The sequence below is a fragment of the Mangrovibacterium lignilyticum genome (assembly GCF_010882175.1).
In the GTDB taxonomy this organism is placed as follows: domain Bacteria; phylum Bacteroidota; class Bacteroidia; order Bacteroidales; family Prolixibacteraceae; genus Mangrovibacterium; species Mangrovibacterium lignilyticum.
The window spans coordinates 1,094,507-1,152,177 of record NZ_WKLH01000001.1; the positions used below are offsets into that span (position 1 = coordinate 1,094,507).

The following is a 57,671-nucleotide window of genomic DNA, read 5'->3' on the forward strand; positions in this document are numbered from 1 at the left end:
ATGCTTATTAGGCTTAGTTCTTTTTATACGAATATCTTATACTAATAAAATTGTTTCTACGTTTAAGCTGTCAATACTGGCAGCTTTTTCAATTATCCCCCTGCCGATAAACCACTCTCGTACGTCCCCCTAAAACTCAAAACAGTATTTCTCAAATTATATCCCCGGCAAGATGCAAACTCACCAGTATGAACAAGGGTTATTACGCATCGTGAACCAATGGTGTTGGATGATTTACCCTCTGAAATTTTATAAGCTAGAGTTCATTCGAGGAAAAACTCTAGCTTGTAAAAATTCGTAAAGGAATATGCCTCCGGAAAACGACAGAATTGGACAAAGTGCTTGTTTTCAACTAACCTTAACGATAAACACCATGGGTTCAGTCCGCACACAGCAGAGCTTAAGGGCCAAGCTAAACTATTTACTTTTTGACCGGTTTGACGCTTCTGAAAGAGAAATGAGAAAGTTTCATTTTGGCACGCAAATGGGATTTATGGGTGGAATGCTTTTTTGTCTGATTGAGTCTGTTATCTTCAATATCGCAATCCTCCGACATTTCGGTTTAACGGGAATTATTTACGCTTTCATTTTACTTGTCATCTTCTTTTTCATCCAAAAAGTCAAGTATTTGATACTGGTGAAAGAGCTTGGATTACTGGCTATTGTATTTTATTTTACATACCACACCGGAGGCCTTTTGACCTGTGGGGGAATCATTCTTGTCGGAATAGTACCGGTTTTGGTATCACTTAGTTTTAAGAATTACCGGCAGATCATACCGGTTTTTTCTACCTATTTTGTTTCTGTAATTTACCTGGCAATCGCCGACAAACAGCTCCCGGGGAAAGAGCTAATTCCGCCGAATTGGAACCTGGTATTGTTTGCCTCAACTTTATTGGCATGCACTTTCGTCTTCTTCGTTTTTGCATTATTGGCACAACGAATTTACACGAACCTGGAACACCGGGAAACCGAACGTCAAAAGGAAATCAACGATGCGAAAACCAGGTTATACACCAATATCACGCACGAATTTCGCACACCGCTGACTGTGATTCTGGGCTTGGCTGATTCAACGAAAAATAATGGACAAACCGACTTTCCGTCCAAAATGGACACGATTATAAAAAACGGGAAAAACCTGCTTCAGCTGGTTGATCAGATGTTGGATTTAAGTAAGCTGGAATCAGGCCGGATGTCCGTCAATAAAATCGGCGCCAACATCATTCCATTTCTGAAATATGTCTTCCAGTTGCAGGAGTTTTACGCCGAGGAAAAAAACATATCCATGAAGTTCTCATCGGAAAGCCAGTCGCACGAAATCGAATTTGATCCGGAAAAGCTGGCCTCAATTGTGTCCAATCTTATAAGCAATGCCATCAAATTCACACCCGACGACGGCCAAATCAACATGAAAGTTTATCGGAACGATGAAAATATCTGTATAGAGATTATGGACAACGGTATTGGAATTCCGCCCGAAAAGCAGGAGACGATATTCGACCGCTTTTACCAGGTGGATAGCAAAACTACCCGAAAAGAAGGTGGCGCCGGAATAGGGCTCGCCATAACACGGGAATTGGTTCACCTGCTGAATGGCACAATAGAGCTACGAAGTCACCCCGATGTTGGCACCGCCTTTACCGTAAAGCTTCCCTACATTGCAGCTTCCGAAAAACCAGTTACAGTTATCAACAAAGGACTTGAACCCGATTCCAACGGGGACGCTGAGGCTGAGACTCAGCTCCCTCTTGAAGTGGGCAATCATCAGCGACTACTGATTGTTGAAGATAACGCCGATGTGGTCGGCTACCTGAAAGCCTGCTATCAAAACCATTTTTCTATTCAAACTGCAAAAAATGGAAATGAAGGTTTCCTGTTCGCCGTTGAAGAAATTCCGGATATCATTATCAGCGATGTGATGATGCCTGGAATGGATGGTTTTGAATTGTGCCAAAAGCTGAAAGACGACTACCGAACCAGCCATATCCCAATAATCTTATTAACTGCCAAAGCAGATATTCCATCCCGAATCGAAGGTTTGGAGACCGGAGCCGACGCCTATATTGTAAAACCATTCAATCAACGCGAACTGCTGGTGCGCATGCAAAAACTGCTGGAACTGAGAAGAAAGCTTTTCCAAAGGTATAGTCACGAGACAAATCTGGAACTTTCGCCCGATCCGATCCTTCAGAAAGAAGATCAATTTATTCAAAAAATAAACGAAACGATCCGCAACAATTTGGGAGATGAATTCTTCAATATTCAGGTGCTTTGCAGCGAAATGGCCATGAGCAAATCGCAACTCTACCGGAAATTCAAAGCCCTTACCAACCAATCGGCAGCAAAACACATCCGCACACTTCGAATGAAAAAAGCAAAGGACTTGTTGCAAACCACTTCTATGAATATCACGGAAGTTGGCTACGAAGTTGGGATGAAAAGTGTTTCAGCTTTTAGCCAGGTTTTCAAGGAAGAATTTGGACAGAGCCCGAGCGAATTTGCACACCACATGGCGGACAATCAATAGAATTCCGGTCAATTTCCCGATTTGGGAAGTATCCTAAAAACTCCGGGAAAATGCATAAACGCGTTTTATGACTTTAGCAGTAATTTGGATTGTAATAACCAAAAAGCCAAAAGTCATGAAACGAATTATTCTTTTACTAATCAGTATTTTCATCATTGCTTACGGATGCAATGATGATATCCTCCCTGCAGATTCTGCATTGGAAAATGGAACCCTAAAGAACGCTGAAGTCAAGATGGTACCAATAAAAGGTGAAGTGTTTAATCATTTTTACGGAGAACATCCTGACTATGGAACAATGTCTGGTTTTCTTTCGCATGTGGGGATACTAAATGAAACGGAAAGCACCTGGAAATCTGTTGATGATGGTGATGGCAGTCCTCTTACCATTTCTAAAGATATTGTATTCTGTGCCGCTAATGGAGATAAGCTAACAGGAAGGTGGGACGGAATGTTTATAAGTCAGACTGAACTTGAAGGCATTATGTTTTTTGAAGGCGGTACCGGCAGATTTGAAAATGCATCCGGCCAAACAACTGCCAATGGATACATTGTCATCGATGGAGGCAAGCTCATTGGAATGTATTTAGCAGGCGAAGGTGAAATTTCAAACGTTGGAAGCGGTAAATAATTTGTATACCGGCAGTAATTTTCCACCTCCAGACTAACATCGTTAAGGATTGTATACAAAAACGTTGGAATGCCCATCCCCAATTTGCTGCATTGCCAATCAATCTTGAGTTCTCTTATAGAATCCGGTTTTAAACCCGGAAAAATCCGAAAACCAAAAGCTATGAAACGAATTGTTTTTTTACTAATCGGATTCCTGATGCTCAGTGTAGCCTGTCAGGATGAGTTTGTTGAAACTGGAAACGACGCAACCACTTTGACGAAAAGCGCCAAATACGAAAAGGTGAAAACGTTCCATGTAAAAGGACATGTCGACGCGATTCCCAATATTAATTTGCCCTTCACTTGCTGCACCCCTGTTGACGCTGAAATTGCTTTACCCGGTAGTGGTTGGGTAAGCGGACATAAAAACATTTTCGGCGAATTCGTCCAGGAGGAAAGCTTTTTTAACCGGGATTTCTGCGAATTCAACTTAACTCCGGAAGGACCGGTTATTTACAGCCATGCAAATGTTGAACTTACAAAGAGCAATGGTGATAAACTTTTTGTTGATAGCCATTCGTGGGTCAATGCGGCTACTGGTGTTATTACCGGCTATAATGAAATTAAAGATGGAACAGGCCGGTTTGAAGGAGCGTTTGGCCTGTCCGATATTGTGAACGGCACTGTGGACCCCGATACAGGAATAGCCAGCAGGGAAGAAGACGGGTACATCACGTTGGTGCTGAAAGAATAACGAGTCGAGTACAACCACTAAGCACCGAACTCGATTTCGGGTCCGGTGCTAGAACCTAAAAAACCAAAAGCCATGAAACTAATTCTATTACTTGCAATTACGTTATTCATCTACAGCTGGACTGTAAATGGACAAAACAACACACAATGGAATACGCATCTCGAAGGAATTACAATAGATGATATCGCCGATGCAGGTGATTATCTCTGGTTGATTTCGGGGCTCGGTACTAAAGTTATAAAATATGACAAAAACTCTGGCAATGTTGAACTGTACGATTACGTGGATTTTAACATCCAACCCGATGATTGGTTTACTGATGTGGTATGCGATAATAATGGAATCCCATGGGTTGGAACATTTGTTGGAGCATTTAAAATGACTGATGATAATACCTGGATTTTGGTACACCCCGAAGGTGCATGGGCAATGACGAAGTCGAAAGATGGAGTCGTATGGATCGCCTATCAATACGAAACAATAAGATACGAAGGAAATAATATTAAAGTATTTGATGCTGGAGATTACTTTTCATCGTTAGCAACGGATAATGTTGGTGATTTATGGGGCGCTAGACAAGGTATTCTATTCCGGGGCCTTTCGAAATATGATGGCAATAGCTGGAATACTTACACTCCGCCATACATTGTGGGATATGTTACGGATTTAGCTATCGATGCAAATGGCATGAAATGGATGTCTGGTGGAGCGCTAATTTCGTACGATGGTACAAACTGGGAAGAATATTATACTCCTGTAGAAACTCATATCAATTCCATTGCTATTGAAAATAAAAGTATCTGGTGTGGAACAAAGGACGGTCTGATGCGATTTAGTAATTCCCAATGGACCGTTTTTGATACAGCAAATTCAGAACTGCCTTCCAATGTTGTCAATTCCATTGCTATTGACGACAATGGAACAAAATGGATTGGAACAAAAAATGGTCTGGTTGCCATCTACAATTTAGCGACAGCCAATGTGTCTGTTGCTTCCAAAGATGCCGGTTTTGAAATTCACCCTAACCCGGCAACAACTTATTTTAATATCGCGCAGAACGATGCATTGCCGAAAGGCAGCAGCCTGGAAATATTCACCATTGAAGGCAAAATACTTAAACGCCAACTGATAACAACCGAAAATAGTCGGATTGGCATTAGCGACTTGACCAATGGTGTATACCTTTTGAGAATAAAATCCTCACAAGGCACAACGGTTAGAAAACTGGTTAAAAACTGATACGAAATGCTGGGTTCGAAGAATTAAATCCGGTTAGGGGGGGCCAATTCTTTCGAAATCCACCTTTACAATAGGGCTCTTTGTTCGCCCCAAGCTGATGAAAATCGAAAAAGCTGAAAGAAATGGCTCACAATTGCGAATAAATAGCCAAAAGCCAAAGTCTAAGAAACGTCCTGATTTGAAGCGTAAAAATCAATGTTTAACCTAAAAAACCAAAAGTCATGAAACTGTTCAAAATATTACTAATTGTAATGCTCATCCTGGTATTCGCCTGCGATGACGACTATATCCCAGAGGAAGAACCAACCATTGCAACTATTGAGGTAGTATTGCCAGACAGCACAACTCAAGAGCCAGACACACCTGAAGTGCCTGCTGTTGTTCCTCCGGATGAACCGGTAACTGTCCCGGTCGAGCTGTCCAATGTATACCTTTCGGGGCACCCCGTTAAATCAATTGATTTTGAAAACGATTATGTATGGGCTACGACTGACAGTTTCTTAGTCAAACTAGATCAGTTTAATAAGACCATCACCTACTATCCATATCCATACACGGATCAGAATGGCAGTTCCTACAACTTAAAGGTTGATAAAAACGGAGAAAAATGGATTGCCCGTTCCGAATACTTACCTCATTGGTCAAGTATTTATGAGAGTCATAGCAGCAGCATGTATCGTTTCGATGAAAACCAGTGGACAAAAGTTAAATCTATCGGTTATGGTGAAATTCTGTCACTGGCAGTAGACAAAAACAACAACAAATGGATAGCTACGCTAGGTAATAGCGGGGTATATGTAATCAAGCAGGATAGTTGCTTACACTACACGTCTGCAAACTCGGGGCTCGTCTACAATAGCGTGGAACAAATTTCTTCAGACAGAGATGGAAATATATGGCTGTATAATTATGGTAATTTAGGTGGTCTCATTTCTGCAGATGTATCAATGATAAGATACGATGGAGATAATTGGATTTCTTATTTTTTGGGGAGGAATTTTTATCTCGTGTGGATGAGGCTAGACAGCCAAGGGAATCCTTGGGTTCAAAATCCCTGGATAATTCAAAAACTGGATACCGCCAACATATCATGGTCTGAAATAACCCCATTAGACATCAACGAACATTTACGATTACAGACAATTGAAGGAGACCGTAAATTCTGGTATACAAGAAGCCTAAATCTAAAAGGTAATGGTATCGCAGTTTACAATGGTTCGGATTGGAACTACTACACAACTTCCAATTCTAATTTGCCTTCCGATACGGTTTATCAAATAGCGATCGATTCATTCGGTACAAAATGGATCGGAACGGCCAATGGACTGGCTAGATTGGAAACAATACCGTAAATAGCTGATTGTTGCTAACGGAAACTTGCCTCAGCTTATTTTTGTTCCCAAGGCCGTTGCTCAGCAGCATAGCTTAGCTGCTCGTACCAGCTTTTGCCATATTTGCGGATCAGGGGTTCTTTTAAAAACTTGTATAGCGGCAATTTCTGACCAATACCACACTGTCGGCCCGGCTTGCAAATATCCAGTTCCTGGTAATTCACAGCATCGAATCGTTTATACTCGGTAATGCGAATCGGGAACAAGGCACAGGAAACAGGCTTCCGAAAATCGAGCTTTCCATCCAGAAAAGCTTTTTCAATACCACACTTGGTGATGCCTTTTTCGTCGACAAATACAAAAGCACAGGCTTCATTACTCATCAATGGCGTAACCAAATCGCCATCACTGTCGATCACCGAAGTTCCTTTTTCAGCAACCACCTGCTTACCTTCTTCCGTAATATATGGCTCGAAAACAGGATACAATTTCTCTATAGTAATCGCTTCCTCCTGCGTAAGTGGAGCACCGGAGTCTCCTTCCACACAACAAGCGCCTTTACACTTCATCAAATCGCACAGGAAGTGCTCTTCAACGACATCAAAACTAACGATGGTTTTTCCTATTTCGAGCATAATATCTTTCGGACAATAAAAAAAGCCTCTCCTCAAAATCGGGAGAGGCCTGCAAATATAAATGAATTTACTTAACGTTCAATCAATACTTTACCGGTCATTTCAGCAGGAATTTCCAAGCCCATTTCTGAAAGAAGGGTTGGGGCAACATCAGCCAAAATACCGTTGTTGATTTTCAAATTCTTGTCATCACTCACATACACACATGGAACCGGGTTCAATGAATGAGCAGTGTTTGGAGATCCGTCAGGGTTTACAGCATTGTCTGCATTACCGTGGTCGGCAATGATCAATACATTGTAATTGTTTGCACGAGCTGTTTCAACAACTTCTTTAGCGCAAGCATCAACAGCTTCAACAGCTTTAGTAATTGCCTGGTAATCGCCGGTGTGTCCAACCATATCGCCATTCGCGAAGTTCAAACAAACAAAATCAACTTCACCTTTTTTCAACTCAGGAATGATCGCATCTTTAATATTCGGAGCTGACATTTCCGGTTGATGATCGTAGGTAGGAACTTTAGGAGAAGGGCACAACAAACGTGTCTCACCTTCAAATTCCTCTTCGCGGCCACCGCTAAAGAAGAAAGTTACGTGGGCATATTTTTCAGTCTCTGCAATCCGGATTTGCTTTAATCCAGCTTTAGAAACCACTTCACCCATTGTGTTTATTGGGTTTTCCTTTTCGAAAATAACATTCACATTTTTGAAGTCGGCTTTATAGCTGGTCATGGTATACCATTGTAAATCCATTGTGTGCATATCAAATTCGTGCAGATCTTCCTGTGTGAAAGCAATGGTTGTTTGACGCAAACGGTCGGTACGGAAGTTGAAACAAATTACAACGTCTCCCTCTTCAATAACAGCCACCGGACTTCCGTCTTCTTTCACCATACAAATTGGCTTGATGAATTCGTCGGTTACACCGGCTTCGTATGAAGCCTTCATTGTAGCCAACAGGTCAGTTGATTTCTCACCTTCACCTTTTGTATAAAGATCGTAAGCCAGTCTCATACGATCCCAGTTTTTGTCGCGATCCATTCCGTAGTAACGACCGATGATAGAAGCAAATTTACCATTGGTCCCTTTTAGTCCTTCAAGATCAGACTCCAGGAATCCGTATCCTGAGCGCGGGTCTGTATCGCGACCATCTGTCAGCCCGTGTACAAATACGTCGCTCAATCCTAAATCGGTACCCATTTGGCAAAGGGCAATCATGTGCTTACTTAAAGCGTGAACACCGCCAGGGCCAATCAAGCCAATCAGGTGAACTTTTTTATTGTTGTCTTTAGCGTAATTAAAGGCTTTCAGCAGTTGTGGATTTTCCCACATTGTTTTTTCGCGGATAGCTTTGGTAATCTTAACCATGTCCTGATACAAAACACGGCCGGCACCAATATTCAGGTGACCAACTTCCGAGTTACCCATTTGTCCGTCTGGCAAACCAACATTTTCTCCGGAGGTAAGCAATTGTGAATTCGGATATTCTTTGATCATAGAATCCATGAATGGTGTTGATGCCTGAGCAATTACATCGCGTTCGGAACCATCACCAATACCCCATCCGTCGAGAATCATCAAAAGTGTTTTCTGTGCCATAATTTATAATCAATTTAAACTAGTTATTCTTTCGGCTCACAAAATTATTCTTTTTTCACCAACATCGGAAACGATCTCTCCTTCCTTTGGTCAAATTAACAATTAAATAATTGGTATTGACACACCTTAATTTCGATTCCTGGCTTTTCAATGTTCACAGCGAGCACTAAAATGACGTCACTATTGGAGTTCCTTATTTATTAGCACGGTTTAACGAGATTACCTATCCTCGACGCAAAACAACTATTGCCTGAAACGCCCTTCATTGTTGGGAGAAAGCAGCTGCTAAAAGCAGGATGAAATTGAATGAAAATTATTTCTGAGAAACAGGTCTTTTTATTCTATTCTATTGATTTATGGCACATTAACCATCACAAATGGGGATAATGACGGGAATTTAAAGGAATAGTCCGAAATAAAACCCCTACATCATGGGATTGATGCATGCCCTTGCTAAAAATACTTTTACAACAGAAAACCAAAACACCTTTTATCTGTATGAAAATCTTCAATAACATCGGAATGATGGCAATGGCTCTTTTGATATCGGGTTATGCCATGGCGGGGTCGGACGAAGAAAACAAAAACCCGGCATTGAGCTTCTACGGAGCCTACAAAGGCGATGCTGTTTCTAATTTTAACGGTGGGATCAAAACCGGATCCACCTATTTAGGCTTGGCCGATTTATTTCTTGAATTTAACACGGAAAACGCAGGCTTGTGGAAAGGCGGCACCTTCATGGTACACGGAGCGAACACCCACGGCGGCGAACCCTCTGCTAATCTGATCGGCGACTTTCAGGTCGCATCAAATATTGAAGCCGGAAATCACACCTTCCTATACGAACTTTGGTACAGCCAAACTTTTGGGAATTTCCATGCGACTATTGGTCTACAAGATCTGAACGTAGAATTTGCCAACAGCGAATTTGGAGGTCTCTTTCTGAACAGTTCATTCGGGATTCACTCCATAATTGCTGACAATATTGCTGCACCAATTTTCCCATTAACATCTCACGGGATTACTTTATGCTGGGAAGTATCCAGTCGTTTAAATCTAAAAACAGCCGTCTATAAGGGAAGTCCAATTGATTTTGAAGACAATCCCAACAACCTAAAATGGAACCTCAACTATTCAGACGGATTACTATGGGTGGGCGAAGCCAACCTGCACTGCAGCCAGCAGGAAGATTGCGCCGAAATTATTAAAGCGGGGTTCTTCTATCACCAGCACAGTGAAGACTGGACCGTCTCTGATGAATTGGAGTCCGACTACGGATTTTACCTGGTGGGCGACCATCGAATTAGTCCAGCCAATGACTATGACAAGGGACTCAGCATCTTCTATCAATTGGGGGTTAGTCCACGCAACGACAATGTTGCTTACGTTGGAACCGGCATTCATTACACCGGACTATTTTCGGACAAAGGAAAAGACACTTTTGGGCTGGCAATGGCCAGAGGGGTGATGACCGAAGAAGCGGGACAGGACGAAACAACATTTGAGCTTACATACAAATTACAAATCAACAAATACCTCTATCTCCAACCTGACATCCAATACATCATCCATCCCGGCGGGACTGACATGATGCTTGACAATGCCTTGGTTGCCCTATTTCGTTTAGGATTGGAATTTTAATACTTCAGCTTATGTTCTTACAAACTTCAGATAATAGCAATAAAAGGCTGGCTGGTTTGAAAACCGGAGAAGAAGCCATCATCAAATACGTATTCGGACAAGGTGCTTTCCGTAAGCGAATCTCAGAAATGGGATTCGTAAAGGGACAAAAAGTAAAAGTAATCAAAAATGCGCCGATGAAAGACCCGGTTGAGTATGAAATAATGGGGTACAAAGTTTCGTTACGTCGCAGCGAAGCGGAAATGATTGAAGTGATCGCTGAAAGTGAAGCGTCACAAGCACTGGCCGGTAAATTCGAAGGCACAATCGACCATCACCGATTGAAAGTATCGGGCGGCAAAAAGAGCAAGAACATCTCGGTGGCTTTGGTCGGCAATCCGAACTCCGGGAAAACGACCTTATTCAATTACGCCTCAGGGTCAAAAGAGCGCGTTGGTAACTATGCCGGCGTAACCATCGATGCCAAAGAAGCCCGCTTCCGACAAAACGAATTTACATTCCGGATCTCCGACCTTCCGGGAACTTATTCTATTACCGAATACTCACCCGAAGAACTATTCGTCCGCAACCAAATTGCAGAGCGCAAGCCCGACGTAGTGGTCAACGTAGTGGATGCATCGAACCTGGAGCGCAACCTCTACCTCACAACCCAGCTGATCGACATGAATATCAAAGTGGTCATTGCCCTGAACATGTACGACGAACTGGAACAAAAAGCGGTAACATTCGACTATACACGTCTGGGCGAGATGATCGGTGTTCCGATTGTACCGACTGTCGCATCGAAGGGAAAAGGGCTCAAAGAACTTTTCGATAAAATTGCTGAAGTATATGAAGAACGCGACCCAATTGTCCGGCATATCCACATCAACTATGGAAGCGATATTGAACAATCAATTTCTCTCATTCAATCTGAAATAAAGAAGGATGAGCACCGCAACAAGAACTATTCAACCCGCTACTTGTCCATCAAACTATTAGAGGATGACAAACAGACTCGTGAGCTATTGACTGAAAATGCCAACTGCGATGCTGTCATCAAGCTTGCGGACAAAGAGACTGCGCGTTTGGAAATTCTGATGGGTGATAAATCGGAGACGTTGATCGCCGATGCTAAATATGGTTTTATTGCCGGAGCACTGAAAGAAACATACAAACCGGGAGCCCATTCCCGCCGAAAAAACAGTCGTGAAATTGACAAAATACTGACCCACAAAGTTTGGGGATTTCCGATATTCATTTTCTTCATTTGGGCAACGTTCCAATTGACCTTCACCCTGGGTAGCTACCCTATGGACTGGATGGATGGCGGAGTCGGCTTTCTCGGAGACCTTGTGTCTTCAATCATGCCCGACGGCGCGTTGAAAGACCTGCTCGTTGACGGAATTATCGGAGGCGTTGGCGGAGTAATCATATTCCTTCCGAACATCATGATCCTGTTTTTCTGTATCTCACTGATGGAAGACTCCGGTTATATGGCCCGCGCGGCCTTCATTATGGACAAACTGATGCACAAAATGGGATTGCACGGAAAATCGTTCATCCCTCTGATTATGGGTTTCGGGTGTAACGTTCCGGCAGTGATGGCTACCCGTACACTCGACAACAAAAACGATCGTTTGCTGACCATGCTCATCATTCCGTTCATGTCGTGTAGTGCGCGTCTACCTGTTTATGTGCTGTTGATCTCCGCGTTCTTTGTCAGCAACCAGGGAGCAATTTTATTCCTCATTTATTTCATCGGAATCGCCCTCGCCGTTTTGGTCGGTTTGCTCTTCAAAAAGACTTTGTTTGCGAAAAAAGAAGTCCCTTTTGTAATGGAGCTCCCTCCCTATCGGATGCCGACTCTGAAAAACACCACCATTCACATGTGGCACAAGGGGGTGCAATACCTGAACAAAATGGGGACAGTGATTCTGTTTGCATCGATTATCATCTGGGCAATGGGATACTATCCGCGCCATGTGGAGTTCACTAAAGATTACGACAGCCTGATTTCTCAGGTTGAAACAAATTCGACATTGAACGAAACGGATAAAGGCCAGCAAATAGACCAATTGGAACTTTCAAAAGAAGAAGAAAGATTAGAAAAATCGTATATCGGCCAGATGGGGCATTTCATTGAGCCGGTTATTCAGCCACTAGGCTTCGACTGGAAAGTTGGCATGAGTATTATAACCGGAATGGCCGCTAAAGAAATTGTGGTCAGCTCCATGGGGGTCCTTTACCATGCGGGGATGGATACCGACGAAAATTCGCAATCGCTGAAGGAAAAACTGCAAAGCCAAACATATACCAACGGCCCAAAAGCCGGGCAAAAGGTATTTTCACCCATCGTCGCGTTTGCATTGATGATTTTCGTTCTCATCTATTTCCCTTGCGTTGCCGTGATTGCTGCGATTAAAAAAGAGGCAAACTGGAGATGGGCCATTTTCACAACGGTTTACACTACAGCAATAGCATGGATTGCAGCTTTTGCAATTTACCAAGTCGGTAATTTATTCATCTAAATGACCAAACATCATGATTCAAAATATTATTGTTTTAGTTATTCTTGCGGCAGTTCTCATCAAAGTCGGATACAGCACTTACAAATCGTTGATCACAAAAGAAAAAGGGCTCTGCGGTAGTTGTGTCAGTTGCGATTTTAAACGAGAGCTAAAAAAGCGAGGAAAACTAAAGCCTTACAGTCCAAACAAGCTGGTCTCGTTCCGTAAGGAAGAAATTCGCTTTGCTCCAAGGCAACAATAAATTTAACGAGCTAAATACTCCGGATTTTCGATAATTTCCACATAAAATTCGGTACAAATTTAGAGGGGAATACTTCAAGGCTGTCAGATATGACAGCCTTTTTTTGTGCCAAAAACCACGTAAAAAGTCAAGGTAAATCAAACCAACGGAACAACCACACTAATCACTCAAATACAACCCATTAGAGATGAATAGACAATCCAACAACCACCTAAAAAAACACCAATTATACATTCGTGCAAGTTATTTAGACATTGGTTAAGGTACTCCATCGAAAGAATAAGTTAGTTCACCTTCGGGATTTTAACCGAAAATTTTGACAGAAAAGGTATGGGAATGAGAATATCAAAATTCAAAACACGTTTACGCAAAAACCGGGCGATCTACTTTCAGATCCTGCCGTGTATTATTGCACTATCGTGTTCGCTGCAAACTAAAGAAACCACGATTAAGACCGGGGGCCCGGAAGTGGTCGATTTTAAAGTTTTGCCATTCAGTCTGGCTGATGTAAAACTATCGGATGGCCCTTACCTGCATGCGACAGATCTTGGAATTAACACCTTATTGGAATACGAACCCGACCGGTTCCTTGCCAAATTCAGAAAAGAAGCCGGACTGGAGCCAAAAGCTGAAAACTACGGTGGATGGGAAGGTGAATCGCTGGCCGGACACAGTTTAGGCCATTACATGACAGCCATAAGCTTCATGTATCTCACCACCGGCAATGACGAATTTTTAACTCGCGCGAATTACATTGTCGATGAACTGGCCACCTGTCAGGATGCCAATGGAACCGGTTATATTGGTGCATTCGAAAATGGCGAAAAGATATTGACGGAAGAAGTGGCAAAAGGTCAAATCAAAGCTCAGGGTTTTAACCTGAACGGTTTGTGGTCGCCTTTCTACACGATCCATAAAATTATGGATGGACTGTACCATGTGTACAAATATTGTGGTAACGCAAAAGCACTTGAGGTCGAAAAAAAGTTTGGAGACTGGGTTGGAACTGTTGTCAATGGCCTAACCGATGAACAGCGTCAGGAAATGTTGCATTGTGAATTTGGCGGCATGAACGAAGCGCTTGCAGATCTCTACGCTGAAACAGGAGATGAAAAGTACATGCAGTTGTCTTTCAAATTTAAGCACGACGCAATCATCGATCCAATTGTTGCCGGGGATGATATTCTTGCAGGGAAACATGCCAATACACAAATCCCCAAGTTTGTAGGCTTGGCTCGTCGCTACGAATTAACAGGCGACAGCGCCGATTACGAAGGAGCCACCAACTTCTGGAACATGATGGTTCATCATCATGCTTATGTAGCGGGAGACTTCGACAACTACGAATACCTCGGGGAACCGAATCAACTAAACGATCAGTTAAGTAACAGCACTGCTGAAACCTGCTGTGTTTACAACATGCTAAAATTGTCGCGCCACCTGTTTGAGTGGAACGCTTCGGCCGAAGTGATGGACTACTACGAACGCGCACTGATCAACCACATCCTTTCGTCGCAACACCCCGAGACAGGACATGTCATCTACAACCTGTCGCTCGACATGGGAGGATTTAAGGAATACCAAAATCCGTACGACTTTACCTGTTGTGTCGGATCGGGCATGGAAAATCATTCCAAATATGGACGAAACATTTACTATCATTCCGAAAACTCACTGTACGTTGGGCAGTTTATCGGTTCCGAATTGAGCTGGAAAGACAAGGGAGTTGAAATCATCCAAACCACCGAATATCCGGAAGAAGAAGGCACGACATTGGAAATCAAAACCGATTCGGATAGAACCGTTTCTTTCAACCTGAAAGTGCGGTATCCCTCGTGGGCAAAAAAAGGCATATCTGTCAAAATAAACGGAAAAAACAAACAAATTGAAGGCCAGCCGGGAAGCTTCGTTAGCCTTGGTGACAAATGGAATGATAGTGACATAATTGAGATCAACATTCCGTTCAGCTTGTACCAGGAAACGATGCCGGACAACAAAAACAGAGTCGCAATTTTCAACGGGCCCGTTTTGCTGGCTGGCTACCTGGGGCCACTTGACGACCCGAAAGCGACCGATCCCATGTATGTTCCTGTACTGATGACCAAGGACACTGTTCCTTCGAATTGGCTGACTCCGATTGAAGAACTGAAAAACACATTCAAAACCTCCGGAGTAGGCTATCCCCGTCAGGTAATGTTGAAACCTTTTTACCGCACTCAGGACTGCCACTACACGGTTTACTGGGATAGCTATTCCGCAGAAGAGTGGGAACACTACCAGACAGAATACCAAGCAGAACAAGCCCGAAAAAAAGCCTTGGAAGCCAAAACCATCGACATTTTCCGCCTGGGTGAAATGCAGCCGGAGCGCGACCACAACTTCAAAGAAGAGAAATCATGGGTTGGCGAATACAAATCGAAAAAATACCGGGAAGTTGATCGTGGCGGGCAAGCCTCGTTTGACATGAAAATTGACGGAAATGGGCCAGATGCGTTGGTGTTTGAATATTGGGGCGGATTTGCGGGTTCGCATACCTTTGACATTGTTGTTGAAGGAACGAAAATCGCAACCGAAAACATTACCAACAAGGCTCCGGGCAAGTATATCGACGTAACTTACTTGATCCCTGAAAAACTAACAAAAGGGAAAAGTCGTATTAAAGTTGAACTGCTTCCGCATGACGGACACCGTGCTGGTCCTTTATTTACGGCCCGAACAATCAAAAACGTTAGATCGGAGAACTAGTTTTAATAAAAGCATCAATTCTTTTTCTCTGTAACCATGGTGCCCCCACACCATGGTTTTTACACCTTAAAACAGATTCCTGAAATACATCTAAAACCGACCAACGGAATGACAAACATGAAAATTCAGCTTACAACAATAACGGCTTTCTTTGCCCTTCTTCTATCGATCAGCGGATATGCACAATATTGCCCCATGAAACCGGCAAACGGCAATCCAGTTCTTCCCGGATATTTTGCAGATCCGACAATTAAAAAGTTTGGCGACACCTATTACATTTATGCCACGACCGATGGCATAAAGCTGGCATCGGGCGAGCCACAAGTATGGATCAGCGAAGATTTGGGAAACTGGTACGACCAGGAAATGGATATTGAATTGCCGGAAGGGCTAACTAATTGCTGGGCACCCGATGTACTTCAGGGGGAGGATGGTAAATATTATTACTACATGGGAAACTGCCAGTTTGGGTGTAACATCTACGGTTACGTCTCCGACACGCCAACCGGTCCGTGGAAACCTTTAAACAACGGCGAAGCAGTCATTCCGGTTGGTACCGGCAAAGAATATTTGCCGGCGCTAGATGCCCAGTTTCTCGTTGACGACGACGGCTCATTATATAACTATTTCGGAACCTGGTGTACTTCGTTTAAAGGAATGGGGTGGGTGAAAATCAACTCAGACGATATGCACACCATCGAGAAGGAAGGTTTTATCCCAATAGAGCAAATCCCTCAGGCTTTCGAAGCAGCCTACCCGATCAAAAAAGACAGCATTTATTTTCTGATGTACTCATCGGGCGATTGCCGTCTAGGTACGTATGCAGTTCATTATTCCTGGTCGCTATCACCCGAAGGTCCCTGGACTTATGGCGAAAACTGCCCCATTCTGGAAACAACATCCGATGGCTATATCGACAGCCCCGGACACCACTCAGTACTGGAGAAAGATGGCGAATATTACATTGTTTATCATCGTCACGACAACCCGCACAGCAGTGGAGGCGAGTTCCGCCAGGTATGTATCGACAAAATGGAATTCTCCGATCCCTACACCATTGAAAAAGTAACGCCGACACACGAAGGTGTCTGCTTCGAAAGCAGCATGCCCGGCAATTTGGCTTTCGGCGCAAAAGCAAGCGCCACATCAAGCTATCGTTTGGTAGCCGAAGCCAATCAGTATACCCGCAAAGATGTTGATCATCTTTACGCTCCGGAATTGGCAACCGACGACAACAACGGAACCATGTGGAAAGCTGCCAGTGCAACCTTGCCGCAATCACTGGTTATCGACCTTGGAAAACAGCAAGACATTAAGCGAATATTTACGCAATTCGAATATCCGACATTCTACTATCAGTATAAAATTGAAGTGTCTGCCGACAGCACAAATTGGGAACTTTTCGCCGATCAAACCGCGAATAAAACAAGCGGATCGCCAATGATCGATGACAACAACACCTTGGCCCGCTATGTAAAAATTACGGTAACCGGAACAGAAAAAGCAGGCATGTTCCCGGCCATCTGGAATGTAAAGGTATTCGACGAAATCTTCGAAACACCTGCAACAAAGAATCACCCCATAGTCGGAAAAGACGGGAACACCAAAAGCCAAGGGCTGCTGGTTAACTTCGACGCTTCCAAAGTAGGAAAAGGTGAAATCAGCCACGTGAAAAACACAGGGCTGCTGGGTGGTGAATTCAAATTAGCCGGGACGGCATCAATCGAAAAGGTTGACGGTGTAAAATCGGTTCAACTTGATGGTCAAAGTTTCTTTGAGCTATCCGAAAAAGCTCCGCAAAGCCTCGACTGGAACTCACCATTTACTGCTTCAGCCTGGGTTTACATCCCAGAACATCAGGATGGAGCTTGCGTCATTGCATGGAACTCGCGCGAAAATATGCTGCAGGCGTCTTACGCTGCCATGATGGTCGGAAAAGGCAACTACGGAGCGATTGCACATGGCGACGGTTCCGTTGACCTGAGTTTTAAAAATGTTCCCTCGGAGAATGAATGGCATCACTTGGCAGTCACTTTCGACGGTATGAAAGAAAGCATTTATGTTGATGGGAAATTGGATCGCGAAATGCCGCTGATGCTTTTCGTGGAAAAAAGTAAAATTCTGATCGGCGCTTCCGGCATCGAACCGGAGAATTTGAAAGGATCAATTGCCAACGTTCGCTTATACGATCAACCAATGACTGCGACACAAATCGCGGAACTTTACCTGGAAACGAAACCGAAAGGACTTTCGAACAAATAGTTTACAAACAAAAAAAGAACGGTCGCTATGATAAAAAAGATGTTTAACACCTCTTTCCAACGAACAATGCGATACACATTTTTCGCATTGCTTGCCTTCAATTTTCTTGCTTGTACAAGCGGTCAACCCCAAGAAACGAAGCGACCAAAAGTGCTGAAACTGGAAGAAGGTTTTTCATCCTACCACACGCCTACGTTAGGACTGGAGTTAGTGAATTCATCGCAAACAGTGGCAAAACTGGAGGCGACCGATTACGATAATTTTGATTTAGCGCCTTATGAATGGCTAGAGAAAAGGGATGCTGATGGCTTTTACCACTTAGGCGATATCAATTTGTCTGTTAGAAATCCGGATAGCCTGAGTTGGACAAAATATTCATCGGCCGCCAAGCGTCAACCGGTTAAAGCAATTACCTCAGAAGACAGCTCCGTTTTGGCTGCTGCTGATTTGAAAAATACTTTTCCGGACGATTTTCCACTGCAGCTCACTCGTTTTTGGCAGAAAAAGGATGACCATTTAGTTTTAAAATTTCAACTAAAGAATCCACTAGAGCATGCCGTAGAAATCGGGGCGCTTGGCATCCCTTTAATTTTCGACAACAACTTTGATCACAAACACCTGGATGAGGCTCATGCTGAAAATGTCTTTTTCGATCCGTATATTGGCGAAGATGCAGGTTACCTTCAGGTTGCCCGCCTAAACGGAGAGGGGCCAGTCATGCTCGTTTTACCTTACGGCCATTCCCCCTTCGAAGCCTACCGCCCCTTGCTGGACGATCCGACAAACAGAAGCTTCACCTTTGAAGGCTTTCACGAATGGATGATCTACAGCAAAGCTTATGCTGACAACGAATGGAAAGGTTCGGAACAATGGAATGAGCCAAGGTCAAAAGTACTGGCTGCAGGTGAGACAATTGAATTTGGACTGGAATTCGTTTTAGCTGACTCCATCAAGGCCATCGAAAAAACGTTGATCAGGCACGATCGACCAGTGGTGGTAGGTGTTCCCGGTTATGTTTTACCGGAGGATGTCAATGGCAACCTCTTCATCAAAAGTAACAAGTCGATTGCTGCAGTCCAGGTGGAACCAAAAGGTGCACTGGAGGTCAGCTACGACTCCCAAACCAAAGGCAATTGGAGCAAGTACCGGGTGAAAGGTGCAAAATGGGGACGCGCCCGACTGACGCTCGTTTACGACGATAAATCCATTCAAACGATCAATTATAAAATCATCAAACCCGAAGCGGAAGTTGTTGCCGACAACGGGCACTTCCTGACAACCAAGCAATGGTATGTCAACGATGATGATTTATTTGGCAGAAGTCCTTCCGTAATCACTTACGATTACGAAGCAAAAAAACAACTGACCGAAGACCGGCGTGCCTGGGTAGCAGGCTTGAGCGATGAAGGCGGTGCCGGCGCCTGGCTGAATGCGATCATGAAACAACTGGTAGAACCAAACAAAGAAGAAATTGCTAAACTCGAAGATTTTGTCAATCTAACGATCGTTGGCGGCATTCAATCTGATGAAGGTCCGGGAAAATACGGTGTGCGAAAAAGCATGTTCTATTACGAACCGGACTCGATGCCTTCCGGCACCTACAGCGATACAGTTGACTACAGCAGTTGGTCGGCATGGCCAAAAAAAGAAGCCATATCGGTTGGACGTTCCTATAATTATCCCCATGTTACCGCTGCCTATTGGGTGATGTATCGGCTGGCTCGCAACCACGTTGGACTGACCACGCAACAGGACTGGAGCTGGTATCTTGAACAATCGTTCCACACCGCAATGGCAATGGTAAACCTGGCCCCGTACTACGCACAATTTGGACAAATGGAGGGCTCTGTTTTTCTATTTTTACTGAAGGACCTTCAAGCCGAAGGGTTCAGCGACATGGCTGCAGAACTGGAAGAAGCCATGAAAACTCGTGCTACCCATTGGGCATCGTTGAACTATCCGTTTGGAAGCGAAATGCCTTGGGACTCAACCGGACAAGAAGAAGTGTACATGTGGTCCCATTACTTCGGATTCTCTGAAAAATCGTTGGTGACAATCAATGCCATTTTAGCGTACATGCCTACAATACCACATTGGGCCTACAACGGGAACGCCCGCCGCTATTGGGATTTTCTCTACGGAGGAAAACTATCCCGCATCGAACGGATGATTCACCATTACGGTTCGCCGCTCAACGCTATCCCTGTTTTAACCGAATACCGCGATCACCCGGAAGACCTGTACCTGCTACGGGTTGGGTATGGCGGATTAATGGGTGCTCTTTCAAACATCACCGAAGATGGTTTTGCTCCCTGCGCCTCTCACTCCTTCCCTTCCACCCTCAAAAATGATGGTATTTCGGGAGACTACGGCTCCGGCTATTACGGTTATGCGGTGAACAGTGCAAGCTACATCACTCACGACGACGAACTCGGCTGGCTGGCTTTTGGCGGTAATCTTTCGGAAAAAGGACCATGGATTGAAACCGCTATTACTACTGCGTCAAAATCGAAAATTTATATTTCCCCCGCCAAGGCATGGATCACCCTGACTGCGGGAGCGATTGAGAAAGTGAGCTACAACAAAACAACCGGAGAGATAAATTTGACATTGTTGCCAGCTGACACCTACACCCCAAACGCCTACCTTTTAGTTGAAAAAAATCATCAGAAAGTGGCGATCAAAGGTGACTATCGAAAAAATGAACGCGGTGATTTCATCATTCCATTGAAGAAATCGTCCGTAACAATCAGCATATAATCTTAGTTGAAGTGCTATAAATATAATGGAAGCGTGACCTCGGTTCATCTAAAACAGATCAACTGAGGTCATTCAATTAAAAAGAACACTTTAATCAAAAAAAACATTTTTTGGATTCAGTGACAATATGGGAGCAAAAAATATTTAAATGCTATTTTTACCGAAATCAGGAAGATGCTTTCCCAGACAAATAAGAACAACGAAGATCGACAACAATTGATGGATGCTTAAATGAAAAAAAACGGCGCAAAATATCATTTATTCTTTTTAAATACGCTTGTGTGTTTAATCGCATTGCTCTGCTTTCATCAAACCGTTTTTGCTCAAGATCAGGAACCTATTCAATTCCGTCACTACACCCCGGAAGATGGCTTACCATCGTCGTACGTTAAAAGCATTACACAAGATACCGACGGATTTATTTGGGCTGCCACGCGTACAGCAGTTGTTCGTTTCGACGGTCAGAACTTTCAGGAATTCCCAACCTACAATGATTCTCTGAAGCCCCTTCAGATTTTCTGCAACAAGCTGTTCATGACCAAAGATTCAATTCCGATTGCCAGAACAAACAACGAATCTTATTACTATTTCAATCGGGATCTTGAAAGCTTCTACCCGTATCCGTTATTGACGGCATTAGGCCCAACCAGCTCCATTGTCGCATCCAAAGGAGGCTTCTGGGTTTGTCAAAACGACCAGATTTTCTTTCTAAATGAAGCTACCGGGCAGCGGGAAGGATTAAGACAAAAACTCAAACTTTTCCAGATTCCAGAAGGGAGTTTATTCACATCTATCCTTGAACGAGGCAACCGTCTGGTTTTTGCGACCACTAAGGGTAAAATATATTCCTACCAAAACAACGAACTCCGGGAATTCGATCTTCCCAATGAACTGAACAAGGACCAATTCGACCTTCGTTTTATTGATTCCCACGATAATCTTTGGATTCACTCCCAGGATTATGGATTAGCTAATTTAAATCTCACGAATAACTATTACAGTTTTTATGCTGAAGCAAGAAAAGACAGCTACCACTTACCACACAATTTAGTACACTGTTTCACGGAAGACCACGAAGGAAGGGTCTGGGTCGGAACAGAATCAGGACTGGCCATTTATGATCCTGAAACCGACAATCTGGCACTTCATCATTACAAACTAGCAGAACCTAACGGGTTGAATACAGATCCGATTTATGATGCTTTTTGTGATCAGCAAGGCAACATTTGGTTGGGGACTTATTTCGGCGGAATTAATTTCTGGAATGGCGAAAAACAGTTTTTCAGAACCTGGACTTCCGGATTTGGGAAATGGCACCTAAGCGGCAATGTGGTTAGTTGCTTAACGGAAGACGTAGCAGGCAATTTATGGATCGGCCTCGAAGACAAAGGCCTCAACAAATTGAATCGCCAAAACGGGAAAATGACTCACTATTCGTCGGAAGATGGTCCAAATAGTTTGTCCTATAACAACCTTCACGATTTACTCTTCGTGAACGACCATGAATTGTGGATTGCGACCTATACAGGCGGAATCAATGTTCTGAATACCAAAACAAACCGTTTTGAGTATTACAACCGAAAAAATACCAACAACGCTCTTTCAGACGTCATTTACCAATTTGAAAAAGTTGATGACCGCGTTTACATTGCGACCTCAGAGGGAATAGTCGTATTTGAACAGAAGGACAAAAAGTTCCATAAGCTCAAACCTGAGATCACGAGCAGTTTCCAGTTTGAAAGCATCGCAAAAAACGGACAATTCCTTTGGTTTTCATCTGCCCAACAAGTATTCCGATACGATATCAGTAAAGACTCCATCGCTCCATTTAGATTAAACGATGAACTTCAAATTGTTAATTTTGTAAAAACCGACTCGAAAGGAAGAGTGTGGTTTGGCAGCTGTTACAATGGACTATTCTATTTGGATGGAACAACAGGTGAAATCACCCAAATTAACGAGGATAATGGTTTCCCGGCACAATGGATTTTCAGTTTGGAAGAAGGAAAAAATGGCTGGTATTGGGCGAGCACCAATAAAGGACTGGTGAAATTTCAACCTGAAACAGGCGCCAGTACGCTTTACGACAGTAATTCAGGCATCCCATTCAACCAGTTTAACTACCGCGCTTCTTTCACCGATAGTAAAGGAAACACCTATTTTGGTGGCAACAACGGAATGATCTCTTTCAACGAAGAGTCGAAACCGAGCCAGATTCATAAATTACCGGTTGTTTTTACCGGGTTCCAATTATTCAACAAACATGTTCATCCGGGCGACATCAAATGCATGGACAGGTCAATCAACGAACTGGACGAGCTGGTGTTAAAATACAACCAAAACGTATTCACACTGGAGTACACTGCTTTTAGTTACGCGACCGGCGGTCGTTGTCAATATTCGTATTTTCTGGACGGCTTTGAAACGAAGTGGAATAATGTGGGGAACCGGAACTTTGCGACTTATACCAACCTTTCGCCTGGCACATACACCTTCCGCGTTAAAGCAATCATAAACGACAACCTAAACGAACCACAGGAGCGACAACTCACAATCACCATTTTGCCACCATTTTGGCTGACCAACTGGGCTTTCGGCATTTATGGCATCCTGGCTATTCTGATTTTCATCCTTGTATTCCGGGTCGGTAAAAACCTGGAAAAAACAAAAGCGATGGCCGAACTGCAACGTCGCGAGAAAGTACATGCTGACGAAATACACAAGGTGAAACTCGAGTTTTTCACTAATATCTCACACGAACTAAAAACACCGCTCACCCTCATTCTAGGACCGCTGAACAAGCTGATGGCAGAAGAAAAGCTTAGCCCTGCATTTCGGAAGCGTCTAATCGGAATTGAGCGAAACGCAAACCGACTATTCCTGTTGATTAACCAACTGCTGGAATTCCGGAAAATAGAAAATGGTAAGGAAAAGCTCAAAGTCTCGCCTTGTGATGTTAGCTTGATGATGGATGATATATCCAACTCATTCACTAATTTGTCGGAAACGAGAGATATCGATTTTCAGCTTGAGTTTCCGGCCCCCGGTAAAATGGCTTGGTTCGACGTCAACAAAGTCGATAAAATCATTTTTAACCTTTTATCGAATGCCTTTAAGTTTACACCTGAGGGTGGTAAAATTAGTTTTACTGTTGAGTTGAAAAAACGAATTCCCCGAACGCCGGATGAACTCATCGACATGGTTATCACTGTTTCCGACTCCGGAAAAGGAATCAAACAGGAAATGCTGAATAAAGTATTCGACCGTTTTTTCCAGATCGAAGAGGAACAAGTAGACAATACCGGATCGGGTATAGGACTAGCCTTTGTAAAAAGCTTGGTGTTACTGCATAAAGGGCAGATTACTGTTGACAGTATCGTAAATAAAGGAACAAGCTTCAAAGTTCAGTTACCGGTCAGCAAGGAGGACTTCAACTCTCAGGAAATTTCCATCGAGCCGGTTCAGTATCATCAGGCGATGCGTGCTCCGGTTATTCAGGACGTCTCCGGCGGCAAAAGCGAAACCATCAACCCGGATGCACTTTCCTCAAAACCAACCATCCTCATCGTGGAGGATAATATCGACCTGATCAACTTTATGAAAGAGTCGCTCGAAATGAGCTACCAGGTCGTGATGGCCCTAAATGGTGTTAAGGCGTTGGAAAAACTGGAGAAAGTTACCCCCGAATTAATTATCAGCGATGTGATGATGCCAGAAATGGATGGCATTGAATTGACTAACCGCCTAAAGTCGGACCTGAAATTATCGCACATACCAATCATTCTGCTGACATCGAAAAGTGGCATGGAAAGCAAACTTCAGGGACTGCGTTCCGGAGCTGACTATTACATTGAAAAACCATTCTACCCAAATATTCTGGAGCAAAACATCGAAAATATTCTAAATACACGGCGTCGTTTGATTGAGCGTTTTAAGACTGATGATACAATTCAAATTGAAGAAGTAGCTCACTCTGAATCAGACAAAATTTTCATTGAAAAACTGACTGTAATCATCAAAGAGAATATTAGCAATCCGGATATGGATGTGAGCTTCCTCATCAAAGAAATGGGCGTAAGCCGCTCCCTGCTTCATATCAAATTAAAAGGATTAGTCGGCTGCTCCAGTACTGAATTCATTCGGGCGATCCGCTTGAAAGAAGCAGTCAAATTAATTTCAAGCGGGAAGTGCAACATCTCCGAAGCCGCCTACGAAACAGGCTTTTCGAGCCCAACTTATTTTACGCGCCGGTTCCGCGAATTCTATGGAAAATCACCCCGGGACTATTTCAACCACTAGGAACTACAACCGCTCTGATCTGTTTTACCCCGTAGCTGAATCTACACATTGCTGCAAGTTTTTTACACATTGCTGCCAAGCCAACTCATGCCTTTTCCGCTACTTTATCTTGAGATCTGCTACACATCCGGCAGATCATGAAAATCATTCATCCGATTAAAAATGGCAAAAACGAAATTAGCTTTTTACACAGCGTTCATCCTTCTGATCCAGGTGGCTTGTCAACTTTCAAAAAAGACAAACAGCACCAATCCGGCTACAGTCGAAAATAAAGAAACCTATCTTCCGGTTGACGCCTGGCAGGTTGCAAAAGACAATGACTACAACGACAGCACCAGCCGGTTCAACTTTTACCGGATGAAAGAAACCGAAAACCTGGTCGCGTTTTGGGAATCCGGATTTGGCAAAGCCCCTTCCAACACAAGCGATCCTAAATTCCGGTTCGATTTGGATGATTTAATTGCAGAAAGTGAAAAGATGTTTCAATTTTTTCGCGACAGCCTTAAATTTGTTGAACAAGGCCATTCGCTCACCGACAAATACCGGATGAACTTTTACGTTTTCTACAACGAAGACGGAACCGTTTACGGAGGCGGTGCCGACGACTCGATCGGAGTCATGTGGCTTTCGCCGGGACGCATTCAGGATAAACCTTACGGAGCCATGGCGCACGAGATGGGGCATGCGTTTCAGTATATGGTTTCAGCCGATGGCCACTGGGGGTTCACTTCGTCGCCGGAAGGCAGCAAAGGCCAAAGTATTTTCGAAATGACTTCACAATATATGCTCTGGCATTATTACCCGGACTGGATGCGCTTTGAGAACTATCATTTAAAAATTTTCATGCATAATACGCACAAGGCATTTTTGCACGAAGACAACATGTATTGCTCTCCCTACGTGCTCGAATACTGGTCCGAAAAACATGGAATTGACTTTATTGCCAAGCTCTGGCGCAAAGCGAAAGAAGGAGAAGATGCGATCATGACCTACAAACGGATCACCGGAATTGACCAGTCAGCATTTAACGACGAGATGCTGGATGCTTATCTCCATTTCATGACTTGGGATATGAATCGAATCCGAAAAGTTGCCAGCAATTTTGCCAACCAACACACGACAAAAATGGAAATTGACGGTGACGGTTGGTACAAAATTTCTGCCGACAAATGTCCCCAGAATTATGGGTACAACGGCATTCAATTGGAGGTTCCGGCAGGTGGGACCGAAATAAAACTTGATTTCAAAGGAATTGCCGGTGCAGAGGGATATCATGCAGTCAACACGGACAGAGCAGGTTGGAGATACGGTTTTGTTGCTGAAAAAAGCAACGGTGAGCGCATCTATAGCGACACCTCCTCTCAGAACAACGGTCAGGCAAAATTCACGGTTCCTGAGAATACGCAATGGCTTTGGTTGGTTGTCGTTGGCGCTCCTACTCAGCATTGGGAACACATCTTCGATGGAGATCCGGACAATGATGAACAATGGCCTTATGAGATCAAGCTTGATGGTACAAAACCGATTCAGTCCGTTGTGAACTAAATGTAGTCGACGACGGCACCATAATTCTTCTTTTTTTAACTTTGGGTTCCAATAAACCTTAACAACAACATACAATGATTAAACGATTATTATTCACTCTCGTGGTCGCACTGACATTCTACACGGGAGTACTGGGGCAGGTAGCCTCTGTTTCGTCCCCCAACAACACCATTAAAATCAACGTCAAACTAACCGACCGGATTTACTACAATTTGGAGGTAGACGAGAAAGGAACCATGTGGTACTCTCCTATTTCGATGAGCACAAACCAGGGAGAACTGGGACAAAATCCGGTGCTTTTGAATCAATCTTCAAACTCTGTTGATCAATCCATCAAAACTGTTTGGGGAACCCGCAGCGAAGTCAAAGATCAGTACAACGAGCTGACACTCGATTTCAAAAATGGGTACTCCCTAATCTTTCGTGCTTATGATGACGGAGTTGCCTATCGATTCAAAACTAGTAAAAAGGGCGAGCTGCTGGTTTATAACGAAGAAGTTGAATATCGCTTTTGGAAAAACCATAACATGCTGAGCAAGGTCGCCGATTCCTTTTCCACTTCCTTTGAGCAATTATACACGCGTGAGCGATTGCGGGACGTAAGCCCTCAGAATCTCATCAACCTGCCAACGGTTATTATGGCCGACAGCATTTACCTGACTGTACTTGAATCGGATTTGTTCGATTATCCGGGCATGTACCTGTCAAAATCGATCAACCACGCACACCGATCATACCTCGACGGAAAGTTTGCAACCTACCCAACAAAATGGCAACAAAACAACTTCCATCTTGAAGTGACAGACCGTGCTGACTACATCGCAAAAACAGAAGGAAGCCGCTTATTTCCCTGGCGGGTTATCGCTGTTTCGCGCACCGATTTGGAAATGGCTGACTCGGATCTGGTTTATAAACTGGCCCGTCCCTCAAAAATTAATGCCGATTGGGTAAAACCGGGTAAAGTAGCCTGGGATTGGTGGAATGCCATGAACCTGGAAGGAGTTGATTTTGAAACCGGAGTCAACAACAAAACCTATGAATACTACATCGACTTTGCCGCTAAAAACAACATTGAGTATGTAATTATGGATGAAGGCTGGTCCGATCAGTTCGATGTGCTGCTACCAACCCCAATGGTTGACATGGAGCACCTGACTCAGTATGCCAAAGAGAAAGGAGTTAAACTGATTTTATGGGCGGTTTGGCACACCATCGACCGTCAGTACAAAGAAGCATTCGAGTTGTTTGAAAAGTGGGGCATCGCTGGTGTGAAAGTTGATTTCATTGACCGTGACGATCAATTGGCAATCGAATTTTACGAACGACTAATTCAGGAAGCAGCCAAGCACCATTTGTTGGTCGACTTTCATGGTTGCTCCAAGCCAACCGGCTTACACCGCACCTACCCCAACCTGATCAACTACGAAGGAGTGCACGGCAACGAATACAATAAGTTTAACGACGAGCAAACTCCGTCGCACAACGTCGATCTGCCGTTCACTCGCATGATGACCGGCCCAATGGATTACACGCCTGGCGCAATGACCAATTTTGTACAGAACGATTTTCACCTCAGCTACTATAATCCGGGGAGTAATGGTACCCGCTGTCACCAACTGGGTATGTTTGTAGTCTACTTTGCTCCGCTGCAAATGCTATGCGATGCGCCAACGGCCTACGAAAAGTATCCGGACATTCTGGAATTCTTGAGCGCTGTTCCAACAACCTGGGACGAAACAAAAGTACTGGATGGTAAGCTGGGCGAATTCATTGTAATTGCCAGAAAAAAGGACAACATCTGGTATATCGGAGGAATGAATGATTGGACAGAACGGGATGTCACATTAGATCTTTCGTCTTTACTCGGCACCGGAAATTATGAAGCGACAATGCTCGTTGATGGTGTTAACGCCAATCGAAATGCGGAAGATTACAAAGCAGTCAAAAAAGATGTTTCGGCAAACAAACCGCTTCATCTAACGATGAAAAAAGGTGGTGGCTTTGTTGTCCGGATTCAAACAAAATAAAGATTAACCATCATTGGCAAAATAAGAGTTAAACGTATTCACAAAAAGATATAACACTGAAGTAAAAGCCATTAACCCAGATCACTTTAAACATCCGTGACAGTTTTTTAGACATTAATACTACTTGACTGAGAAGATAAACGTGATATTTACACCATGGTTTTTAGATCAAAACATTAGTGAAATTTGACAAGAGCACACCCCAAAGGCTGCTTTAGTCATCGTAATACTTTTATAACTTTTGCCCCGAAAAACACCGTCCCTCTGGCACGGTGTTTTTTTTGTTCGTTTGAATCAACATAACCAGAGAGAATTCAGGTTCCGAGTTTCAAACAATCAGAACGATCCACTTTCCACCACTATTCCTTAGTGCAATAATGAAGAGCCTCCGTGTTTATCGAAGGCTCTTCATTATTGATCGCTTATAATTGCTTATCAGGATACATTTCATCCCAATGTTCAGGTTGGTTTTTCAACTTTTTATCGAACCACGAAATAATGGTATCATGCCATTCCAGCCGCTTCTTGTAATCCAGAATATGGTGATCTTGTCCATCCACCAGCACCATCTCAACATCCTTACCCAGAATTTTCAAGGCTGCATAAAACTGCAGGCTCTCTCCGACCGGCACATTCGTGTCAGATGTTCCATGCAATAGCAAGATGGAATTTTGAAATTTATCGGCATTGTACAGCGGGCTTTCATCTACATAAATATCTTTTCGGTTCCAGGGATAGCTGTACCTACCGGCACCGGCATTGTAGGAATACCCCCAATAGCCTTCGCCCCAGTAACTACTCAATGCACTAATCCCGGCGTGAGATATGGCTGTTTTAAAAATATTGGTTCGGGTTTGCAGCAACATCGTTGTAAACCCACCATACGAGGCACCAATACAACCTACATTTTCATCGTCCGCAGTTGGATGCGCTGCTAAAAATTGTTGGGTACCGTCAATAATGTCGTCAATGGCATCCAACCCCCATCCGTTTACATGCAAAGCCGAAAAACCCTGACCAAAACCTGTTGCACCACTGGGTTGCAGAATATAAACCATGTAGCCGTTAGCAGCCCAGGTATTTGCCGGATAACGTCCTCCAAATGAACGATCAATCGGCAATGTACCACCGTAATAATTGACAATCAAAGGGTATTTCTTAGTTGGATCGTAATTCACAGGATAGTAAATACGGCCGTAAATAGTGGTTCCATTTGCATTGGTGAAATTCCAATCCTCATTCTTACCAAACCCAATCGATTGAAAATCATCCTTTTTCGGGAAATCCAACAGCTCTGACTTTCCGCTTTCTAAATCAATCGCGTACAACTTTTGCGGCGAACTAATACTGGTTCCTTCAAATACAGCTGATGCTTTATCGCGGGCGTAACTCATTTTACCCAAAACATCTACCGGCAAATCGATTTTTGTAAACTTCTTCGACTTTAGCTCCAACCGGTAAAGATTGACGTAATCTTTCTCCGCGACCGACAAATAAACGGAGCCATCCCTTGCCCAATGAACATCGTTGATCACCGGGTCAAATTCCCGGGTCAGCGCTTGGGCCGTTTTATGCTGAAGGTCGAAAAGATAAAGTTGATTATCGTAGCTGTTCGGAATTCGTCCTTCGCTCACATTCACGCCAATTTCACCAAAACATTCCGAACCGCCAGTCACCAGCAATTGCTTTCCGTCGGACGAATATTGACAATAGCCGCCATAAAGTTTGTCTTTCCAAACTGTATCGACTTCCATCGTACGAATATCCAATTCATACAGATTCTGTTTACTGAAGGGAATTTCAGCATAATCCATCCGGCTGGTTGAAAAAAGAATCCTGGTTCCATCAGGTTTAATATCCTGCAAGTTTGCCGAAAGGTAACCGGCAGTCAAGGGCGTCACGATTCCATTGCTAAGGTCCAAATGATACAAGAACGATCGATCGCGGAAGTAAGGCAAACGATCATCATTACCATAGATTCGCTTCAAATCACCCGGATCTTTCCCTTTCTCAAAACGCGAGTAGATCAAGTAGTCTTCATTGGGCGACCAGCTAGCAGCACCCATATCTTTAATCGAGGAGGCCACTTTTTGCTCCTCCCCTGTTTTCAGATCGTAAATAAATAAATCCGACAAACCATCCTTTTCAACGGTGTAAGTCAATCGGTCTGTTTTTGGCATCCAGTCGGCCCTGTACGAATCAGCATTGCGCAACACAAACACATTCGTGTTCCGTTCCAGATCGAAAACCCGGGTATGTTTGCTGCTCTCTCCGCTTCCGGGAAGGACTTTGGTATAATTGACTAAAACATATTTCCCCGAAGGTGAAATTTTGGCCGATGAAACCGATTCGCCCTCCAAAACATCGTGAATGTTTAACGGCCGTATTTCATTCAAAGTCCAGTTCAGCATCGCTTCACTCGAGTCACTTTTACAACTGATTGACGCTCCAAGTTTCAGCACTTCCTCTGAACTAATGAGCTTCAGCAGAAGTTGATGTTTGCCATTTGTCAAGGTCAAATCAACATCCACCTGATCCTTACTCACCTGGCTTTGCGATTTTAGTTTTTGACCATCCAGAAACAGTTCATAAATCGCATTGGTGCTCAAACTTACCTGAGCTTTCACCCACCGGTCACTCGAAATATAACCGCACAACTGAATCAACTCATCCGCGACACTGATCTGCGACAATAAGCTATCTGTGCCAACCTCAACGGAATTCCATTCCTTTGTTTCCGGGTTCAGGTCAACTTGAGAATTTTCGAGCAAAGCTGCCCTGTCAAACTCTTTCCCGTCTATCGATCCATCGGCTGCAAATGCAGGCAGATTCAGCTGCACAGCCTCAGAGCTTTTCCATTGAACACATTCAACCTTGTTTTGGGCAAAAACAATCCCACCGCCCCACAGGAGCAGGCAGACTAAAACAAACTTTTTCATAGGCTTTATCTGAATTTTAGAATCTTTTCAAATTGAATCGCCTAAAAATAGCGAGTATAAAAGGAAATAAATATGATAAAGCCCGTAAAAATCTAAAAATCGGACATGAACATCCGAAACAGATTCAACCGGATTCAGTATAACCGGTTAGAGATAGACCAAAATTGAGTTTTCAAACCGACGACAGTCAAAAAATCTTCAACCTATGGAAAATCAATTAAATCAGGTACAACAAGAAATCTTAGATATTCTGTACAACAACGGAAGTCCAGCGGAGAAATCACTTCAAGGCGTATTAAACTATAAGGATGCTAATGGCATCCAACCGCTGCATGATTTTAAGGGTTCTGAAATCTTATACGCCAAAAAGAATTTGGCAAAAATGGGACTCATTGAGGTCATTGAAGCGCAACGACGCCACGACTTGGAAGAAGGTGATGGTTTTACCCGCGTAGGCGACGATGTAACTTTTTACTATTACGATCTGGACAAAAAGTTAAAAATTACTGCAGAAGGAGTCAAGTGGTGTAAAATGCACTTTGCGCAACACTGACCGAAAAACCAGACAAAACACTGAAAACAAATCAGAACTGAGGGAAATTTCATCGATTGAGAAACTGTTTAATCTTTTTGACTGCCCGTCTGTTTTAGTTGGACTGCATACTCCCTTTGCGCCTCTTTCGGAAAACCGCAAACAATTCAACGGGTTTATGCTTAACTTTGAATGCTCCGAACGAAAACAGAAAATGGAAAACCCGAATTACAATTTCACGCCGCTCGCTGGCTACGAAGAATTTGAAGCCACCACACAAATTATTATTGCCGAAATTCTGCGGAGGAAGCTTCCCTTCGAGGTCATTGACGCAAATAATAACCTGATTGCGTTGACCTACAAAGGTAAAGAGTACGTCATTCATGAAGGCACCATCTCGGATGCCAACAGCCTGATTGCATACTGGATTTCAAACGATAAATGGATGACACGCCAGTTTCTGAAAAGAAAAGGCATCCGTCAGGCAAAAGGACTGTTGCTGCAAAACGGATTCGATCCGAAATCACTTGAGACAATCAGTTTTCCTGCGGTCGTAAAACCTGCTGACACGGATCACGGGATTGCTGTAGCCACCAACATTCAATCGCAAGCAGAATTGCAGGAGGCCATCGAACGGGCTTTCACTTTCTCCAAACGGGTGATTGTCGAAGAGTTCTTTGCAGGACGCGAGTTCCGTTTCCTGGTGATTGACGGAATAGTCAGAGCAATCGCTTTCCGCGAGCCGGCAAACATCACCGGCGATGGAAAACACACTGTGGAGCAACTCATTGACCAGAAAAACAAAGGACGCGGAAACGATTACCGCCATCCGCTGTTGAAGATCAAAGTTGACGAAGAAGTTAAAAGACATTTAAAAGCCCAGTCAATCTCTTTGGAAAGTATCTTAGACGCCGGTGAAAAGGTATATTTGCGTAAGAATTCGAATTTGAGCACCGGAGGAGACAGCATTGATGTGACCGATGAGATGCCCGTTTTTTACAACCAAATAGCCGAGCAAGCTGCGCAGGCTGCCGGCTTGAGCATTGCCGGGATCGACATTATCATTAATGATTGGCAAGCTGAACCGTCAACAGACAACTATATTGTTGTGGAACTGAACGCACCGGCTATGTTGTCGATGCACGATTTTCCGTACATCGGGAAAAACAGGCAAGTTGAAAAATATGTCCTTGATAGTATTTTGAATTCCAAATAAGAACGCGTTTATATGCCATGAACTGCCCCCAATGACAGAAATAGAGAAAAAAATAGCAATTCTAAACAAATCCCAACTGATCGATTATTTCGTTCAGGGTTGTACGCCATTCGACGACTGGGGAATTGGTACCGAACACGAGAAATTCCTGTACCGGATTGAAAACTTCAAACGGTTGGGATACAATACCGAATCAGGCATTAGCACCATCCTGAAGCATATGCAAACCTCCGGATGGGAGCCCATCATGGAAAAAGAATTTCTGATAGGACTGCAACAAAACGGAGCCTCAATCACACTGGAGCCGGGAGGGCAATTCGAGCTTTCGGGGAAGAACTTCAAAACCATTCACCACACCTTTATCGAAACAAAGAAACATTTCGAGGAGCTGCGTGCGATTTGCCAGCAATTTGGATTCTTCAGTTTGCCAATGGGTGTTGATCCACTTTGGAAAGTGCAAGATATTCCATGGATGCCCAAAAAACGGTATGCCATTATGAAAGAACACATGCCAACGAAAGGAAATCTGGGGTTGGAAATGATGGCCAACACAGCGACCATTCAGGTCAACCTGGACTATGCCAGCGAAAAAGATATGATTCAGAAAATGCGTGTTGCACAAGCGCTTCAACCCTTTGCTTCGGCTATTTTTGCCAATTCTCCTTTTTCTGAAGGAAAGCCTAACGGCTACCTCAGCTACCGCACACAAATCTGGAACGACACTGATCCGGATCGCTGCGGATTTCAATCTTTCATTTTCGACGAAAGTTTCGGTTTTGAGCGCTGGGTCGATTACTTGCTCGACATCCCGATGTATTTCATTTACCGTGATGGTGAATATTTGTCGGCTAATGGAATCACCTTCCGTGAATTTATGAACGGCAAACACCAATTGTCACCAACGATGGAAGACTGGGAGATTCACTGTTCAACGGTGTTCCCCGATGTCCGCCTGAAACAATACATTGAAATGCGCGGAGCCGATGCAAGCTGTGTGAAACACATCGCGGCACTTTCTGCTTTCTGGGTTGGACTGTTGTATGATGAAGAGAGTCGCAACGAAGCGATGGAACTGATTTCTGGCTGGGATATCAATGAAATTCAGGAAATCCGGGATCAAGTTCCGGTAAAAGGATTGAAAGCAAGCAGCAAACATTTGGATGCAGGAAAGATTTCAAAATATTTATACACCTTGGCTTCAGCCGGATTAACCCGACGGGCCAAACGGTGTGGCACCAACGACGAAAGTCAATACCTGGATCCGGTTCGGTGTATTACCAACAGTGGTATCACGCAGGCTGAACGGCTGTTGGATTGCTACCGGGACGATTTCAACTCGGATTTAATTCAACTGTTGGAAAACTGGCGCGAATTACAATTGCAAAGCTGTCCAAGCTGATCAGTAAATATTAAATAGAATGACGGATGTTAAAAATAAGTTCCCGAATAACAAAAACACCCGCGCATCTGAATAGTCGATTTCCCGTAGAATGGTGAATCGTAAATTGCTCAATAGGAAATAACTTCATGCTTTCAAAACTAAAGTTCTTATTACGTTACACAAATCAATACCGCTGGTGGTATACCGGAGGGATTATTTTCCTGACCCTAACGGTTTGGGCATCGGTTACCATTCCGGTATACATTCAAAAAGCCATCGACCTGATCGCGAATGGCAAAAGTGGAAATGAAGCCGACTTTCAACGAAATATTTTGATTATTGCCGCCCTGGCAATTGGCCTGATCGTTGTCCGCTCGCTCTCGCGCATCTTAATTTTCGTTCCGGCACGCCTGATTGAACGAAAACTAAAAGGTGCCATGTTTAAGAAGCTGGCATCCTTTGGGAAAGACTATTACGATGGCAACTCCACGGGATCGATCATCTCACGTATCAACAACGACATAAATGGGGTGCGGATGATCACTGGCTTTGGAATCCTACAAATCGCAAACATCATCCTGTCGCTTTCCATAACCCCTTATAAAATGTGGCAACTTTCGCCGGCACTGACGCTTTACTGCATCATCCCAATGGTTGTCATTTTTGTTACCGTTCGGGTTGGGATGGCCGTTATGGTGAAATATACGCACATGCGTATGAATACCCTTCAAAGTTTATCAGGAAAAACCATTTCGTTTCTTTCCGGAAACAGTGTCATTAAAAGTTTCAATATTTATAATTATGCCGAAGGTGAGCTGAAAAAAGACAACGAACAGTTGTATGACGAAACCATGAAAATTACCTGGATTCGTTCCTTCATCATGCCGCTGCTTGCCAACCTCGGTCAAATACTCAAAATACTGGTTCTGTTGGTTGGCGGTATGTACGTGATCAACGCGAAATTTACCATTGGTGAGCTGACGGCGTACATCGCGTACGCAGCCTTGCTGGCGCAACCGATCATGGGACTGGGATGGGTACTCACCATTTTTCAGCAAGGGATGGTCGGTATTGACAGCGTTCAAACCATCCTGGCACGCAAAGGAACTGATGACGACAAGCCACATTTGCCGAAAAACGAAAAAGACACTCTTTTTAAGGAAGGGATTCGGGTGAACAACCTAAGCTACACCTTCCACAACGGAGAACAACCCGCCTTGCAAAACATTTCCTTTACCATAAAGCCGGGGCAAGTAATCGGGATAACCGGGCAAGTCGGAGCCGGAAAAACCACTTTAATCAATTGCCTAAACGGACATCTGCGAGCAGGCAAAGGCATGATTTATTTCGGAGAAAAAGACGCGGCTGAAATGCATGGAGAAGATATTCGATCGGTGATTCGGACTGTTAGCCAGGAAGTATTTTTGTTCTCCGACTCGATTGAAAACAACATTGCTTTTGGCTCTGAGAATGCAAAAGAAAAGAATGATTTCGATGAGGTAATTTTCAAAAGTGCCTTCAAAGACGAAATGGCCCGATTCACCAAAAAAGAGAAAACCCTCGTTGGCGAAAAAGGCATTATGCTCTCCGGTGGACAAAAACAGCGAATCAGCCTGGCTCGAGCCCTATACACACCTTGTGATGTACTGATTCTCGACGATGTGTTCTCGGCGGTCGACACTGACACCGAACGTTTCCTGATTAAGCAAATTGTCGATAATCATCCAGCCAAAAGTTTGGTAATCATTTCGAACCGGATTAGTGTATTGGAAAAAACAGACCACACATTGGTATTGGAAAACGGACGAATCGCAGCACAAGGCAGCCCCGATGAATTAATGCAGCAATCGGAGTTTTACCGTGAAATAGCCAAACTGCAGAAGGAAAAATAATTTCGAAAACGAAGATCATGACCAAGATTAAAAATAGTTTTCTACAAGGCAAAGACTGGCAACTGCTTCGGAAGTTCGGACGCTATTTTGTTCCGCACAAAAAGTGGTTCTTCCTAAGCATGGCGTCCATTCCCATCACAACGGTGGCAGGCATCCTGTTTCTTTGGCTGGTTGAAAATATTATTGACCAATACATTGTACCGGGGAATGTGGACGGACTGAAAATTCAGATCGTATTTCTCGCCTTGGTATTAATTCTAAACCTGCTGTTCGACGGAGTTTACAGCTATTCATTCTCCAAGTCGGGTGGTTTGGCAATTGTCGATATTCGGAAAGAATTGTTTGCAAAATCGCTGCGTTTCCCACTGAGCTATTTCGATAAAAAACCAATCGGGGTAACGCTGTCAAGACTCACCAGCGACATGGAATCCATTTCGGAATCGTTTGCTGCTGGGATTCTTGGCTTACTGGCCGACAGTATCAAAACCATCGCTTTGGTGGCTTACCTCTGCTACCTGAATTGGTCACTCACCCTGGTATTATTGTTGGTTGTACCGGTAATTGTTTTGGTGATGCGCTTTTTACGCCAAAAGATGCGGACAGCCTATAACAACTCGCGAACCAGCCTTGCCAAGTCGGCAGCCTACCTGCAGGAATCATTGAACGGGATGAAAACCATTCAACTTTATGCGGCCGAAAATGAAGCTCATCAAAAGTTTGATGAACTGAACAAGCAATATTGCGATGCGCAAAACCACTCCAACGTTTACGATTCGGCATTGTATTCGACTGTTGAAGGAATTACCTCGGTAGCAACAGCGCTGGTAATTTGGTACGGAGCTATCCAAATTTGGGATCATGCATTTACACTTGGCGTACTGATCGTGTTTGTCACAACACTGGAACGGTTGTTTATTCCGGTAAAGCAGTTTGCCCAACAAATATCGACTATACAACGGGCCTTGTCGGCCTTGGAACACGTGAGCGAACTATACGAGCAACCCGTTGAAACAGGAAATACCGGACAGGCACTAACAACACCGCAACCGCTGGCCTTGCAGGAAATTGAGTTCAATCAGGTTTCCTTTCGCTATGCAGAAGATGGTCCCGATGTTCTGAAAGATATTTCCTTCAAACTAAACAAAGGAGATCGACTGGCATTAGTTGGCACAACCGGTTCAGGAAAGTCAACCATCATCAAACTGTTGGCAAAGACTTACACCGGCTACCGCGGGTCCATCAAAATTAACAGCACCGAGCTTCGCGACATTCCTTTGGCCCAATTGCGCGAAACCGTTTCGGTCATGCAGCAAGACATTTTCATGTTCAACAACTCGGTTGAATTCAATATTGCTCTCGGCCGGAAAGCCGTCAGCCACGATGATGTTGTGCAAGCGGCTTCATTTGTATATGCTGACCGATTCATTAACAACCTGCCCAATAAATACCAGTTTGTGGTTCAGGATAATGGAGACAACCTTTCCAAAGGGCAAGCTCAACTGATTTCGTTCGCCAGAGCGATTGCAGGCAACAGCGAGTTGATCATCCTTGACGAAGCAACCAGTGCAGTTGATTCGGTAACCGAGCAATACATTCAGCGAGCCATTGCCAATATCTTCTCTTTAAAAACAGTTATTGCCGTGGCTCACCGCCTCAGCACGATTAAAAACTCCAATCTGATTTTGGTTTTGGAAGAAGGGCAAATCATTGAGCGCGGTAATCACGCCCAACTGCTGGAGCATGGCGGCAAATACGCCCAACTGTTACATCAGTTTGAAGAAGAAAATGCCGAACAGGGAGAATAATCAGTTTGATTCAAACACCAGGTTTTCCTTAGATTCAACAGCCTTGCTTCTGTTGTGATAAACACCCGATGACCGACGGCTAAACAGGTCGTGATCGATGCTTACACGCCGTAAGTTCGGAATACTGTCCATGTAAGTCAAGTTCCGGTCACGACATAATACAAGTACATCTTTGTGATTCCCCAAATAGGCTTCCAGCTCTTTTTCAGTTTGAAATACCGGAATGGGATTTTGCACATAAAAAGCAAAAGCATCGTCGAAGTTCTTGTAGGCAACAACATTTTCGTGAGACCGAACAAGCTCCTCGTATTTACGAATGGGAGATTGATCATCGATGATCTGATACGGACCGGCAAAAAACACAACTGTTGCAAGCATAAAGGTTATCGACATCGCAAGTATTCCTTTCTCCAGTGATTTTCGACTTAAGAAAAGTGCAAGTAGGGCTCCTATTGGTAAAAACAGGAAGAACCAGAAAATCCATGAAACAGAATCCAAAGGTTCAGTATTTTGGGTCAGGAAATAAGCCGCAAAAGGAAACGCGACAGCCAAAAGTGCAAAAATATACAGTTCGGGCTTAACAAGCTTTTTCGTTTGTTTTTCATCCACCAACTTCGCAATACAACCACCAATAATAATCGCAAGAAACGGATATGCTGGTGTCGTGTAGTTAATCAATTTTGTTTTTGAAAATGCGTAGAAAACAGCGACTGATGCAACGGAAATAATCGCAAACAGCAGAATCGGCTCTGCCTTTTTGCTCTTCCAGGCATTTCTGAAAGCCCGAACGGCAAAAACCGAGAAAGGAAGCATTCCGGCAATAATGAAAAGAAAGCTTAGAACAAACGGTCCGCTGTGACTTCCCATCCCACTATTAAAACGATCAAAATTATGCTCCCAGAAAAAACCTTGAGTCCATCGACCACCGGTCTCCATATCAACTGCCAAATACCAGGGCAAACTAAAAAGAAGAGTTAATAGAATTCCCCACCAGGGTTTCAACGCCAGAATTGTTCGCCAGTTGAACGTTTGGGTGGCGAGCAGAAACACAAAAGCCGACAACGCCGGTAATAGAAGCCCGACAGGTCCTTTGGCCAGAATACCCAACCCCAGGAAAATGTACATTCCGCCATACCACTTCCATTTTCCGCTACTCCAGCCCTCGTAAAACAAGTACAGCGAAAGCGTGTGGCAAAAAATCAGGTACGGGTCGGGTGTGGCCACCCTGAACTGGGCAACAACATGCATCGACGAGAGTAAAATCAAAGCCGACCACCAAGCTGCTTTCAGACTGATATGGCGTTTGGCAATCCAAAAGGTAGCCAGTACGATTAACACACCGCACACGGCCGAGAAAAAGCGCGCACTGGCCTCATTCACGCCACCGACCAAATAAGCGATCATCATACCGTAGTACTCCAAAACCGGTTTATCGGTCCGCAGTTCGCCATTAAACGTCGGCACTACCCAATTATTTTGTTGCAGCATCTCACGGGCACATTCTGCATTGCGCGCCTCTGCCACCGGAAAAACACTTGTTCCTCCAAGGAACGAAAAAAACAAAACCAAGCTTAATAAAAAAATCACCAGAAAGTATTTCATCCTTCAAACGTTAATCTCATTGTTCAAACGTAAACATTAAAAGCAAAGAAACAGTTGGGTTTGTATGTATGGAGTAGTATGAATACGAATTTGATAATTTAATCTCAGAAATCTCCGGGAACCTCCATTTTTTTTTGTCCTCCCTTTTAGAAAAAGCCAAATTAAAAAACAAAAAAAGAGGAAAGACTTTCATCTTTCCTCTTGACCGGTGGTGCCACCTGGAATCGAACCAGGGACACATGGATTTTCAGTCCATTGCTCTACCAACTGAGCTATGGCACCGTTGGTGTGCGACTGCAGCATTTTGCAATTGCGGTCGCAAATATAGTAGAAAACTTTAGAGTAACGAACGGATTTTCATTTTCATCAAAAAAAAATATTTCCCCAACAACAAGGAGATAAAAAAAGGGGAAAGATTTTCATCTTTCCCCTGACCGGTGGTGCCACCTGGAATCGAACCAGGGACACATGGATTTTCAGTCCATTGCTCTACCAACTGAGCTATGGCACCGTTGGTGTGCGACTGCGGTGTTTCGCAATTGCGGTTGCAAATATAGAGCAAAATTTTTGACTTCAAAATAAAAAATAAGGCCCTCGAATGTTTTTTCCGGCTCTTTCGTTAGAAATCTCTCTTTTTCATGAAATTATCGATTGTATTTATTTCGCGTATTCCTACTTTTGCACTCCAATTAAGCATCACGTGAAAATAGACACAAGCATATTATCGAATGGAATCAGGATAATCCACCAACAAGTAGATTCTCCGGCGGCACATTTCGGCATCATCCTGAATACCGGCTCGCGCGATGAGCTGATCGAAGAACAGGGTATTGCCCATTTCATTGAGCACGTCATTTTTAAAGGAACCAAAAAACGGAAGGCCTACCATATCCTCAGTCGTATTGAAGATGTGGGCGGGGAAATGAATGCCTACACCACCAAAGAGGAAACAGCCGTCTATGCAACCTTCCTGAATGAATATTACAGCCGGAGCATGGAGCTCATCAGCGACATCATCCGGAACAGTACCTTCCCCGAGCGTGAAATCGAACGGGAGAAAGAAGTCATTATTGAGGAAATCAATTCGTACAAAGACAGCCCTTCGGAACAGATTTTTGATGATTTTGACGAATTGCTGTTTGATGGCCACCCTATTGCCCGAAATATTCTCGGAACACCTAAATTGGTTAAATCGTTCAAGCGCAACGACATATTGCGCTTCATTATAAACAACTACCACACCGATGAAATGGTGTTAAGTTCTGTGGGTAATATTCCATTCGAACGTTTTCGCTCCCTTGCTGAAAAGTATTTCGCTGAAATACCAGCCAAATTACGTATTGAAACGCGTCAACCTTTCGACAACTATATCCCGGGTTTCAAGCAGGTAAAGATGGACACCTACCAAAGCCATTGCGTGATTGGCAACATTGCTTACAACGCACAAGATGAAAAGCGCATGGGGATGGTTTTACTAAATAGTATTCTTGGAGGCCAATCGATGAACTCGCGCCTGAACCTGACCCTGCGCGAACGCAACGGAATAGCCTACAATGTTGAATCGAATTACACGGCTTTTTCGGATACCGGCCAGTTCAATGTTTACTTTGGGACCGATCGTGAAAACCTGGAGAAAGCCATTCGCTTGGTGAAAAAAGAGTTTAAACTGATTCGGGAGAAGAAATTGGGACGGCTACAACTAGCCAAGGCAAAAAAACAGCTGATTGGACAAATAGCAATCTCCAGTGAAAACCGCGATGACCTGATGCTCACACTTGGGAAAAGCTTTTTGCTATACAATAAAATTGACAGCCTGCCGGTGATTTACAAGAAGATTGAGGGGATAACTGACAGTCAGTTGCTGGAAATTGCCAACGAGGTGCTGGACAACAATGCCCTCAGTACTTTAATTTACGAGTGATGAAACCAAATTACGAACTCGACAAATACATTCTGGAACACAGTTCGCCCGAGGATCCGGTGTTATATGAATTGGATCGGGAGACCAACATCAGTATTTTGCGACCGCGAATGCTTTCCGGACACATCCAGGGCATGTTGCTGACCATGCTCTCTCATATGATTCAACCGAAACGAATTTTGGAAATCGGAACTTTTACCGGCTACTCAGCGATCTGCCTGGCCAAAGGGCTATCGGAAGACGGGAAATTACACACGATTGAGCTTAATGACGAACTCGAATGGATTGCTTCCAAGTACATTGAAAAAGCTGGTCTGCACAACCAAATCGTGCAACACATCGGCGATGCATGCGAAATCATACCAACACTGGCTGAAACCTTCGATTTTGTTTTTCTGGATGGCAACAAACGGGAATACAGCCGCTACTACGACCTCGTGTTCGATCAAGTAAGCCCCGGCGGTTATATTTTGGCCGACAACATTCTATGGGACGGAAAAGTGGTTGAAAAAGTTGATCCACGCGACGAACAAACCATCGGCATCCTTGAGTTCAACCAAAAGGTGAAAGACGACGCTCGGGTGTCACAGGTTATTCTGCCACTTCGTGACGGCTTAATGCTGATCCGGAAAAACTGATCATTCGCCGTGTTCTGTGATCATCCACTTTCACCTGACAATTAATGACGGTTTTCTTACTCGTGTCTCACGACTACTTGGAAAGCTCTTTCATCGAGTTAATAAAGTACTTTTTCGCTTTGGCTGATTTGATATTGGCCCCCGGTCCGGCAATGCATCCGCCTTCGCAAGCCATGACTTCGTAGAATTGGGCATTGACTTTGCCTTTTTCCATCTGTTTCATGGTACGAATCATCGCTTTATCAATTCCATTAATGGTTTCATAGCTGAAATTCTCAACCTGCTTTTCAGCTAAAACAGACGCGAGCACTCCCCCACTCTGTGCGAATCCCCGTGATTCTTTGGTGTACGATTCCACAGCAATGCCTTCCATTTTCACCGGATTGATCTCCATACCTTCCATAATGGCATCCAACTCTTCGAAACTCAAAACATAATCAGCACTGTTCTGATCGCGGGCCTCTTTGCGCTTAGCCACACACGGTCCGACAAACACCAACCTGGCATTCGGATATTTTTCTCGTAACTCTTCGGCCGTATAAGCCAACGGTGATGGCGTGTGCGATACGTAAGGTGCTAAACCCGGAACATGTTTCCGAACTGTCTCAACATAAGACGGGCAACAAGATGTTGTCATAAACTTTTGGCCTTCCTCCAATTTTTCTTTTAGCTCGAGAGCTTCGTTGCTGGCAGTTTTCTCGGCTCCACGAGCAACTTCAACAACTTCGGAGAAACCAATTTTTTCAATGGCAGCAAAAACCTGAGCCGGAGTTTCGGCATATTGGGCCAGAATTGAAGGAGCGACCATCGCGATTACCTGTTCTTTACGCTCAATGGCTTGCATAACATCGATAATCGACGACAGCTCAAAAATGGCCCCAAACGGACAAGCAGTGATGCATTTTCCACAGTACACGCACTTATCAGCATCAATCTCTTCTTTGCCATGCTCATTCTTTTTGATGGCACCAACCGGACAAGCTTCTTCACAAGGAATCGGCATATAAATAATCGCATGATAAGGACAAGCTTTCTGACACAGTCCACAGTTCACGCAAGCTTCCGGCTTAATCTCGGTTTGTCCTGACGGAGTGAAACGAATGGCATTCTTCGGGCAGTTCATCACACAAGGACTGGCAACACACCCCCGACAAAGATTGGTAACCATATAATTCGCCTGCACGCAGCCGGCACATGCCTCATCAACGACGGTCAAAATCGATTCCGACGGCTGCTTCCGTTCCAACGATCCCTTTGCATATTCATTTAAGGGGTGTAAATCAATATCATCTTCAGGAACCTCGTATCCTAAAAGCGGTAACATTTTGTATCGGGTAATCGCCCTTTCTTTATAAATACAGCAACGTCCTCTTGCCTGACGATCTTTAGGATACAACTCAACCGCAAGGGAATTAATTTTCGTTTCAAGTTCTCCAGCCTGAAACATGCGTACTAAGCGGGCAATCAGCTCGTGACGGATAATCATCACGTTATTTACATATGCAGCCATCGTGTCAAAAATTTGAGGCCACAAATGTAATGGTTTTTTATGCTGAAAAACATGTTTCAAGCTTATTTAAAAGCATTCTACGCTACCGGAAGAACAGTTCAGTAAAGACTGTAGAAATTTATCATACAACCACATAGCCATACCTTCCTGGCAGATCGGACAAAAAAAAGAGGGCAACCCAAAGGCCACCCCCACAAGGCTAATTCATGTTCAGTTAAACGCCCTTGATTTGTTTTAATTCTTTCAACTTGTCGCTCCAGGCTTTGCACGCAGCATAAGCCTCTTCAGCGAAAGCGGGAATTTCTTCAAAATCAGTCATCAGGCGGTCTTCGATTAAGTCGTGCAATTCGCTGGCCTTTTGACCCGCTTTAAACTTCAACTTATTCACCTCTGTTTCCAACTTCGCGATTTCTTCGTCACTCATATTTCCTCCTATTTTTCGTCGTTACTGGTTGTTTTGATCGAACTTATTTTCGCCCAGTCGTAATAAGAATTACTCACTTGTCCATCTTGGGTTTCAGAAACCCAAAGCACTGATTCTTCGAGGAAAAATGTAGCTCCTTCGAGTATTTTTCCTTCATTCAACTGGATTTTTACACCTTTGCGCTGCTTCCTCGATAAACTTCCATGCAACGGCATCGTAGCGTATTCGATCACTTTTTCCCAAGTCTGTTTAACATCCATCTCAATTTTCTTTTTGGTTATGCCCAACAAAACCGCAAGAATGGTGCAAACACAGGACAAGAACTGATAACGAGCCAGTTATAAAACAAAACATTACAATATTGTAGGAAAAAACAAACACGAAGTACAAATAGGTAGGAAGAAGTTTCCTGTCACTTTGCTGATGATCAGCTAATCATGGATTGGACCGCTCTGCTAATCCCAAATAAGCTGCAGATAGAAATGAACTAACTCCGCAGTTGTGCAGAAACATTGAGAAATAAAAAAGGCAGTATGATTTAGCGCCAGCCACTAAAACATCTGCCTAATAATAAGTTTAAATACTTTTTGATAGACTTTCCCTTTGATCGCTCTCACAAAGTAGTCCATTGCTAACGAATGACGGTGAGCCGTATCAAAGACAATCTATTTCAGGTAAATTAATTGTTGGAGTGTGATCCGGTCCGATCTGTCTTAATCGAACTGATATCCGACCAATCGTAATAAGAACTATGGATCTTTCCGTCAAGTTTTTCAAAAACCTTTAGAAAAGCGTCCTCACAAGCAAATGTTGCGCCTTCAATAACCTTTTCACCATTTAACTCAATTCTAACACCTTTGCGTTGTCTCCTTGCGTACCCTTCCTCCGTTGGCATGGTCGCGCATTCAATTACTTTTTCCCATGTCTCTTTCATATCTTTCTCATTTATTCCACGTTATATTCCACTACAAGAATACAAAAAATAAAAGAAATCATAAAAAAGAGTCTAATGCTGAACAACAGTAACTTAAGAACAAAAACAATACAAAACTGACCGTTTTCAATTGCCCAATAGTGAAAAATTAAGAAAATCTATATTTAGGATTTAAAACTCGTTTTATATGCAATTAAGTTCATTTCAAGCGTTAACAAACAGAAAAGAGGCCATCCAAAACGGACACCCCCTTTCAATAAAACAACCATATCTTTTACTATTTACTGGCCTTATCCAACAGCACCAGGTCTCCCGCATCCAGTGTCAGATTTGGTGCACCAATAAAGTTGAAACCTCCGTCAACAAAAACATACCAGGCTAAGTCCCAGCGATTACAAACGCTCACTGGCTACAGAAGCCTGAGCTATAATCGCGTTACTAAAGAAAAAGTCCTTCCGAATACTGCCCCGACGAACATTAGCAAAAAGTTAAAAGACAAACTCAATAGCTCTTGTTTCAACTTTCAACCCTGGTTTTTGTTACTATTCTTTACTTTTGATCTCCTCAATAAAAAGCCCGTAAAAATGGATTTTAAGAACGTTTCACTCTACCAACCGAAAATGGAATACCGCCGCTTTGGCAAAACAGAAAAGAATGTCAGTGTGATTACCCTTGGAGGTATGCGCTTTAAGCATGGCTGGACTGAACCCCGTCACGAAATCCCACAGGATACGCTGGATGAATGTCGTGATACGGTTGAAAAAGCACTCGTCCAAGGGATCAACCTGATTGAAACTGCTTACGGTTACGGGAAAAGTGAAACCGTTTACGGAATCGTACTGAATGATGTATTGAAGGTTCCGCGCGACTCTTATTACCTAATGACCAAAGGTGCATCAACGACTGCTGCCGATACGCGCAAACTGGTGATGGAACAGTTGGAAACCCTGAAGACCGACTATTTCGACTTCTACGCCTGGCACGGTATGAATACCCTGGAGCTATATGAAACAGCCTGTGCACCCGGAGGTCCGGTTGAGGAGTTGCTAAAAATGAAAGAAGAAGGGCTGATCAAACATGTCGGATTTAGTACTCATGCTCCTCTGGATGTGATCCTAAAAGCCATCGAAACAGATCTGTTCGAATTCGTCAACCTGCACTACTACTATTTCTTTCAGCGAAACAAAGCGGCTGTTGATTTAGCGGCAAGCAAGGATATGGGTGTTTTCATTATTTCGCCCAACGATAAAGGTGGCAAACTGAGTACACCACCACAAAAACTAATTGATCTCACGGCTCCCCTGCATCCGGTGCAGTGGAATGCCCGTTTTTGTTTAAGTCACGAATCCATTCATACCCTTACTTTCGGCTTACCGGCCACCTGTAGTTTCGACTTGCTGAATGGGATCTTCCCGGCACCTGCTCCATTTGCTCCTGAAGATAAAAAAATCAAAGAACGCATGGATGCTCAACGGGAACTTGATCCTTACGCTGAATATGAAGGTTACGACATGCTGCACGATCCTTCAGGCCTGAACATCCCGGAGATCTTGCGCTTCCGAATGATGTTGAAATGCTACGATATGAGGGAGTTTGGCTTGTATCGCTACAATATGTTCCAGGAAAAAGACCATTGGTTCCCCGGCAACTTCCCGACTGCTGAAAACCTGCAAAAAATAGACACCAGCCGTTGCCCCCAAGATGTTCCTGTTGTGGAATTAATCGAAGAGACGCACCGGGAACTATACAAACCGAAGGAGAAGAAGTAATTCGGACTAAACTGTTAACGCAGCCGAATGGCTAAAATTGAAAACCGGAATTCGTCACCTTACTGTCTCTTTGTTATTTGATTCGATATTAACCATTTAACTGCCCGGAGTAACTTTAAAAAGCTACTCGGCGTAGTTCTGCGCGTCAATTCCTGAATTTTACGTGTCAAAACTTTCATTCATCTCTCAATTAATCACCACCCGAACAAGATATTTCACACATAAGGCTAAATAAATCAGCATTATACTTGCTATAATAATGAAAAAAAGACATTCCCCTCATTGGGCCACAATCCCCGTCTCATAGTCTCTTCGCAGTCAACACCCCACACTAACGCATTCTATATCAGAAATATAGGTTAAAAAACATATCACTAAATTAATCACATTGTCCTAATATTTAGTAGATTAAGAGAACTGATTTAACTTAACCCTAAACTGAAATATAATGGTTACACATTTATGCGGGATTTTTCTATCCAAGAAGAAATACCCTCCGCAAGGCGGATTCCTATGGGGTATTTTACTAAGTTTTCTATTCTTTCTCTTTAACACAACAGCATTTGCAATCGGTGCCGATCCAGTGGCCCAATGTTTTAGCAACATTACGGTCCATTTGGATGAAAACGGTGCCGCTAGTATTACAGCTGAAGATCTCGACAATGGCTCTTACGACTCCGACGGAACCATTGCTCTATTCGTCGACATAACTGATTTTGACTGCACCAATATCGGAGATAATGATGTGCGACTAATTGTTGTCGACAATGACGACAATTCCTCGGTTTGTCATACAAATGTGACGGTCGTTGAGGACATCCCTCCAACTCCGGACGCTGAAACCTTACCGGATATACTGGCACAATGCATGGTGTCCCTCGCAGACATCACAGTTCCAACAGCAACCGACAACTGTTCCGGAACAATCGCTGGAATAAGCGATGCAACTTTCCCGATTACTGATCAGGGAACAACAATGATTACCTGGACTTATACCGATGACAGTGGCAACAGCACCACTCAGACTCAAAACGTGGTGATTGCTGATACCGAAGCGCCAATACCTGACATGGCTGCATTGGATGACATAACAGCCCAATGCGAAGTGACCGCCCTAACTCCTCCTACTGCAACCGACAACTGTGCAGGAACAATAGCCGGAACAACCGACGCAGTACTCCCAATTGCCACAACAACCATGATTACCTGGACCTACGACGACGGAAACGGCAACACGGCAACACAAACGCAAAATATCATTGTCGAAGACACGATGGCACCAACGCCGGATTTGGCAACTTTAGAAGATGTGAACGCTCAATGTGAAGTGACAGCATTAACCACTCCGACTGCAACCGATAACTGCGCGGGTGAAATAACCGGTACAACCGACGCGGCATTGCCAATCACAATAACCACGATGATTACGTGGACCTACGACGATGGAAACGGGAACACTTCAACCCAGACACAAAACGTAGTTGTTGAAGACACAATGGCGCCAACACCTGACCTGGCAACCCTGGATGATGTAAACGAGCAATGTGAAGTGACGGCCATAACTGCTCCGACTGCAACAGACAACTGCGCAGGTGAAATCACCGGTACAACCGACGCGGTATTCCCGATCATGGCAAGCACGACAATTACATGGACCTACGATGATGGAAACGGAAACACGTCAACTCAATCGCAAAATGTTGTTGTTGATGACACCCTGGCACCAACGCCGGATCTGGCAACGCTGGAAGATGTGAACGAGCAATGTGAAGTAACGGCCATAACCGCACCCACTGCAACAGACAACTGCGCAGGTGAAATCACCGGTACAACCGACGCGGTATTTCCCATCATGGCAAGCACGACAATTACATGGACCTACGATGACGGAAACGGCAACACGGCAACACAAACACAAAATGTTGTTGTTGATGATACCATAGAACCAACGCCCGATCTGGCAACGCTGCAAGATGTGACCGAACAATGTGAAGTGACGGCAATAACCGCACCCACTGCAACCGATAACTGCTCGGGAACTATAACCGGTACAACCGATGCTGTATTCCCGATCATGGCAAGCACGACAATTACATGGACCTACGATGATGGAAACGGAAATACGGCAACACAAACGCAAAATGTAGTTGTTGATGATACGATGGAACCTACGCCGGATCTGGCAACGCTGGAAGATGTGAATGAGCAATGTGAAGTGACAGCAATAACTGCGCCGACTGCAACCGACAACTGTTCCGGCACAATTACCGGAACAACCGACGCTGTATTTCCAATCATGGCAAGCACAACAATTACCTGGACCTACGATGATGGAAACGGGAACACAGCAACGCAAACCCAAAATATTGTGATTGAAGATACACTGGAACCAGTTCCGGATCTGGCAAGCCTGACTGAACTGTCTGCTCCCTGTGAAGTGACTGCCATTACCGCTCCCACAGCCACCGACAATTGTTCGGGAACAATCACCGGGACAACCGATGCGGCATTTCCAATCCAGGCAAGCACTGTCGTAATCTGGACCTTTACCGATGAAACCGGCAACACAGCCAGCCAAACGCAAAATGTCGTTATCGACGATATGGAAGCTCCAACTCCGGATCTGGCAACTTTAGAAGATGTAACCGCTGATTGTGAGGCGGCTACCATAACTGCACCGACAGCAACCGACAACTGCTCCGGAACAGTCACCGGAACAACCGATGCAGTATTCCCGATTGCAGCATCCACCGTAATTACCTGGACTTTCACGGATGCCAACGGGAACACGGCTACCCAAACCCAAAACGTCATAATTACGCCTTCACCGATAGCTGACGTAACCCTTGCTAATGGAACCTTCACCTACGACGGAGCAACACACAGCCTCGCAGTTGCAGGATTGCCTGCAGGAGCTTCGGTGAGCTACGAAAACAACGACCAGGTAAACGCCGGAACTTACGAAGTAACAGCAACCGTCAATCCGGGAGTTTCAACTTGTCCGGAGCTGCAATTAACTGCAACGCTGACAATTGATAAAGCACCACAAACCATCACCTTCGATGAGATTCCGGTGATGAGTCTGGAAGATGATCCGGACTTCGGATTGACTGCAACAGCCAGCTCTGGCTTGCCGGTAAGTTACACGTATACGTACGACGCCGACACAGCTCCGGCAACCATTAGCGAGACCGGCGATGTTAGCCTGTTAACATCAGGGACTGTTGAAATCACGGCTCATCAGGAGGGCAACGAAAATTATCTGCCTGCTGATCCCGTGACACAAACACTCACGATTACAAGCTCCGATGCAACGATCCACGAGATCATCATCAACAATACAACATACACGAACCCGGCCAATGAAATTCACTACGAAGTTGTATGTGGCGATAATTCAGATCAAGTTGAAGTGAGCTTTACCAAAGAGGTCAATGCAACGGCTGATACGCCGCTTATATTTGTGATTAGCACACCATCAAACGGAACGTTTACCAAAACCATTGTGGTGACGTCACAAGACGGAACACAGACCGAGACTTACAAGATTGTAATTGAAAAACCATACACCTACCTGAATCCGGACATCTTTGTGATCCAAAAATTCAACAATGTCTTGTTGGTCAACAACAACCCGGATAACAATGGCGGCTTCCGGTTTGTAAGTTTCAACTGGTACATGAATGATCAACTGATTGGCACCGGGCAGTATTACTCGGCGGGAGACAATGCGAACAATACGCTGAATCCAAATGGCACCTATTACGTTGAGATGACCGATTCAAACGGTATCACATACCGAAGCTGTGATTTCACTGTCAGCTTAACTTCAGCAGCCTACAACATGACCGTTTCACCGAACCCGATTACAGCAGGAAGCACCATCGATGTTCAGACAACCTACCCGGCAGAGATGCTGACTGATGTGACAATCATGATAAGCACACTTTACGGCAACCCGGTACTGCAGCAAATGACGACTACGAATGACACGCGAATCAATCTACCGGCTTCACTTACGCCGGGGACTTATGTGGTCACATCGAAAGCCGCCGGAGTCATTTTAAGCTCTAAAATAATTGTCCAATGACAACTGGTTTAAATCAATGGAATTGTTTCACGCTAAAATTTAAAACAATGAATATAAACAGATCGACCTGTTACAAACATAGCTTAATCATCCTGCTCGTCACCATGTCGGGCTTCGGACTCAGGGCACAGGAAATAAGAGTACCCCAAAGTGAATTTTCGTTCTATATGAAAGGCCCTTTTGCGAAACTCAGCTTCGACTTGGGCGACTACGGTGAAAGCTCCAGCCGGTTCGGTGTTGGCTTCGGTGCTCAATACGCCCGCTACCTCGATTACCACTGGAGTGTATCCGGCGGATTAGAAATCCAAACCTATGCTTCCAAAGCAGTAATGCCGGCTTTCAGCGACAGCTACGCCACGACCGATATGGAAGGAGATGACTTTGAATTCCAGTATTCCGTCTCCTCCTACTACGAACGGGAGAACCTGACGCTTTTGAACGTCCCGATTAAAGTACAGTATGAAACCGGAGTCGGAAAAACCGTCAAATTTTTCAGTTCAGCGGGGTTTGCTGTCGGCTTCCCTATTGGCGGAAATTATAAAAGCAGGATTACCGGGCTAAAAACAGCCGGTTATTATCCGCAATGGGATGCTTTGCTGACCAGCCCTAAATTCGCAGGCTTCGGGAACTGGGGCAACCAGCACAGCGCCAAAATGGACTTAAACCCCAAGAACAGCTATGCGTTTCTACTGGAAGTTGGTATTAAACACAACTTAGCTGAAGGGCACAATTTCTACGGAGGTCTCTTTATCGATATCCCGTTGAATAAGATCAATAACAGCGACAACAACAATCAATCGATGATTGCCTACGACGCCGACAATCCGGGCCAACTGATTTACAACCCGGTGGTCTATGCCTCTCCCGGAGCACAGGGAGACGGATATGCCGATAAAATGAAAGCCTTTGCCTGGGGTTTCAAGCTCCGGTATGCCATTGACTATTAGAAAAGATTCGTTCGTTCATCGCCAAAGACAAACAAAGCAGATCCTGACAAAAGGATCTGCTTTGTTGCTTTACCGGCTGCTGTTTAATGTCCGTAAAACACCACCATTCCGACGACTGGCAACCAAGCCGAACAGGCCCGAAACTTCCTATTCATCAATTACCAACACCCTACGTCACCAAAATATGATATCTCATTCACTTACAAGGCAAACAATTGGTTATGAACAAATAATCACTTAACTTATATATTTTTATTGCCTTAGATTCGATAAACATGTACATATTAATTGCTGATTTCTTTGCGCAGTTTGGCAATTTCTCTGATTGGGAACTGAGCCAGATCGTCTGTAAAATACAGGAGACCGAATTAAAAGCCGGCGAATACTTTCAGAAAACCGGTTCAAAGAACTGGCGAATAAGCTATCTGCTGGATGGTGTGTTGGGTGTATTAACCACAAATGATGATGGTAATCGCTGCCTGCGTCACTTAATTACCGAAAAACATTTCTTTACCGATTTAGGATGCCAGCTGACAACCCAAGGATCGGCCTATGCGTTCAAGGCACTCTGCCCCTGCCGGGTATCGAGCATTTCGCTTTGCGATGCCCGGCAGCTGATCACCGATATTCCCGCGTTGCAACAAGCTTACACCTTTACGCGAGAAGAAAGTCTGCTCTACTTAATTCACCAGCAGGATCTTCTCCGACAGGGTTCCCCGTCCAAACAATACCTCCGCTTACTGGTCCATCATCCGGAGATTTTCCGACAACTCCCGATGAAATACATTGCCGACTACCTCGGCATTACACAACGGTCGCTGAGTCGTATACGAAAATCATGTCACTGATTTTTTACCCTTGGGGTAAAAAATACCTGGATGCTTTGTCGGAAATTTGTCCTAAACCAAAAGACAAATGAAAACCTGCATCCAATCAACCGGCGCCCCGCATTCCAACCAATGGAGCACTGGTTTTAATCTAAACCCGGTAATTTCTTTTAAAAACCGAAGCAATTCTTTAAAGAAGGAGCCTGCTTTAAAGAAAAACCAGCCCAATTCTTTAAAAGATTGTCGTAATTCTAATCAATATTGCCTCAATGTTGATCAATATTGGAGTAATGTTGATCAATATTGGCGTAATTCTTTAAAGAATTGGTGTGATATTGTTAAGAACAGACCTGCTTTTTTAAAGAAATACCCATTCCGTTCTTTAATGCAAGCCGAATTTTATGTGTTCCTAATGTCGGCGACACCGCCCCATCCCTATTTATTCCTAAAACGAAGTATCGTTCTCCCGCTATAATTCAAATTTCAAAAACAGAAAGACTATGAGTAAATCTAAAGTTTCAATCGATTTTTCAGGTGCCCGATTTACGGACTCTGAGCTTAGTGTCGAAGCGAAACAGCTCACGGATAAGACGGACGGAAATCCGGCTTTTCCAACTCCCTCTCCCGAACTGGCGACCATTCGCACAACTATTGCCGATTACGATAAGTCATTGGAAGCTGTAAAGGATGGAAGCCGGGAAGATACGGTCGTAAAGAACCGGATACGCGCCGAACTCGAAGACTTACTCTCCAGCCTGGGTTTGTATGTCCAGCAGGCCAGTAATGGCGACGAAGCGCTGATCTTGAGCGCCGGGTTCTCGGTACACCGCGCACACGAACCAATTGGTCCGCTGGTGAAACCTCAAAACCTGATGGTGAAACCCGCAAGCAGCAACGGAGCTGTCCTGGTAAGTTGCAATGCTGTGCCTCATGCTTCGTCGTACCTGTTCGAATATCGCGAACTTGTTGATACCAGCGATAACGGCTGGGTTCCCCTTCCTTGTACTAAAAGTAAATTGACGATCTCTGGATTGACCTCCGGCAAGCAATATGCTTTCCGGATCACCGCTGTTGGTTCAACGCAAACACTGAACTGGAGCGACGAAGTCAAATCTTATGTCCTCTAATCCCTTTGGGATACTATACCAGGAAGAATGATACTTAAGCGTTAGGTACCCTGCACTGAAATAATGAAAAAGTGCAACAGACTAAAATCCTGGACTCAACCTAACAACCAAAAAAAGAGAGTGAAATTTTCATTCTCTTTTTTTATGATTAGACCAAGTCTAAATAATTGAACATATACCAAGCATGCCATTTATTATTCGTAACTTATATAAGATAGAACGAAAAACGAATCACTAATCCTAAACCAAAGGCCATGACAAACTACTACGTAAACAAAAATTCGCAACACAACGGCGATCATGAGGTTCACTCGAGTTCGTGTCTGAATCTGCCAGCCGAATTTAACCGGATCTTTTTAGGATGTTTCGCCGATTGTAAAAGTGCCGTAAAAGAAGCTAAGAAAACTTACCCCAAGTCCAATGGTTGTTACCATTGCATTCCCGAATGTCATACGAGCTAATGCCCTGCCGGAATCGGGAAGAAGGAAAACCGGCGATTCTGACTCATCCTCAACGAAACCGGCAATCCGGAAAATTGAACAATCCTGAAGGGATTGAATATTTATCACCCCCAATGAAATTAAGTACTTGCTCTTTCGAATAGCTAAAGCCGCTTGAGGCAACTTAACCTGCTCCGAAAGAGCAAGAACTATTTTGGGCCATTGACTATAACGGCATGCCAGCTAAAAGCAAATCTAAGGCTTGTTTAACTTCCTCCTGCGTAAAGGCGCAGTGTCCATACCGACCTAAAACGGGAAATTGGACTAACAGTTCCGGGAACGGGCTATTGGCCTGCACCTTTAAAGCGTAATCAATTTGATGTTGATACGTGGAAACATGATCAAACTCGGTATGCATGGTTAAAAGTGGCGTTGTTAAAAATCCGGTTGTTTCGTAGTTGTTCACATTCGCCATGGCCATGTCGTAGGTTTTCCGGAAAACCCGTTCAACCGTCAAATTCAACTTCCGGTCATTATCCGACCCCTGGTATTCGCGCATCGGATATTTGTTGTTAAACGGATTTCCGCTTAAGCGTTCAATGGCATCGTTGGTTGCCTTAACAGGGAAACGCAACACTTCGAGAATAGACCGGATGACATCTTCCGGAGACTCCTCCTGCATGTTAACCGGAATACGGGCACAAGCCAAAAATTGCCTTATGTTGTTTCCATTGTTGTAGAGGTAGTCATTCTGCAGCGCCTCAACCAAGGCCGCTGTCAACGAACCATCATTCCAGGCCTCCATTGTATGCTTGCTGACTCCTTTGGGACTTCCGAGATTAATGTCGTTAAAACTCGGTCCAAAGAAGTATTTAAATAAGACATGCGCATCGCCGTAATATTGCAACTGATTGTTGAAGTTACCGATCGGACAACAGGTGGCAATTGCAGCCTGAAACAGATCCGGGTTTTGCTCGATCGTTAATACTGTGATTAAACCACCTTCGGAAACACCAACTAAAACAAGAGCGTTTGGTGGAAGATATTCAGCTGTGGGTTGCCCGAAAAAGGCATAAATGACCGAATGAAGTTGCTTGATATCATCAATGGCATCGAGCACAACCAAGCCATTGCTGCGGTAACTGGTTGTTGCATAACCGAGCGGGAGTGGTTGATTGTTCAGAATCAGCTCTTTTATTGGTATTCCTTCAATCTGATCGTTGGGCAAAGCAATGGGCTGATCCGGATCGACATAACCATGGGCATAAACAATTAAAACGCGTTGCGGAAGAACATTCCAAGTCTCCGGGAGTGCGATTTCGTACAAAGCGCCATCAGGAAGCATACCGGTCATTTCAACCTGTACCGTTCCATTTTTTAGTGTCGCAGACAGTTCATTTTCGGGTTCGATGAATTCATCCTGGCAACTATTCAAAAACAATGAAGCAATCAGGATCAAACATAGGCTGAAGATTTTCTCACATAGTCGGTTTTTTGTTTTCATAGCGTTGGTTTTATTAAATATCATGAGCAATAACGGTATGATATGCACTACGAAAAGCTCGAAAACTTGGTTGCCGCTAACACTAAAAAACAAGCTCATTACCTTGAACGGTAAAGGAAGCCGAAGGAATACAGCAGGCAGCATAAATCAACACCCGTGAAACACATATATCCACTCGGGAACGATTCCGGCTTTGGCATCAATCTTGTTGATTTTCGAAAAATCGACAACAAACCCCAAACACGAACACGCATGCAAAAAACTATTCTGGTCCTGGCTTTCGCTCTTTTACTTTCAGTTTGTTTGCAAGCTCAAAACAGCACCCCTAAAGATCTCTCGGGCACCTGGTTTTTAAATTCCGGAACAGATACCCTGAACTTCGAACGTCAACTCGCCGACAGCACTTTTACGGAATGGCGGTTTAACAAAGACACGGTAAGCATTGGCTCGGGCTATGTAATAACAATACAGTCGAAAAACGGCGAGTATCACCAGGCCGTCATTTTAAAAGAATTAGCTTATTACCAATGGACCTTGCTACCGGAAGGACCAGCTAAAGATCCGGTTCTTGAACTAACGGGCAAGGATGACTCGTTGCACTTTGAGTTGCTTTTTGTTGATCCGAAACGAATGAAGCTGAGAAGAAAGTAAACGTGCATTTTGCTTAACCTTCAGATACCTGCCAATGCTCCGGAACCAGGACGAAAAGCCACATTGTTCCTACTCCCCAACTTTTTCTACCTTTAGCCTCAAATTTAGAAACACGCAAATGGACTATATCTTCGAATTACCGTTTAAAGTTCGCGACTACGAGTGCGATTTACAGGGCATCGTGAACAACTCCGTTTATCAGAATTATTTGGAACATACCCGTCATGAGTTCCTCGAGAACATTGGATTGAGTTTTGCAGAGATGCACGATAATGGGATCGACGCTGTTGTTTTTCGGGTCGAACTGGATTATAGGCTTCCCCTGAAAAGTGGTGATCAATTTGTGGTTAAACTGAATGTGGCCCGCGAAGGCAAACTGAAGTTTATTTTCCTGCAGGATATTTACCGGCTGTCGGATATGAAGTTGATGCTGAAAGGAAAAATCATTTCCACAACCATAAGTGCTGAGAGCGGTCGCCCGGTATTCTCACAACAATTAGCCGATGTATTCGACCGCTATATCTCGGAACAAATCAAATTGAATGCCTTCCAAAGCTAAAATTGAACGGAACGACCCTTTTGTAAAAATATCCTGTCGGTAAAAAATCCGATTCTGTCCGTGAAATGTTTCAAACCATCGATTATTCACCCAAAAGATGAATTTGGTGTACGATAATTGCAAGTGTGAAAGCATGAACAATTAAAAATCGAAGGTTATGAGAACAAACATCATTTTGCTTACGGCCGCTTTAGTTATAGCATCGGTAAGCGTAAACGCACAAAGTAGGAACGA

At 44.0% G+C, this 57,671-nt stretch carries 41 protein-coding genes and 2 tRNA genes (2 of these 43 running past the window's edge); 31 read left to right on the forward strand and 12 right to left on the reverse strand.

Going from position 1 to position 57,671, the window contains the following annotated elements; all coding sequences use genetic code 11:
- The 6 genes from GJV22_RS04510 to GJV22_RS04535 all read left to right on the forward strand — a co-directional run.
- Nucleotides 1–11 carry the 3' portion of a hypothetical protein gene (locus tag GJV22_RS04510; RefSeq protein WP_163709290.1) on the forward strand. 271 nt of this gene lie to the left of the window's left edge, so 11 of the gene's 282 nt are visible here — the last part of the coding sequence; the start codon falls outside the window, past its left edge; the stop codon is at nucleotides 9–11.
- Between the two features lie 446 nt (nucleotides 12–457).
- Nucleotides 458–2,530, forward strand: coding sequence for a hybrid sensor histidine kinase/response regulator transcription factor (locus tag GJV22_RS04515; RefSeq protein WP_163709293.1), 2,073 nt, complete (start codon nucleotides 458–460; stop codon nucleotides 2,528–2,530).
- A 115-nt stretch (nucleotides 2,531–2,645) separates the two neighbouring features.
- Complete coding sequence (locus GJV22_RS04520) at nucleotides 2,646–3,161, forward strand: hypothetical protein (protein ID WP_163709296.1); 516 nt, start codon at nucleotides 2,646–2,648, stop codon at nucleotides 3,159–3,161.
- Between the two features lie 162 nt (nucleotides 3,162–3,323).
- Complete coding sequence (locus GJV22_RS04525; RefSeq protein WP_163709299.1) at nucleotides 3,324–3,896, forward strand: hypothetical protein; 573 nt, start codon at nucleotides 3,324–3,326, stop codon at nucleotides 3,894–3,896.
- Nucleotides 3,897–3,968: 72 nt separating this feature from the next.
- A complete protein-coding gene (locus tag GJV22_RS04530; protein ID WP_163709302.1) occupies nucleotides 3,969–5,135 on the forward strand; it encodes a T9SS type A sorting domain-containing protein in 1,167 nt (388 codons plus the stop codon).
- Between the two features lie 251 nt (nucleotides 5,136–5,386).
- On the forward strand, nucleotides 5,387–6,487 hold the full coding sequence (locus tag GJV22_RS04535; protein WP_163709305.1) for a ligand-binding sensor domain-containing protein: 1,101 nt from the start codon (nucleotides 5,387–5,389) through the stop codon (nucleotides 6,485–6,487).
- Between the two features lie 35 nt (nucleotides 6,488–6,522).
- On the opposite strand, the gene GJV22_RS04540 is transcribed toward GJV22_RS04535, so the two are convergent.
- Together GJV22_RS04540 and gpmI are read right to left on the reverse strand one after the other, a co-directional pair.
- The gene (locus tag GJV22_RS04540; RefSeq protein WP_163709307.1) at nucleotides 6,523–7,101 is read right to left on the reverse strand and encodes a DUF3109 family protein; all 579 of its coding nucleotides are present in this window, start codon (nucleotides 7,099–7,101) and stop codon (nucleotides 6,523–6,525) included.
- A 71-nt stretch (nucleotides 7,102–7,172) separates the two neighbouring features.
- Entirely contained in the window at nucleotides 7,173–8,699 is a 1,527-nt protein-coding gene (gene gpmI / locus GJV22_RS04545; RefSeq protein ID WP_163709310.1) for a 2,3-bisphosphoglycerate-independent phosphoglycerate mutase, read from the reverse strand.
- A gap of 498 nt (nucleotides 8,700–9,197) precedes the next feature.
- Here gpmI and GJV22_RS04550 point away from each other — a divergent pair, with 498 nt between their 5' ends.
- From GJV22_RS04550 to GJV22_RS04590, 9 genes are all read left to right on the forward strand, one after another.
- Nucleotides 9,198–10,340: a carbohydrate porin gene (locus tag GJV22_RS04550; protein ID WP_163709312.1), complete on the forward strand. Its 1,143-nt coding sequence runs from the start codon at nucleotides 9,198–9,200 to the stop codon at nucleotides 10,338–10,340.
- Between the two features lie 11 nt (nucleotides 10,341–10,351).
- Nucleotides 10,352–12,850, forward strand: coding sequence for a ferrous iron transport protein B (gene feoB, locus GJV22_RS04555; RefSeq protein WP_163709316.1), 2,499 nt, complete (start codon nucleotides 10,352–10,354; stop codon nucleotides 12,848–12,850).
- A 13-nt stretch (nucleotides 12,851–12,863) separates the two neighbouring features.
- Nucleotides 12,864–13,091: a FeoB-associated Cys-rich membrane protein gene (locus tag GJV22_RS04560; RefSeq protein WP_163709319.1), complete on the forward strand. Its 228-nt coding sequence runs from the start codon at nucleotides 12,864–12,866 to the stop codon at nucleotides 13,089–13,091.
- Nucleotides 13,092–13,427: 336 nt separating this feature from the next.
- Entirely contained in the window at nucleotides 13,428–15,836 is a 2,409-nt protein-coding gene (locus GJV22_RS04565) for a glycoside hydrolase family 127 protein (protein ID WP_163709322.1), read from the forward strand.
- Between the two features lie 108 nt (nucleotides 15,837–15,944).
- Nucleotides 15,945–18,098 (forward strand): family 43 glycosylhydrolase, encoded by a 2,154-nt coding sequence (locus tag GJV22_RS04570; RefSeq protein ID WP_163709324.1) that lies wholly within the window; start codon nucleotides 15,945–15,947, stop codon nucleotides 18,096–18,098.
- Nucleotides 18,099–18,248: 150 nt separating this feature from the next.
- A complete protein-coding gene (locus tag GJV22_RS04575) occupies nucleotides 18,249–20,858 on the forward strand; it encodes a DUF5695 domain-containing protein (protein ID WP_163709327.1) in 2,610 nt (869 codons plus the stop codon).
- A gap of 231 nt (nucleotides 20,859–21,089) precedes the next feature.
- On the forward strand, nucleotides 21,090–25,157 hold the full coding sequence (locus tag GJV22_RS04580) for a hybrid sensor histidine kinase/response regulator transcription factor (RefSeq protein ID WP_163709330.1): 4,068 nt from the start codon (nucleotides 21,090–21,092) through the stop codon (nucleotides 25,155–25,157).
- A 162-nt stretch (nucleotides 25,158–25,319) separates the two neighbouring features.
- The gene (locus GJV22_RS04585) at nucleotides 25,320–26,702 is read left to right on the forward strand and encodes a DUF6055 domain-containing protein (RefSeq protein ID WP_163709333.1); all 1,383 of its coding nucleotides are present in this window, start codon (nucleotides 25,320–25,322) and stop codon (nucleotides 26,700–26,702) included.
- Between the two features lie 74 nt (nucleotides 26,703–26,776).
- Nucleotides 26,777–28,729, forward strand: a complete 1,953-nt coding sequence (locus GJV22_RS04590) for a glycoside hydrolase family 97 protein (RefSeq protein ID WP_163709336.1) — start codon at nucleotides 26,777–26,779, stop codon at nucleotides 28,727–28,729.
- Between the two features lie 422 nt (nucleotides 28,730–29,151).
- On the opposite strand, the gene GJV22_RS04595 is transcribed toward GJV22_RS04590, so the two are convergent.
- Nucleotides 29,152–31,668: a S9 family peptidase gene (locus tag GJV22_RS04595; protein WP_163709338.1), complete on the reverse strand. Its 2,517-nt coding sequence runs from the start codon at nucleotides 31,666–31,668 to the stop codon at nucleotides 29,152–29,154.
- A 205-nt stretch (nucleotides 31,669–31,873) separates the two neighbouring features.
- Here GJV22_RS04595 and GJV22_RS04600 point away from each other — a divergent pair, with 205 nt between their 5' ends.
- The 5 genes from GJV22_RS04600 to GJV22_RS04620 all read left to right on the forward strand — a co-directional run bounded on the left by GJV22_RS04600 (nucleotide 31,874) and on the right by GJV22_RS04620 (nucleotide 38,494).
- Entirely contained in the window at nucleotides 31,874–32,221 is a 348-nt protein-coding gene (locus tag GJV22_RS04600) for a hypothetical protein (RefSeq protein WP_163709341.1), read from the forward strand.
- Between the two features lie 193 nt (nucleotides 32,222–32,414).
- On the forward strand, nucleotides 32,415–33,416 hold the full coding sequence (locus GJV22_RS04605; RefSeq protein ID WP_163709343.1) for a glutamate ligase: 1,002 nt from the start codon (nucleotides 32,415–32,417) through the stop codon (nucleotides 33,414–33,416).
- A 31-nt stretch (nucleotides 33,417–33,447) separates the two neighbouring features.
- Entirely contained in the window at nucleotides 33,448–34,815 is a 1,368-nt protein-coding gene (locus GJV22_RS04610) for a glutamate--cysteine ligase (protein ID WP_163709346.1), read from the forward strand.
- A gap of 128 nt (nucleotides 34,816–34,943) precedes the next feature.
- Entirely contained in the window at nucleotides 34,944–36,689 is a 1,746-nt protein-coding gene (locus GJV22_RS04615; RefSeq protein ID WP_163709349.1) for an ABC transporter ATP-binding protein, read from the forward strand.
- Nucleotides 36,690–36,706: 17 nt separating this feature from the next.
- Nucleotides 36,707–38,494, forward strand: coding sequence for an ABC transporter ATP-binding protein (locus GJV22_RS04620; protein ID WP_163709352.1), 1,788 nt, complete (start codon nucleotides 36,707–36,709; stop codon nucleotides 38,492–38,494).
- On the opposite strand, the gene GJV22_RS04625 is transcribed toward GJV22_RS04620, so the two are convergent.
- The 3 genes from GJV22_RS04625 to GJV22_RS04635 form a co-directional block, all read right to left on the reverse strand.
- Entirely contained in the window at nucleotides 38,495–40,096 is a 1,602-nt protein-coding gene (locus GJV22_RS04625) for an ArnT family glycosyltransferase (RefSeq protein ID WP_163709355.1), read from the reverse strand.
- Between the two features lie 209 nt (nucleotides 40,097–40,305).
- Nucleotides 40,306–40,378 (reverse strand) — tRNA-Phe (locus tag GJV22_RS04630).
- Between the two features lie 156 nt (nucleotides 40,379–40,534).
- Nucleotides 40,535–40,607 (reverse strand) — tRNA-Phe (locus GJV22_RS04635).
- Between the two features lie 189 nt (nucleotides 40,608–40,796).
- Here GJV22_RS04635 and GJV22_RS04640 point away from each other — a divergent pair.
- Together GJV22_RS04640 and GJV22_RS04645 are read left to right on the forward strand one after the other, a co-directional pair.
- Nucleotides 40,797–42,017 (forward strand): M16 family metallopeptidase, encoded by a 1,221-nt coding sequence (locus tag GJV22_RS04640; protein ID WP_238480276.1) that lies wholly within the window; start codon nucleotides 40,797–40,799, stop codon nucleotides 42,015–42,017.
- Entirely contained in the window at nucleotides 42,017–42,655 is a 639-nt protein-coding gene (locus GJV22_RS04645) for an O-methyltransferase (protein WP_163709359.1), read from the forward strand. The genes GJV22_RS04640 and GJV22_RS04645 overlap by 1 nt, the downstream gene beginning before the upstream one ends.
- Nucleotides 42,656–42,728: 73 nt before the next feature.
- Here the strand turns inward: GJV22_RS04645 and GJV22_RS04650 are convergent, their stop codons facing one another.
- The 5 genes from GJV22_RS04650 to GJV22_RS22300 form a co-directional block, all read right to left on the reverse strand.
- Nucleotides 42,729–44,165, reverse strand: coding sequence for a monomeric [FeFe] hydrogenase (locus tag GJV22_RS04650; protein WP_238480277.1), 1,437 nt, complete (start codon nucleotides 44,163–44,165; stop codon nucleotides 42,729–42,731).
- Nucleotides 44,166–44,379: 214 nt separating this feature from the next.
- On the reverse strand, nucleotides 44,380–44,589 hold the full coding sequence (locus GJV22_RS04655) for a CCE_0567 family metalloprotein (protein WP_163709362.1): 210 nt from the start codon (nucleotides 44,587–44,589) through the stop codon (nucleotides 44,380–44,382).
- Nucleotides 44,590–44,597: 8 nt separating this feature from the next.
- Complete coding sequence (locus GJV22_RS04660; RefSeq protein WP_163709366.1) at nucleotides 44,598–44,849, reverse strand: hypothetical protein; 252 nt, start codon at nucleotides 44,847–44,849, stop codon at nucleotides 44,598–44,600.
- A gap of 419 nt (nucleotides 44,850–45,268) precedes the next feature.
- Nucleotides 45,269–45,523: a hypothetical protein gene (locus GJV22_RS04665; protein ID WP_163709369.1), complete on the reverse strand. Its 255-nt coding sequence runs from the start codon at nucleotides 45,521–45,523 to the stop codon at nucleotides 45,269–45,271.
- Nucleotides 45,524–45,800: 277 nt separating this feature from the next.
- Nucleotides 45,801–45,929, reverse strand: a complete 129-nt coding sequence (locus tag GJV22_RS22300) for a hypothetical protein (protein WP_262888206.1) — start codon at nucleotides 45,927–45,929, stop codon at nucleotides 45,801–45,803.
- A gap of 178 nt (nucleotides 45,930–46,107) precedes the next feature.
- Between GJV22_RS22300 and GJV22_RS04670 the strand changes: the two genes are divergently transcribed.
- From GJV22_RS04670 to GJV22_RS04695, 6 genes are all read left to right on the forward strand, one after another.
- A complete protein-coding gene (locus tag GJV22_RS04670) occupies nucleotides 46,108–47,292 on the forward strand; it encodes an aldo/keto reductase (protein ID WP_163709372.1) in 1,185 nt (394 codons plus the stop codon).
- A 448-nt stretch (nucleotides 47,293–47,740) separates the two neighbouring features.
- The gene (locus GJV22_RS04675; protein ID WP_163709377.1) at nucleotides 47,741–51,382 is read left to right on the forward strand and encodes an HYR-like domain-containing protein; all 3,642 of its coding nucleotides are present in this window, start codon (nucleotides 47,741–47,743) and stop codon (nucleotides 51,380–51,382) included.
- Between the two features lie 47 nt (nucleotides 51,383–51,429).
- The gene (locus GJV22_RS04680; protein ID WP_163709379.1) at nucleotides 51,430–52,329 is read left to right on the forward strand and encodes a porin family protein; all 900 of its coding nucleotides are present in this window, start codon (nucleotides 51,430–51,432) and stop codon (nucleotides 52,327–52,329) included.
- Nucleotides 52,330–52,604: 275 nt separating this feature from the next.
- The gene (locus GJV22_RS04685) at nucleotides 52,605–53,177 is read left to right on the forward strand and encodes a Crp/Fnr family transcriptional regulator (protein ID WP_163709382.1); all 573 of its coding nucleotides are present in this window, start codon (nucleotides 52,605–52,607) and stop codon (nucleotides 53,175–53,177) included.
- 479 nt (nucleotides 53,178–53,656) lie between these two features.
- Complete coding sequence (locus GJV22_RS04690) at nucleotides 53,657–54,283, forward strand: fibronectin type III domain-containing protein (RefSeq protein WP_163709385.1); 627 nt, start codon at nucleotides 53,657–53,659, stop codon at nucleotides 54,281–54,283.
- Between the two features lie 254 nt (nucleotides 54,284–54,537).
- A complete protein-coding gene (locus GJV22_RS04695) occupies nucleotides 54,538–54,744 on the forward strand; it encodes a hypothetical protein (RefSeq protein ID WP_163709387.1) in 207 nt (68 codons plus the stop codon).
- A gap of 205 nt (nucleotides 54,745–54,949) precedes the next feature.
- Here GJV22_RS04695 and GJV22_RS04700 read toward each other — a convergent pair whose 3' ends face one another.
- Nucleotides 54,950–56,227, reverse strand: a complete 1,278-nt coding sequence (locus GJV22_RS04700) for an alpha/beta hydrolase (protein WP_163709390.1) — start codon at nucleotides 56,225–56,227, stop codon at nucleotides 54,950–54,952.
- 252 nt (nucleotides 56,228–56,479) lie between these two features.
- Here GJV22_RS04700 and GJV22_RS04705 point away from each other — a divergent pair, with 252 nt between their 5' ends.
- From GJV22_RS04705 to GJV22_RS04715, 3 genes are all read left to right on the forward strand, one after another.
- Entirely contained in the window at nucleotides 56,480–56,878 is a 399-nt protein-coding gene (locus GJV22_RS04705; protein WP_163709393.1) for a hypothetical protein, read from the forward strand.
- 118 nt (nucleotides 56,879–56,996) lie between these two features.
- Nucleotides 56,997–57,437 (forward strand): acyl-CoA thioesterase, encoded by a 441-nt coding sequence (locus GJV22_RS04710; RefSeq protein WP_163709396.1) that lies wholly within the window; start codon nucleotides 56,997–56,999, stop codon nucleotides 57,435–57,437.
- 157 nt (nucleotides 57,438–57,594) lie between these two features.
- A protein-coding gene (locus GJV22_RS04715) for a DUF6515 family protein (protein ID WP_163709398.1) crosses the window boundary here: on the forward strand, nucleotides 57,595–57,671 show its 5' portion. Its footprint extends 565 nt past the window's final position; only the first 77 of its 642 coding nucleotides appear in the window; the start codon lies at nucleotides 57,595–57,597; the stop codon falls past the right edge of the window.

Coding starts and splice junctions, on each gene's coding strand:
- GJV22_RS04515 (WP_163709293.1), top strand. CDS start 458: ATGAGAAAGTTTCATTTTGGCACGCAAATGGGATTTATGGGTGGAATG.
- GJV22_RS04520 (WP_163709296.1), top strand. CDS start 2,646: ATGAAACGAATTATTCTTTTACTAATCAGTATTTTCATCATTGCTTAC.
- GJV22_RS04525 (WP_163709299.1), top strand. CDS start 3,324: ATGAAACGAATTGTTTTTTTACTAATCGGATTCCTGATGCTCAGTGTA.
- GJV22_RS04530 (WP_163709302.1), top strand. CDS start 3,969: ATGAAACTAATTCTATTACTTGCAATTACGTTATTCATCTACAGCTGG.
- GJV22_RS04535 (WP_163709305.1), top strand. CDS start 5,387: ATGCTCATCCTGGTATTCGCCTGCGATGACGACTATATCCCAGAGGAA.
- GJV22_RS04540 (WP_163709307.1), bottom strand. CDS start 7,101: ATGCTCGAAATAGGAAAAACCATCGTTAGTTTTGATGTCGTTGAAGAG.
- gpmI (WP_163709310.1), bottom strand. CDS start 8,699: ATGGCACAGAAAACACTTTTGATGATTCTCGACGGATGGGGTATTGGT.
- GJV22_RS04550 (WP_163709312.1), top strand. CDS start 9,198: ATGAAAATCTTCAATAACATCGGAATGATGGCAATGGCTCTTTTGATA.
- feoB (WP_163709316.1), top strand. CDS start 10,352: ATGTTCTTACAAACTTCAGATAATAGCAATAAAAGGCTGGCTGGTTTG.
- GJV22_RS04560 (WP_163709319.1), top strand. CDS start 12,864: ATGATTCAAAATATTATTGTTTTAGTTATTCTTGCGGCAGTTCTCATC.
- GJV22_RS04565 (WP_163709322.1), top strand. CDS start 13,428: ATGAGAATATCAAAATTCAAAACACGTTTACGCAAAAACCGGGCGATC.
- GJV22_RS04570 (WP_163709324.1), top strand. CDS start 15,945: ATGACAAACATGAAAATTCAGCTTACAACAATAACGGCTTTCTTTGCC.
- GJV22_RS04580 (WP_163709330.1), top strand. CDS start 21,090: ATGAAAAAAAACGGCGCAAAATATCATTTATTCTTTTTAAATACGCTT.
- GJV22_RS04585 (WP_163709333.1), top strand. CDS start 25,320: ATGGCAAAAACGAAATTAGCTTTTTACACAGCGTTCATCCTTCTGATC.
- GJV22_RS04590 (WP_163709336.1), top strand. CDS start 26,777: ATGATTAAACGATTATTATTCACTCTCGTGGTCGCACTGACATTCTAC.
- GJV22_RS04595 (WP_163709338.1), bottom strand. CDS start 31,668: ATGAAAAAGTTTGTTTTAGTCTGCCTGCTCCTGTGGGGCGGTGGGATT.
- GJV22_RS04600 (WP_163709341.1), top strand. CDS start 31,874: ATGGAAAATCAATTAAATCAGGTACAACAAGAAATCTTAGATATTCTG.
- GJV22_RS04605 (WP_163709343.1), top strand. CDS start 32,415: ATGGAAAACCCGAATTACAATTTCACGCCGCTCGCTGGCTACGAAGAA.
- GJV22_RS04610 (WP_163709346.1), top strand. CDS start 33,448: ATGACAGAAATAGAGAAAAAAATAGCAATTCTAAACAAATCCCAACTG.
- GJV22_RS04615 (WP_163709349.1), top strand. CDS start 34,944: ATGCTTTCAAAACTAAAGTTCTTATTACGTTACACAAATCAATACCGC.
- GJV22_RS04620 (WP_163709352.1), top strand. CDS start 36,707: ATGACCAAGATTAAAAATAGTTTTCTACAAGGCAAAGACTGGCAACTG.
- GJV22_RS04625 (WP_163709355.1), bottom strand. CDS start 40,096: ATGAAATACTTTCTGGTGATTTTTTTATTAAGCTTGGTTTTGTTTTTT.
- GJV22_RS04645 (WP_163709359.1), top strand. CDS start 42,017: ATGAAACCAAATTACGAACTCGACAAATACATTCTGGAACACAGTTCG.
- GJV22_RS04650 (WP_238480277.1), bottom strand. CDS start 44,165: ATGGCTGCATATGTAAATAACGTGATGATTATCCGTCACGAGCTGATT.
- GJV22_RS04655 (WP_163709362.1), bottom strand. CDS start 44,589: ATGAGTGACGAAGAAATCGCGAAGTTGGAAACAGAGGTGAATAAGTTG.
- GJV22_RS04660 (WP_163709366.1), bottom strand. CDS start 44,849: ATGGATGTTAAACAGACTTGGGAAAAAGTGATCGAATACGCTACGATG.
- GJV22_RS04665 (WP_163709369.1), bottom strand. CDS start 45,523: ATGAAAGAGACATGGGAAAAAGTAATTGAATGCGCGACCATGCCAACG.
- GJV22_RS04670 (WP_163709372.1), top strand. CDS start 46,108: ATGGATTTTAAGAACGTTTCACTCTACCAACCGAAAATGGAATACCGC.
- GJV22_RS04675 (WP_163709377.1), top strand. CDS start 47,741: ATGGTTACACATTTATGCGGGATTTTTCTATCCAAGAAGAAATACCCT.
- GJV22_RS04680 (WP_163709379.1), top strand. CDS start 51,430: ATGAATATAAACAGATCGACCTGTTACAAACATAGCTTAATCATCCTG.
- GJV22_RS04685 (WP_163709382.1), top strand. CDS start 52,605: ATGTACATATTAATTGCTGATTTCTTTGCGCAGTTTGGCAATTTCTCT.
- GJV22_RS04690 (WP_163709385.1), top strand. CDS start 53,657: ATGAGTAAATCTAAAGTTTCAATCGATTTTTCAGGTGCCCGATTTACG.
- GJV22_RS04695 (WP_163709387.1), top strand. CDS start 54,538: ATGACAAACTACTACGTAAACAAAAATTCGCAACACAACGGCGATCAT.
- GJV22_RS04700 (WP_163709390.1), bottom strand. CDS start 56,227: ATGAAAACAAAAAACCGACTATGTGAGAAAATCTTCAGCCTATGTTTG.
- GJV22_RS04705 (WP_163709393.1), top strand. CDS start 56,480: ATGCAAAAAACTATTCTGGTCCTGGCTTTCGCTCTTTTACTTTCAGTT.
- GJV22_RS04710 (WP_163709396.1), top strand. CDS start 56,997: ATGGACTATATCTTCGAATTACCGTTTAAAGTTCGCGACTACGAGTGC.